General features: G+C 40.7%; 38 protein-coding genes and 1 pseudogene (1 of these 39 running past the window's edge). 19 read left to right on the top strand and 20 right to left on the bottom strand.

What is annotated here, in order from left to right:
* From N475_RS21835 to ahpC, 3 genes are all read right to left on the bottom strand, one after another.
* Window positions 1-1,043, bottom strand: the 5' portion of a protein-coding gene (locus N475_RS21835; protein ID WP_063365959.1) for a motility associated factor glycosyltransferase family protein. 787 nt of this gene lie to the left of the window's left edge; the window shows 1,043 of its 1,830 coding nt (coding positions 1-1,043); it begins with the start codon at window positions 1,041-1,043; its stop codon lies beyond the left edge, outside the window.
* Between the two features lie 323 nt (window positions 1,044-1,366).
* Window positions 1,367-2,938: an alkyl hydroperoxide reductase subunit F gene (gene ahpF / locus N475_RS21830; protein WP_063365958.1), complete on the bottom strand. Its 1,572-nt coding sequence runs from the start codon at window positions 2,936-2,938 to the stop codon at window positions 1,367-1,369.
* Window positions 2,939-3,047: 109 nt separating this feature from the next.
* Complete coding sequence (gene ahpC / locus N475_RS21825) at window positions 3,048-3,617, bottom strand: alkyl hydroperoxide reductase subunit C (protein ID WP_063358740.1); 570 nt, start codon at window positions 3,615-3,617, stop codon at window positions 3,048-3,050.
* Window positions 3,618-3,885: 268 nt separating this feature from the next.
* Between ahpC and N475_RS21820 the strand changes: the two genes are divergently transcribed.
* The 5 genes from N475_RS21820 to N475_RS21800 all read left to right on the top strand — a co-directional run bounded on the left by N475_RS21820 (window position 3,886) and on the right by N475_RS21800 (window position 8,708).
* Complete coding sequence (locus N475_RS21820; protein WP_063365957.1) at window positions 3,886-4,308, top strand: DUF3429 domain-containing protein; 423 nt, start codon at window positions 3,886-3,888, stop codon at window positions 4,306-4,308.
* A gap of 297 nt (window positions 4,309-4,605) precedes the next feature.
* The gene (locus N475_RS21815) at window positions 4,606-5,448 is read left to right on the top strand and encodes a GGDEF domain-containing protein (RefSeq protein WP_081216048.1); all 843 of its coding nucleotides are present in this window, start codon (window positions 4,606-4,608) and stop codon (window positions 5,446-5,448) included.
* Between the two features lie 218 nt (window positions 5,449-5,666).
* A complete protein-coding gene (locus N475_RS21810) occupies window positions 5,667-6,752 on the top strand; it encodes a methyl-accepting chemotaxis protein (protein WP_063358742.1) in 1,086 nt (361 codons plus the stop codon).
* Window positions 6,753-6,851: 99 nt separating this feature from the next.
* Window positions 6,852-7,643, top strand: coding sequence for a class I SAM-dependent methyltransferase (locus N475_RS21805; RefSeq protein ID WP_063365956.1), 792 nt, complete (start codon window positions 6,852-6,854; stop codon window positions 7,641-7,643).
* 216 nt (window positions 7,644-7,859) lie between these two features.
* Complete coding sequence (locus N475_RS21800) at window positions 7,860-8,708, top strand: EamA family transporter (RefSeq protein WP_063365955.1); 849 nt, start codon at window positions 7,860-7,862, stop codon at window positions 8,706-8,708.
* A 67-nt stretch (window positions 8,709-8,775) separates the two neighbouring features.
* On the opposite strand, the gene N475_RS21795 is transcribed toward N475_RS21800, so the two are convergent.
* The gene (locus N475_RS21795; protein WP_063358745.1) at window positions 8,776-11,286 is read right to left on the bottom strand and encodes an alpha/beta hydrolase family protein; all 2,511 of its coding nucleotides are present in this window, start codon (window positions 11,284-11,286) and stop codon (window positions 8,776-8,778) included.
* Between the two features lie 187 nt (window positions 11,287-11,473).
* Here N475_RS21795 and N475_RS21790 point away from each other — a divergent pair, with 187 nt between their 5' ends.
* The 4 genes from N475_RS21790 to N475_RS21775 all read left to right on the top strand — a co-directional run bounded on the left by N475_RS21790 (window position 11,474) and on the right by N475_RS21775 (window position 17,494).
* A complete protein-coding gene (locus tag N475_RS21790; RefSeq protein WP_063358746.1) occupies window positions 11,474-12,487 on the top strand; it encodes a LacI family DNA-binding transcriptional regulator in 1,014 nt (337 codons plus the stop codon).
* Window positions 12,488-13,723 (top strand): glycosyltransferase, encoded by a 1,236-nt coding sequence (locus N475_RS21785; protein WP_063365954.1) that lies wholly within the window; start codon window positions 12,488-12,490, stop codon window positions 13,721-13,723.
* Window positions 13,724-14,017: 294 nt separating this feature from the next.
* Entirely contained in the window at window positions 14,018-15,244 is a 1,227-nt protein-coding gene (locus N475_RS21780; RefSeq protein WP_081216051.1) for a threonine/serine exporter family protein, read from the top strand.
* Between the two features lie 735 nt (window positions 15,245-15,979).
* Window positions 15,980-17,494, top strand: a complete 1,515-nt coding sequence (locus tag N475_RS21775) for a hypothetical protein (RefSeq protein ID WP_063365953.1) — start codon at window positions 15,980-15,982, stop codon at window positions 17,492-17,494.
* A gap of 316 nt (window positions 17,495-17,810) precedes the next feature.
* Here N475_RS21775 and N475_RS21770 read toward each other — a convergent pair whose 3' ends face one another.
* A complete protein-coding gene (locus N475_RS21770) occupies window positions 17,811-18,401 on the bottom strand; it encodes a hypothetical protein (protein WP_155730972.1) in 591 nt (196 codons plus the stop codon).
* 478 nt (window positions 18,402-18,879) lie between these two features.
* On the opposite strand from N475_RS21770, the gene N475_RS21765 reads away from it, so the two are divergent.
* Window positions 18,880-20,940 carry an alpha/beta hydrolase family protein gene (locus N475_RS21765; RefSeq protein ID WP_081216049.1) on the top strand — a complete coding sequence of 687 codons (2,061 nt, stop codon included), beginning with the start codon at window positions 18,880-18,882 and terminating at the stop codon, window positions 20,938-20,940.
* A 253-nt stretch (window positions 20,941-21,193) separates the two neighbouring features.
* Here the strand turns inward: N475_RS21765 and N475_RS21760 are convergent, their stop codons facing one another.
* On the bottom strand, window positions 21,194-22,453 hold the full coding sequence (locus N475_RS21760) for an adenylate/guanylate cyclase domain-containing protein (RefSeq protein WP_063358750.1): 1,260 nt from the start codon (window positions 22,451-22,453) through the stop codon (window positions 21,194-21,196).
* Window positions 22,454-22,655: 202 nt separating this feature from the next.
* Window positions 22,656-25,253, bottom strand: coding sequence for a serine hydrolase (locus N475_RS21755; protein WP_063365952.1), 2,598 nt, complete (start codon window positions 25,251-25,253; stop codon window positions 22,656-22,658).
* Between the two features lie 259 nt (window positions 25,254-25,512).
* Here N475_RS21755 and N475_RS21750 point away from each other — a divergent pair, with 259 nt between their 5' ends.
* From N475_RS21750 to N475_RS21740, 3 genes are all read left to right on the top strand, one after another.
* The gene (locus N475_RS21750) at window positions 25,513-26,247 is read left to right on the top strand and encodes an alpha/beta hydrolase (RefSeq protein ID WP_063358752.1); all 735 of its coding nucleotides are present in this window, start codon (window positions 25,513-25,515) and stop codon (window positions 26,245-26,247) included.
* Window positions 26,248-26,334: 87 nt separating this feature from the next.
* Window positions 26,335-26,865: a YdcF family protein gene (locus N475_RS21745; RefSeq protein WP_063358765.1), complete on the top strand. Its 531-nt coding sequence runs from the start codon at window positions 26,335-26,337 to the stop codon at window positions 26,863-26,865.
* Window positions 26,866-27,013: 148 nt separating this feature from the next.
* On the top strand, window positions 27,014-27,523 hold the full coding sequence (locus N475_RS21740) for a hypothetical protein (RefSeq protein WP_063358753.1): 510 nt from the start codon (window positions 27,014-27,016) through the stop codon (window positions 27,521-27,523).
* A gap of 189 nt (window positions 27,524-27,712) precedes the next feature.
* Here the strand turns inward: N475_RS21740 and N475_RS21735 are convergent, their stop codons facing one another.
* Together N475_RS21735 and N475_RS21730 are read right to left on the bottom strand one after the other, a co-directional pair.
* Window positions 27,713-28,564, bottom strand: a complete 852-nt coding sequence (locus N475_RS21735) for a LysR family transcriptional regulator (RefSeq protein WP_063365951.1) — start codon at window positions 28,562-28,564, stop codon at window positions 27,713-27,715.
* A 21-nt stretch (window positions 28,565-28,585) separates the two neighbouring features.
* The gene (locus tag N475_RS21730) at window positions 28,586-29,422 is read right to left on the bottom strand and encodes a hypothetical protein (protein ID WP_063358755.1); all 837 of its coding nucleotides are present in this window, start codon (window positions 29,420-29,422) and stop codon (window positions 28,586-28,588) included.
* 334 nt (window positions 29,423-29,756) lie between these two features.
* Here N475_RS21730 and N475_RS21725 point away from each other — a divergent pair, with 334 nt between their 5' ends.
* On the top strand, window positions 29,757-33,332 hold the full coding sequence (locus N475_RS21725; RefSeq protein WP_063365950.1) for an amino acid adenylation domain-containing protein: 3,576 nt from the start codon (window positions 29,757-29,759) through the stop codon (window positions 33,330-33,332).
* 359 nt (window positions 33,333-33,691) lie between these two features.
* On the top strand, window positions 33,692-35,665 hold the full coding sequence (locus N475_RS21720) for a hypothetical protein (RefSeq protein ID WP_063365949.1): 1,974 nt from the start codon (window positions 33,692-33,694) through the stop codon (window positions 35,663-35,665).
* A 172-nt stretch (window positions 35,666-35,837) separates the two neighbouring features.
* Here the strand turns inward: N475_RS21720 and N475_RS21715 are convergent, their stop codons facing one another.
* The 3 genes from N475_RS21715 to N475_RS21705 form a co-directional block, all read right to left on the bottom strand.
* On the bottom strand, window positions 35,838-36,716 hold the full coding sequence (locus tag N475_RS21715; RefSeq protein ID WP_063358758.1) for a CPBP family intramembrane glutamic endopeptidase: 879 nt from the start codon (window positions 36,714-36,716) through the stop codon (window positions 35,838-35,840).
* Between the two features lie 273 nt (window positions 36,717-36,989).
* Window positions 36,990-38,195, bottom strand: a complete 1,206-nt coding sequence (gene zigA / locus N475_RS21710; protein ID WP_193343398.1) for a zinc metallochaperone GTPase ZigA — start codon at window positions 38,193-38,195, stop codon at window positions 36,990-36,992.
* Window positions 38,196-38,284: 89 nt separating this feature from the next.
* A complete protein-coding gene (locus N475_RS21705) occupies window positions 38,285-38,716 on the bottom strand; it encodes a TraR/DksA C4-type zinc finger protein (RefSeq protein ID WP_063358759.1) in 432 nt (143 codons plus the stop codon).
* A gap of 921 nt (window positions 38,717-39,637) precedes the next feature.
* Between N475_RS21705 and N475_RS21700 the strand changes: the two genes are divergently transcribed.
* Complete coding sequence (locus N475_RS21700) at window positions 39,638-41,668, top strand: DUF1800 domain-containing protein (protein WP_063358760.1); 2,031 nt, start codon at window positions 39,638-39,640, stop codon at window positions 41,666-41,668.
* A gap of 10 nt (window positions 41,669-41,678) precedes the next feature.
* A complete protein-coding gene (locus tag N475_RS21695; RefSeq protein ID WP_063358761.1) occupies window positions 41,679-43,034 on the top strand; it encodes a DUF1501 domain-containing protein in 1,356 nt (451 codons plus the stop codon).
* 38 nt (window positions 43,035-43,072) lie between these two features.
* On the opposite strand, the gene N475_RS21690 is transcribed toward N475_RS21695, so the two are convergent.
* Window positions 43,073-43,978 (bottom strand): histone deacetylase family protein, encoded by a 906-nt coding sequence (locus N475_RS21690; protein ID WP_063359759.1) that lies wholly within the window; start codon window positions 43,976-43,978, stop codon window positions 43,073-43,075.
* A 444-nt stretch (window positions 43,979-44,422) separates the two neighbouring features.
* Between N475_RS21690 and N475_RS21685 the strand changes: the two genes are divergently transcribed.
* Entirely contained in the window at window positions 44,423-47,593 is a 3,171-nt protein-coding gene (locus N475_RS21685; RefSeq protein WP_063365948.1) for a M43 family zinc metalloprotease, read from the top strand.
* A 176-nt stretch (window positions 47,594-47,769) separates the two neighbouring features.
* On the opposite strand, the pseudogene N475_RS21680 reads toward N475_RS21685, so the two are convergent.
* The 6 genes and pseudogenes from N475_RS21680 to N475_RS21655 form a co-directional block, all read right to left on the bottom strand.
* Window positions 47,770-48,015 (bottom strand): annotated as a pseudogene (locus N475_RS21680) (hypothetical protein); the annotation flags it as partial.
* A gap of 151 nt (window positions 48,016-48,166) precedes the next feature.
* Window positions 48,167-51,013, bottom strand: a complete 2,847-nt coding sequence (locus N475_RS21675) for a tetratricopeptide repeat protein (protein ID WP_063359756.1) — start codon at window positions 51,011-51,013, stop codon at window positions 48,167-48,169.
* A gap of 258 nt (window positions 51,014-51,271) precedes the next feature.
* Window positions 51,272-52,963: a hypothetical protein gene (locus N475_RS21670; RefSeq protein ID WP_063359755.1), complete on the bottom strand. Its 1,692-nt coding sequence runs from the start codon at window positions 52,961-52,963 to the stop codon at window positions 51,272-51,274.
* 272 nt (window positions 52,964-53,235) lie between these two features.
* Window positions 53,236-53,481 carry a hypothetical protein gene (locus tag N475_RS21665; RefSeq protein WP_063359754.1) on the bottom strand — a complete coding sequence of 82 codons (246 nt, stop codon included), beginning with the start codon at window positions 53,479-53,481 and terminating at the stop codon, window positions 53,236-53,238.
* 419 nt (window positions 53,482-53,900) lie between these two features.
* Window positions 53,901-54,632 (bottom strand): type 1 glutamine amidotransferase domain-containing protein, encoded by a 732-nt coding sequence (locus N475_RS21660; protein ID WP_063365945.1) that lies wholly within the window; start codon window positions 54,630-54,632, stop codon window positions 53,901-53,903.
* A 90-nt stretch (window positions 54,633-54,722) separates the two neighbouring features.
* A complete protein-coding gene (locus N475_RS21655; RefSeq protein WP_063365944.1) occupies window positions 54,723-56,765 on the bottom strand; it encodes a winged helix-turn-helix domain-containing protein in 2,043 nt (680 codons plus the stop codon).
* Between the two features lie 181 nt (window positions 56,766-56,946).
* Here N475_RS21655 and N475_RS21650 point away from each other — a divergent pair, with 181 nt between their 5' ends.
* Window positions 56,947-57,195 carry a nuclear transport factor 2 family protein gene (locus N475_RS21650; protein ID WP_063365943.1) on the top strand — a complete coding sequence of 83 codons (249 nt, stop codon included), beginning with the start codon at window positions 56,947-56,949 and terminating at the stop codon, window positions 57,193-57,195.
* Between the two features lie 2 nt (window positions 57,196-57,197).
* On the opposite strand, the gene N475_RS21645 is transcribed toward N475_RS21650, so the two are convergent.
* A partial coding sequence (locus N475_RS21645; RefSeq protein ID WP_155732613.1) for an IS30 family transposase occupies window positions 57,198-57,671 on the bottom strand: 474 nt, incomplete at its 5' end.

The following is a 57,671-nucleotide window of genomic DNA, read 5'->3' as shown; positions in this document are numbered from 1 at the left end:
TTAGCAAACAATATTGCATGCTTAAATTGTTCAATAAGCTTTGGATAAACCGTATTTAAAGAAATTAAAACAACCTTTTTAACTCGAGGATCAGTCAATTGATGCTCTTTGAGATAAAAGTTAGATGGTGGCCTTTCCATTTCTATATGAAAGTCCGGTACTATGTCTCGCTTTAAAAGTGAACCAAGAGATGTACCGCATGACGCGATAAGTACATTTGGAGTATCAGAGCAGAGCTTTTCAAGTTCATTGTCTAACGACGGTCCATTTCCGACTATAACAATTGGCTGTGTTTTATATTCTTCAAAGACTCCTGCATGACTTTTTACCACAGCTTTATGGCTATTTTCGATACTGTGCTTAAGACCTATTAATTCGTCTTCAAAAAAACCCCACATACTGGCTAAATTATTGCGCCACTGTTTAAAGTCGCTGTAAATTTGGTCAAATACAGGTGTACTATAATGGCGGTAAAGACTTATATCGACGAGCAGATGTGCACCTTTATTGTCCATTAAAGATCTTAGTTCACTGATAAAGTGCTCATAACTTGCTATATTTAAAAACGTCAAAGAGCCTTGCCGAGCTTCACACTCTTTATTAATGGCATCTAAGTTTATATTCATTCCAGCCATCGCATATTGCTCAACATTCGACTCAACCACAATAACGTCGGTGTAATGAATACTAGAAAGCAGTTTATTCAAATGATGGCCTGCGCCTAGCCCAAGTAAGACTAACGTTCCCCTTTGCGGTTTAGAGTTGGCTTTGCAACCCAGATCAAGCGAGCGTTTATTCAATGTGTTTATGCATATTTGATGAGCATATTCACTAGCAACATCTGAAACATAATTTAAACGTAAGTGTGTGGGATGTTTTAAGAAAAGGGATACTTGTTCTTCACAGCTTTTTCTAACTTCATCACCATAAAATTGATGCTGATAATGATTAATTTGGTCTAATTTTAAACAAGATAGTTCATTGACAAAAGCGGGTGAAAAGTGTTGCTTAAAAAATCTATAATTCCGATTAATTAATTCCATATCCTTTACTTAATTTAGTGCTATTCCATGGTGAAGCTTTTCATAAATATATTATATCGTCAATCACCCCAATCTATCAAAAACAATTATAAGTCAACATATTAGTAGGCATCTTGACACGCTATATAGCAGAAAATACATCTTAAAAATACAATATTAGAACGATTATCAAGAAACACTAAAATATTATAAATTAATTTATATTTATTCTTAGAAAAAACACAAAAAAAGCCACGCTTTCGCGTGGCTGGAGACACATTGCATGGGTGTATTGCAATGATTAAAAGTCAAGTAGGGCAAATTACCTACCAAAGGGAAAAAAATTAAGCGGCTTTGCTGGATGAATTATCAGAGCGAATTAAGTACTCAAACGCCCCCAAACTGGCTGTTGCGCCACTCCCCATTGCTATTACTATTTGCTTGAACGGAGTTGTTGTGACGTCACCAGCAGCAAAAACACCTTGCATACTAGTAGACCCTTTACTATCGATTTCTATTTCACCAAACTGATTTAAATCTACATCACTGCCTTGAAGCCATTCGGAGTTTGGTACTAGGCCAATCTGTACAAAAACACCTGCAATAGAAAGCAACTGCTCTTGACCAGAAGATCGGTCAACATATTTCAGACCTGTCACTTTTTTCTCGTCACCGGTTATTTCAGTCGTTTGCGCATTTGTATGAATAACGATGTTAGAAATACTCTTTGCTTTGTCTATTAATACCTGATCAGCCTTGACCTCGTTGGCAAACTCCAACACGGTTACATGCTCAACAGTGTTGGCTAAATCAATCGCGGCTTCGATCCCGGAGTTCCCGCCGCCAATTACTGCAACTGGTTTGCCTTTGAATAATGGACCATCACAATGAGGGCAGTAAGCAACACCGCGACCTTTATATTCAGACTCTCCAGGTACATTGACATTTCTCCAGCGCGCACCAGTAGAAATAACAATGGACTTAGCTTTTAATTTAGCGCCATTTTCAAGTTCAATGTCTAAGTATTCATTTCGAGCGATACTGGCAACTTTGTTGCTCGTCATAATATCGACATCGTACTCTTTCACGTGCTGCTCTAATTGCGCTACCAATTTTGGGCCTTCTGTTTCTTTCACAGAAATGAAGTTTTCGATACTCATCGTATCCGCGACTTGGCCACCAAAGCGTTCAGCTACAACGCCAGTATTTAAACCTTTTCTTGCAGCGTATACAGCAGACGACGCACCAGCAGGGCCCCCACCAATTACGAGCACATCAAATGGGGCTTTATCGTTAAGCTTATCTACTTCTCGTTGAATAGAGTTGGCGTCAAGTTTTTTCAAAATATCAGACAAACCAACAGCCCCTTGGCTGAATAGCTCACCATTCAAATAAACACTTGGTACAGCCATAATTTCACGCTCAGCAACTTCTTGTTGAAATAACGCGCCATCGATCATGGTCGATTTGATATTTGGGTTGTTAGCCGCCAAAACATTTAGTGCTTGGACCACCTGAGGACACGTCTGACAACTTAATGATACATAGACTTCAAAGTTCAGCGTCTTGTTAATTGATTGAATGATTTCTAATTCGTCATCATTTAGCTTACTAGGATGTCCACCACTGTGCAGTAATGCCAATATCAAGCTGGTAAACTCATGCCCCATCGGCACACCGGCAAAACTAAGCTCAGTATTATTCTTTGTTGAGCTCACAACCATGGAAGGCCGTCGAGCATTCATATCATAGTTCTCAACCACAGAGATGTAAGCATTCAACGAAGCAAGATCATGAGCCAATGAGTTTAACTCGTTGGACTTATTACTACTATCCAACGCAACTTTGAGCTCTACAGGTGATGTGATTTGTTTAAAGTGCTCTTCTAATTGGCTTTTAATTTGCGCATCTAACATATTTTTAATTCCTCATTGAAACGCAAAGCACATGCTTGCTTGTTAAAAAGTATGCAAATTCAAATAGGTACCTACCGACTACAGTCGGTAGGTTAGGAGTAGGTTGATATTAAATTTTACCTACTAAGTCCAAAGACGGCGCTAAAGTCTCTTCACCTGGCTGCCAAGACGCAGGACAAACTTCACCATCATGCGTTGCAATATACTGTGCAGCTTGAACCTTACGAACAAGCTCTTTTGCACTGCGGCCAATGCCTAAATCATGAGTTTCAATCACCTTAATCTCACCTTCAGGATTGATGACAAATGTTCCGCGTAGCGCCAAACCTTCTTCTTCTATCATCACACCAAAATTACGCGTGATTCTGCCCGTAGGGTCGCCAATCATTGGAAATTCAATTTTCTTAATTGTGTCTGACGCGTCGTGCCATGCTTTGTGCGTGAAATGCGTATCTGTTGATACAGAGTAAACTTCAACACCCATCTCTTGTAATTGAGCGTAGTAATCAGCTAGGTCGCCTAGCTCAGTAGGACACACGAAAGTGAAGTCTGCCGGGTAAAAGAACACAATGCTCCATTTACCTAATAAGTTTTGCTCTGATACGTCGACAAAATCACCTTTGTGATAAGCTGTAGCGTTGAAAGGTAAAAGTTTTGTATTAATCAATGAAGTGCTCATAACTATCCTCTATTAGAAGTATGTAATTTTTTTTAGCAACCTAAGCTGCTTTGCTTGAATACAAAGATATAAGCTAGAGAGGATTAAATAAAATTGATTAAAACTATCATTGCTATCGAATAATTTGATTGAATAAACTGAGCAGTCCACTAAACCTTAGGTATAATCGACACGTACGTATAGAGAGTTGCGAAAACATCAGCGTTTAGCATGACAATGTGTTAGCTCATTGCCGACCAGAACCAATAAACAACATTAAAGAGTACTTATGCATCCATATTTTAACCATATCCAATTGGGCTATTTAGGTTTCGTACCGTTTTTACTTTGTATTGCCTCAACCCTGATGTTAGGTAGCTCGGAAGCCTTAGTCGAAGTATTTAGCTTTTACAGTATGGGCATTTTGGCCTTTATGGCTGGCACACTATGGAGAGCTGGTGAGCAACCCAAGTCACATGCGATGCTCGCCGTTGCGACAGTTATTCCATTTCCTTTACTGCCTTTATTAACACCAACACTTGTGCTTTGTTATTTAGCAGCCTGTTTTTGGATTGTACTTTGGACAGAGAAGGCAATGCCAAAATGGCAGGAAACTCACAAAGATTACAAGCAAATGCGTTTCATTTTAACGTCTGTTGTTTTTGTATCGCACCTATTTATGATCTCACAAGCAATTGAATTAACTAGATAGAATAATGTTTACACGACTTTACTGCAGGGACACCTTAACTATTCTTTTAATCTAATGTAAAAAAGCTACAAGTTCTCGATCTGATAGATTACCATTGCGAAATAATGGCGAGCGAGTGGCTATCTGAACGATCCCACTCCACAGCAAGATAAAGAGCCTTATGAGAAAACATAACGTTCTTTATCTTGAAGAATAATTATTTCAAGCGACTGAATAATTGTAGTAAGTTTGTTTGCAGATGGGCAAATCGAAACGATAGCTGCTATAAGTTAAAGAGTAGCGTGGGGAGTACAATATATGTATCAAAAGCTGCTTTACGGGGCGATTTGGATCTTTGTGTTAGGGTTTTACCTTTGGATGCGAGAGCAACCCGGAGATTTGCTCGATTCATTGGAAGAGCTATTTTGGTTTAGCATTGCCTCAACCATGATTGTCTACTCTGCACCACACCTCAAAAACACAGTCTTAATATGCGCTTGGGTGATTTACTGTGTAGGGCTACTGCTTGATTTATTGGATGATTTTATTGCAGTAGATATATTCCCAGTAATAGCTTTAGATACCTCATTAAAGCAAATTGGCTTTTTACTCATCTGTTATGCACTGTACACCATGATAGTGCGTAAAAGAGAAACCATTGCTCAACTGAATAATGAAATTCAGCAGCGAAAAAAATTAGAAGAAAAGCTCAAGTTTGATGCGACCCATGATGAGTTAACACAAATTGGTAATCGAAGAGCCTGTTTTACCCAGTTTACTAAACTTTGTGAACAACACCCGACTCTTTTTTATTTTGATTTAGATGACTTTAAATGCGCAAATGATAAATATGGGCACAATTGCGGTGATGCCATATTAAAAAAGATTGCCACTGCCTTAAGGCAGGTTTTTGGAGAGGATAACTGCTTTAGGATTGGGGGCGATGAATTTGTCGCTTTTGGCTCCAAAGCGCAAAATGACGACGATAAGCTCAGACAAAAGCTACTTGAAGAAGTTTTCGAATATGGTGTTGGCATGAGTATCGGATATACAGCTACAGACACACAAACAGCGCCAGATAAACTACTGCACTTAGCCGATGCAGCAATGTACAGCAACAAAAGCCTTAAGTCAGTGCGCTCAAAGCCTCGACAAAGATAAACAACAATTTCCCCTTTTATTAACCTTTACTTCTTGATATATCTTATTTTTAAGAAAAATAGCCATTCGCTTGTTCATATAAAATACTTCATAAAAAATTTGTGTCACAATAGCAAACAATGCAATGGACACATTGTTTAAAATTACAACGAGCCGTGTATTCGCAAATCGAATCACACTCATGCACAACAAGCGCACATATAAAGGGGATTAAATCAGTGTTTAATAACTTATTCTCTAACACCGATTTTAAGGAAGAGCTACGCCGCACAAAATTAGAACTTGCTGAGCAAGTTCAAGAAAACCAAAGGTTGGCAGCTGAAAATCAAAGGCTTCAAGACCAACTTGTTGAAGCTCAAGAACAATTAAACGACAACACCGATAACCAATTATTACAATGCGCGTTATCCGGTATGAACCAGATCCAAGGAATACGAGAAACTGTACTTCAAAGTTTTTTAAACATTGAGCAAGACAGCGCAGCTATTGCAGAAGTCAATCAATCATTTGAAACATCTGAGGAGTCCCTGGCAAAAATCTTATCAGGTATGGGTAAGCTGTCTGAAAATATGTCTAGTATGACCGACAATATATCCGGACTGTCGCACATGGCGGATAATATTCACACCTTTGTGACTACCATTTCTAAAATTTCAGACCAGACCAATTTGCTTGCTTTAAACGCAGCAATAGAGGCGGCAAGAGCTGGAGAGGCTGGTCGTGGATTTAGTGTTGTTGCCGATGAAGTACGAGCTTTGGCAAATAACACAAATGCATCTGCAAATGAAGTTTCTGATCTTGTTACTAAAATTATTGATACCACAGGACTAACGGTTAAAGATGTATCCGTTATTCAGGAGTCCAATAAGGTTCTGTCTAGCAGTATTGAGCACTTAAACGATGAGTATGGGCAAATCGTTGAGAGCTGTGGTTCAATGAGAAACACGATATCTAATGCGACTAATCAAACGTTTATTCAAACGGTTAAGTTAGATCACGTCGTCTGGAAAAGTGAAGTTTACAATGTCATTACTGGCAGCAGCAACAAAGCCGTTACAGACTTTGCTGACCATACATCCTGCCGATTGGGTAAGTGGATTGCAGGGGATGGTGCCAAACTGTATTCAGACAACTCTGCATACAAACGACTAGAGCCCCCTCACCGCGAAGTCCATAAAGCAGGTGTTGAGGCTGTGTCTAGGTTTAAAAAAGGTGATAAGCAAGGTGCTGTGCAACAACTTAATCGAATGGAACAAGCTAGTATTGATGTAATGCACTTGCTAGATGAGCTAAAAAATTCGTAGCCATCAAAGCATAAAAATGTGCTTGGTATCTAAAAACAACGCTTCACCAGCTAGTTTGGTTTGCTATAATCACGCGTTTTGAAATACCCGTAGCATTTTATGAAGTTGAATCCACAGTGGCGAATTTTGACAGTAGGAGATGGTGATTTAAGCTTCTCCTACTCTATTCAAAAATACCTCAAACCTAAAACCTTGGTTGCAAGTATCTACGATAGCGAAGAAACCTTGAAAAGAAAGTATCAAGAACACGCTTTCGATAAACTTGTAGATTCCAAAACACCAGTATTAACCGAGTTTGATGTTACAAGCCCATCTTGTTGGGAACAGCTCAACCAACAGCAGTTTGATGTGGTTGTTTTTCAATTCCCATTGATCCCAGCCTTTGCTTCTCACGATGAGTTTAAGCAAAATAACCTGACAGTTAATACTTTAAACAGGCGCCTTTTACGGTACTTTTTAGTGTATTCGCAAACATATGCATTGGACAAGCAAGGTCCAATGCTAAGCATCATTACGTCAAAAGACGTAAAGCCTTATTGTGAGTGGAATTTAGAACAAACTTTACATCAAGGGCTTGATATTACGTATCTTGGTCAAACTGATTTTGAAATTGATCAATTCCCAGAGTACAAGATAAGAAATGTGGATAGAGACAAGCATGTAAAAGATACGCGAGGTATAAGCTACTTTTGGTCGTCAAAGGGGCAACTGCCTCTACCAGTCTCACTCCAGTTCCCAGGCTATTTATCTGAAACACATTGCAGTATGTGTCGCGCAGGTCCATTCTTAACGGAGCAAGACGAACGAGCCCACTGGTCTTCAAAGAAACATAAACAAATGTCACGTCATGAAAAGACTTGGCAAACATTTTTAGAAAGCGGCGAAATTTAGTGCCGCAGACAAAATGAAATATGAATAAACGCGACATTCTGATACAAAACAAATTCACAATCGAATTGTTTTTTTAACCCTAAAAACACAACAAAAACATAATAAACACATGGGAAAGTAAAAAAACAGCAACTATAGAATAATGTATACAAAATCATTGAGTGAGGTGCGCGAAAGCTATAGACTAGCGGCCTCTTTTAGCTAGTAGGTATATCAATGCAAATTCTGGATAAGCGTTTTTTGTATGCGATTGCTTGTCTTCTTTTAGCCATGGTGACTATTCAGTCTGGCGCATCAATCGCAAAACAACTGTTTCCTTATGTCGGTCCTGAGGGTACTACGGCTTACCGTCTTGGCTTTTCAGCTCTGATTTTGTGCCTTGTTTTTAGACCTTGGCGAAAGTTACCTGCAAATTGGCGCCCTGTTATTCTTTACGGCTTATCTTTGGGCGTAATGAACTTAACGTTTTATTACGCAATCGAGCGCATTCCACTGGGAATAGGTGTTGCACTTGAGTTCACTGGGCCTTTAGCCGTCGCGTTGTTTTCATCAAAACGAAAACGTGATTACCTTTGGGTATTGCTTGCTATTGCTGGCATTTTATTACTTCTCCCAGACATTAGCGATGTGGATGGCTTAGATCCTATTGGTGTAATTTTAGCCTTAGTAGCGGGCGCTTGTTGGGCTGGGTATATTATATTTGGCAAAAAAAGTGGCGGACAAGGTTCAGGCGGTATTACAGTTGCTTTGGGAATGAGCGTTGCTGCTTTTGCGGTCGTACCATTTGGAGTCATTTCCCAAGGCATGGCATTAGTTGACTGGCAGTTGATCCCGCTAGGCCTGGCCATTGGCCTACTTTCTAGCGCCCTGCCCTATAGCTTAGAAATGGTTGCGCTACGCAATATGCCTGCTCAAGGGTTCAGTATTATGATGAGTTTAGAACCTGCAATTGCGGCACTGGCAGGTTTAATGATTCTTGGAGAGCTTTTGACTGTCTGGCAGTGGTTTGCAATATTTATGGTCATTGCGGCTTCACTGGGCAGCTCAATTACACAAAAAGAGTAAGACGTTATTAACGTATGAGCGTATTAATACTCGCTAAAAAGGCCCTCACAGGGCCTTTTAAATTTCTTTAACCCCACGGAGATGAATACTCTACCTGCTCTTGCGGTGCTGGCAGTTCAAATCTAAATATCTCCGGTATCGTATCCGAAACTTCAATCTCGGGTAGTGATTCAAAGTGCAATTTCAACCACTGAGACTGTTCATAAAGCATATGCAATACCTCTTCTTGCTCGCTGTACATATGCCCGCTACTTGGCAACATCACCAGCCTCACAGACTTACCCATATCATTCATTGCACTGAATAAACGCTCTGACTGAATCGGATAACTTCCATTGCCCCTATCTTGATAACCGTGAACCAATAGCAATGAAGCATTCACGTCATTCGCTTTAAAAATAACGGAGTTTTCTATGTATTGTGATTGATTCGCCCACAAGCTCTCTTCCCCTTGACCAAACATAAACGGGGCGAGCGTCAAATTGTAGGTGCCACTTCGGGCTATACCTGTGACAAATAAGTCCGTTTCTGCCAGTAACTTTACAACATTAGTTGCAGCCAAACCATGGCCACCTACAGCAATTTTATTCTTGTCAGCAATCCCTTGAGCAATCAAAGTCGAAACGATTGCCTGAGCACTATCCTGCAAATATTTGGATAATGCCTCACCGTGCATTTGCTGGTCGAGTGTTTGCAAATTTCGAATGTTGAGCACGGCATAACCTTCGTGCACATAAGCTGCCCCATTCAATGCATTTAGTTGCGAGAATAAATAGGGTGATTTAACTCCTTTTGATGTCTTTTCTTGCTGCATGTTTAACCAGATCAATACAGGGATTCGACCATTACTTGGATCGAAACTGTTCGGCAAATAAAAGTCGCCTTTAATCGTATGTCCACCAGCTTTAAAGCTCATATCTTCTTTACTGATTGCTTGCATACTCGGATATGGATGCCTATTTCTGGTAAGCTGCTCAACAGTATCAAACGTCAAGTTCCTTGAAAAATAGTTGGCGGGGTTGCTTTTAGATTGCTTTTGAGTAACAAAGCGCATGCCGTCATCTGAAATTACATCGATAACTTGCTCAAAATATGGCGCACTTGACTGCCAAATTGATGTAAATAAATTACCTCTGGCATCAAACCTTGATAAATACGGCGTATCAACGCCATTCTCTCTTTTAATGCCTTTTAAAAATAAATAACGTCCACCAGCAACTTTAACGACATCTACACCTAAGTCATTTTTGGTGTGGATCAACTCGCGTGATGAACCTGCAGATAAATCATCAAATAAATTGAGGGGCACACGTGAACGGTCTGGCGTTAATGGTGAAAATGCATAGTAAGTCATTTTACCGTTACCTTGATTCATCACCAAAATTGCAAGTTGACTATCTCCCCACAAGATATGGGAAACACGCCCTGGCGTTTCGGCATATAATCTTGGTTCACGCTTAAAAGGAGCCGAAATACTGTACAAACTTTCGTTTTCCTCACCATCGCTGGACTCAGCCCATACTAATGTTGCACCTTTGTCTGCACGCCATTGAAATGCCCTTTTGACAACCGGCTGAGAAAAAGGCTCGGATAAAACATTGGCAATTTGTAAGACTTCTTGCGGGCGATAAACTTCATATAAAGGGATCCCTCTCATTCCCCAAATTTGCCAGACACTGTATCTTTGTCTATCAAAGTCTGCTTTTTGCATATCTGGCAATTGTGACATATCCATCATTGCAACTAATATATTCGTCGCATCTGGTGACGCGCTAAAGTCACTGAAGTAAGCTGGCTGACCAATGCCAACAGCTCTGCCTTGCAAAGGCAATTTGTAAAGCTGCCCAAATGCAAATCTTTTAAATTCATCTTGTTGCACAGAGCCAAATTCAGAACTGGCCCCTTTTGCTAAGCTTGCAGTCGCCGATATAACCAAAGGTTGCTGTACCGAAGCCTCTGGCTTGTGGCGTTGATTAGAAGTGGGGTTGTTGACTCTTATATTTGCGATAAGACCTGAACTATCCGCTAACCATTCAAACGGTTTGTTCATGGTAAAACCATTCAATGGAAACTGGGATAAAATACGGCTTTTCTTCTGTTTGAGATCATACACCCACAGATGGGCAGCTTGCTTTGTTTCTAACACAAAAGCCATGTACCGGTCATTAGCACTCCATGTTGGGTGCAAAATATTTCCTTCGGGAATCGCTTTTGGCCTGATAACCGCGCCGGTGTCAATATGCTTGAAAGAGACTGAAGTATAGCGTGGGATGTTTATTTGCATACTGCTCAAAGGATTGAATGCAATAGCGAGCAAATTCTTGGTATGCAGCGCGCCAGTTTTCTCACTATCATTCCCCTCCAGCAACGCCATCCAACGTCCTTTGGGACTCACCAAGGTATCCGGTACATTGTACTCGTTTACAAACTCTGCAATTGCTTCTGATGGTTGTTTATAGCCAGTTGCTTTCGCATTAAAGCTCTGAAACAGCGAAAGTACAAATACACAAAGCGCTGTTGTAAACAGGAATGGACCGGTCGAATTTATCACTTCTGAAAACCCTAATCTAATTCTCATAGCAGTCCATGATATAATGATTTTACGCCAAGTGCAGTATTTTAGAGACACTTGGCGTTCAAAAATGTGATTTTTAGACTATTGTTTTAGAGAAATAGTACACAATTGAATTGGAAGTTGCAGAGCCACAGACTAAACGTTTAAACTATGCAACCGTCATCAGCACAATGAATGCGATCAGGCACTTATGAACAACAACAAAAAACCAGAAAAAATAACAATTTTCGATGTTGCCAAAGAAGCACAAGTCTCAAAGTCTACCGTTTCACTCGTATTGACCCATTCAGATAAAGTAAGCGATAAAAGCAAAGAAAAAGTCTTAAAAGCAATAGAAAAGCTAGGGTACGTGTACAACCGTGACGCTGCGGCACTTAGAAGTAAAAAATCTAACTTAGTTGCTGTAGTAATCAACGATTTAACGAACCCTTATTCTGCACAATTAGCCGTAGGATTGGAAAAACATATCTATGCATTGGGCATGGTGCCTATGTTGGTAAATACGGGCGAAGACTTTCAACGTCAACAGCAAGTTGTTAATACACTGAAAGAGTACAACGTATCCGCATTTGTAATGGTACCCGCCCCTGGAACTACTAAAGATTGGGTGAATCAATTGGTACACTCCGGCTTTCCAGTAATAAACATAATGCGTGAAATTCAATTTGCAGATGCGCCCTGTATTTTGCCTGACAACCAAAAAGGCACTCATTTGGCCACGGAGCATTTGCTCGAAAAGGGCCTAAACAAACTGGCTTTTTTAGGTGGTACAACTGAGATATCAGATTATCATGAGCGTGTTGCAGGCTTCCGGTCAGCCATCTCTGCGCGCAACTCAACGTCGCAGGCCCAAGAAATAACAGCACCAACTAACCGCCAAGGCGGTAGAGATGCATTTCATCAGTTATATAAACTAGCTCCCGATACACAAGCAATTGTGTGTTTCAGTGACGTCATCGCCTATGGTGCGATTGAAGCTATGCGTGAGCATGATCTTATTCCTGGCAAAGACATTAAAGTCATTGGTTTTGACGACTTAGCCGATTCAAGGTTAATGCGCCCCGCTCTTTCTTCAGTTCGAATTGATGCCGATGATATAGGTAAACGTACGTGTCAGGCACTAAGCGAAATCCTTAACAAATCACAACCACCGGTTAGGACGCTGGTAGACATTACATTACAAATTAGAGAATCTTCTTCATAAATGATCAAAGTTTTAGTTATTGGATATGTATGGCCAGAGCCTAACTCTTCTGCTGCTGGCGTGCATATGCTGTCCTTACTTCAGTTTTATAAATCTCAAGGTTGGCAGGTAGAGTTTGCCAGCCCAGCTCAAACCACAGATCACATGGTTGATTTGAACGAGTATGGCGTATCTAGTCAGCAAATAGCGCTCAATTGCAGCTCATTTGATGAGTATATTCAGCAACTTGCTCCAGATATTGTCATGTTCGACCGATTCATGATGGAAGAGCAATTTGGCTGGCGAGTAGACAAATATGCCCCCAACGCCATGAAAATCCTCGATACAGAAGATCTCCAATGCCTGCGTGGAGTAAGACATGAAGCCGTCAAGGCAAACGTGGATTTTGATACGTCAAAACTGCTTGACTCCGAACTTGCTAAAAGAGAAATTGCAGCGATATTGCGATGTGATTTATCCCTAATTGTGTCCGATTTCGAGCTAGAGCTGCTACGTAACACCTTTAACATCAGTGAGGACTTACTGGTACATCTACCATTTTTAGTAGACTTATCAAAGTTACCAAGCAACTTGCCTCGTTTCGAAGAGCGTCAACACTTTATGACCATCGGCAACTTTCGACATGCCCCAAACTGGGATTCTGTGCTGTACCTGCAAAAGCTATGGCCAGCAATCAAGAAACGTTTACCTGATGCCGAACTGCATATTTATGGTTCTTACCCACCGAAAAAAGCCACTGCCCTTAACAACCCAAAGACAGGCTTTTTGGTGAAAGGTTGGGCAGAAGATGCCATTGAGGTCATGAAGCAGAGCAAAGTGTGTTTATCACCCATTCGGTTTGGTGCAGGTATAAAGGGCAAGTTCTTAGAGGCGATGCTCACCCAAACACCCTGCGTGACCACGCCAATCGGTGCAGAGGGGATGCATGGTGATCTGCCTTGGCATGGTTGTGTTGCACAAAATGACCAAGAGTTTGTCGAAGCTGCAGTCGCACTTTATACTGATGAAACTCAGTTTCAAAATGCCCAATCGAACGGATTAGCGCTGTTGCAAGCGCGGCATGACAAAGTCTACTTAAGTACCCGTTTATTAAACAAAATTACGGCTATTAGAAATACTTTAGCTCGCCATAGAACCCAAAATTTTTACGGCCAAATGTTGAAACACCACACGTTGCGTAGCACTCAATACATGTCTCAGTGGATTGAGGAAAAAAACGCAAATAAAATGCGTTGAAAATACAGCAAAACTGGTTAGAATGCGCGGCGTAACTTATTATTGATTTTATGGTAATTGAGGCTGGGTTATCCTAGAACACTTTGCATAGAATTATGTGCGCTGCTCATGCAAAAAATATGGAATAGTTTATTCATATCTATTCCATCTCATTGTTCAAAATTGCAACATAATTGAGCAGTAACATTGCACCATTAAAGTTATAATATTTTAGTGTAATTTGGGGTTTGAGCAGTATTGTGCTCAGATTTTTGGGCTTGGTCCTTAACTACTCAACTATTAGGTATTGCACAGTTGAACTCAGCGACGTTTACGCAAAAGCGCAAGTTTATTGTTAAACTTGGCAAAATGCTTCACCAATATGGTACTCCTGCTTTTCGTTTAGAAGCACACTTGATGGAAGTTGCCACACACCTTGGATTGAAATCATCGTTTGTCATGTCTCCGACATCGGTTACTTTTGTAATTTGGACAGATGGCCACGAAGAGGAATATACCCACGTAGCAAGGGTAGAGCCCGGTGATCATGATTTGGGATCATTAGCCAACACTGACGATGTCGTTAACAGAATGCTGGCAGGTGAATTAACAGTCACAGAGGCGGACGAGTGCCTAGACAAAATACAAACCGCAGAGTCTCCCTACTCTAGATGGCAAATGGCGCTGGCTTTTGCGGTCTCTGGTGGCGCATTTGCCATGCTTATGGGCACTAGCTGGAGCGATGTTATTTGGTCTGGCATCATTTCGATATTAGTGTACCTCTTTATCCTATGGTCAGAGCACTCAAAACGCGTCACACACATGCTAGAGCCGATGGTCGCAATTGCGTCCGCTATTGCTGCTTGCGCAGTGTCTGCCTATATCGATCCACAACTTAATATTCGATTGGTAGTATTGTCCGCAATAATTGTATTTATACCAGGTTTAGCTTTAGCGCTGGGTTTTGCAGAATTGTCTGCGAGGCATTTGGTTTCGGGCACGGCACGTGTCATGGACGCGTTTATGTTGCTGTTTAAGCTCTATTTTGGTGCTTTTTTAGGAATTAGTATTGGCTTTTATTTGTTTGGCCAAACAGATTTTGTACAACCAGATCCAATTCCAAAATGGACTGCATGGCTCGCTATATTATTACTGTGTTTAAGCTTAGTCGTAATATTCAAAACCAAGTTAAAACACACGCCATGGTGCATTACCTCCGGCTTTATTGCGTACGCAGTGTCAGTCAGCGCAGCAATTTACTTTGACTATGCGTTGGGTACTTTTGCAGGCGCATTTGCGGTAGGAATATTCAGTAATATCTTTAACAGAGTTGAAAATGCCCCCGCATCAATAGTGACTATGAAAGGGCTGATTGTATTAGTTCCGGGCTCTAAGACCTATATTGGATTGAACTCGCTAATTGAAGGTCAGAGCTTTGTCATGGCAGATCACATTGGTCAACAAACATTCCTGATATTTATGTCTCTCGTTGCAGGCTTAATATTTGCGAACGTTGCACTGCCTCCTAAAAAGAGCTTGTAATCCCTAGTTAAAAGCCAGCTAAGTTAGCTGGCTTTTTCGTCGAGATTACCAATAATACGGTCCATACCTAGCGAGATATTAAGCACGATGTTACTCTGCCGAGCTTTTTATGCACGCAGTTAAAGATGTCACTGTACACCAAAGCGACCTCTTAAAATTACATAGTACGGCGACTAAAACGTTTTTTAAGGAGGTAAAGTAACCCTCCACCTTCTGAAAAATTCAAACAATAACTTAACTTGCTACCTTATCAATAAGTCAAAGCCCGAAAGTTGCTCATATTTTTGTGTAACACGTCAGTGCCCACCATGACAAAACCTCCAATCGAAGCCCCCCCGTGAACCACCTTCTCCTGCCAATTGGCATTTACACCATTAGAGGCGGGAGAACCCTGATAGCACCACAGGGAGCCAAGTTTCCCATTCAAATACTTTCATAAAATTGAAGTGCTTCAACGCATCGACCATAAAGATTAAAAATGGAATGACGTTTCCTTCATCTGCACACTCTTAACCCAACAAATAAACCAAATCGCGATTACGGCATGTACTATGGCGAAAGCCCGCCCTCAACAATCAACCAAAAGGCTATTCAAGACATCACATATATCAATTCATTGGACTGTCTCAAAATCGCATTATTTTGCCAGTGTATTAAAAGATAAGACTATTTAATCTTACATACAAACTAGAACTCTCTAGTTGCTTAACATACGTTTTAGATTAGGAGTCAATTTTGGAAACAGAGCAAGAATTTGAATTTACCTATTTTGGTTCAATGAAAAGGAAAGAAGATGGTTCAAAGCTTGGCGGAAAAAATGCGAGGGCCAAAATCAGCGGCTCATTAACTGGAATTTATAAAAAAAATGGTCAAGAGTACTTTGTAAAACAACCAACAGACGCTTTAGAAACTTTCACTGAAGGGTTGGCAGGTGAGATCATTGAAGTATTCAAAAAACAATTAATCCGAGATAATTACAAAAAATGCTTAGCTACTGCAAGTATCGACTGTGAAAAAGAAACAAATACAACAGTGCTTATCCAAAAATTTCTTAAGCTGACTGAGTTACACAAGATTCTAGAAACCTCAAATGACAAAGGTCGCGAGCGCTCAAATTGGACCGAAATGAGCTCAGGAAAAAAGAAGTACGACGACTTCCTACTCGATGGTGAGCTAAACGGCATGACTCATGCGGTATTATATTCATTACTTGTTGGAGATTATAGTTTACATAGTAGCAACGTGGCCTTATTAGATAGCTCACTTTATAATGGTGAGCGCTGGGTCACGAAAATCGATTTTGGTGCTGCTTTTCGTTTTTACGATAAAAATGACAATAATAACCCCCTTTATCCTGCCGAATACAAAGGTATTAAGGGAGCTATAAAAAAGGTTTATAAAGATTATCTTCGATACTATATTGGAACTGATGGTTTTCTACAAATGTTAGGAGAAACTGCAACTTCTTACCTAGACGCATTTAGAGCACAAAGAGTCCCCCTTGAAATTGGCATTGAAAACGCATTAATAAAAATATTTAGTGTAATTAAGCCTGGCGTTGATGAACTAAAGGACATCTACAAGTTAACGGGTATAGATTTAACGAAAGCTAGCCTCCACCCTGACAATGATTCTTTTGAAGAAAATGCAATGATAATTTATCAAACTATGCTCACTAGGTTGCATAGTTTAGCTTCATTAAATGACCCCATTTTACAAAAGAAATCCTTGGAACAATTAGAAAGCACTAAACGACCAGCTAAGCTATTTCGAAGTAATAGCTATGAAGGAAACCCATTGAATCCGGATACCAGTAGTCCAATATTAGACCGTGACTTTAAACGCTATGTGATACTCAGCATTGAAACTTATTTAGATAACGAACAGCGAACGTATGAACATTATGGTGTAGCAGGAAAAAATGGTAAACGCAGAGCTACAGCTCTGCTCAATCGAGTTAAAGGCGCGGACTCGACTGATAATGTTAAACAAGCGATCAGCAATTACTTTAACGGTCGGCTCAAAGATGAAGACGGTAACATCTCTGGTTCAATTGGCACCAAATACACTTCATATGTAAGTTTTTTACTTGGCCACTTGCTTACAGTTGAGAGGGCTGCTGAGTACTATCCAGATATCAACTGGGATGATGTAAGAGAGCAATCTTACTTCCAAAAAATGATGAAAAAGCCAGCTGAAGGCACTTTGATCAACGATGCTATTAAATCTTTTTCACGAGATGTGATTTAAGCTTTCAGTCTTAGAAAATTATCATAAATCACAATGTTTATTAATCGCTCGTGTGGACTGTCAGATTTGACTAATAGACCTCACATCAAGTCTGACAGACATAAATATTGGCAAGTTACATTTGTAGATACAACGCTCCTTAAATAGGGGATGTAGCAACGAAAACAATCAAATAATGGTTGCCGGGCTTTTTAGCAGCTAACTTTACGAATAGTACTAACTTTATTTATTAGCCGTCATTGCTCATAAAGTCCTGGATTATCTGTTTACATTTGTTCGCGAATTCAATTCCTAAGTGCACCCTTTTCGGTATATATTATCTTACCGGCGTATTTACTATCGATTTAGTACAACGCTTGTTTTCGCTAACTACTGGCTTTGAACAGAAAGTGGAACCAAGGAAGACATTGTCTACCTTCAACTTTTCGATATCAAAACTAGGATACCTATTTACAATAAGCTGTTTATCACGCTTTATGTGATTTTGATAAATAACGCCTGCTTCAGCCATATTCATGCGTGCCTGCAGAGTAAAGTGAACATTGCCAATATAGTTTATGATACCGCTTTCACTGACAAACTCATTGCCTCTTTGTGAGAAGTTTACCGATAAATACGGCTCGCTTATTCGCCAACCAGTCAACGTATAACTCCCAGCAGGCAATGACACCGCAAAAATACCACCTCTGGCGTTTTGCATCTCTATTAAGTCAGCCTGAACATACCCAAGCTCACCTGAGTTATTATTTTTATAGAACAATTGAAAGTCGTTGTACTGCCCTTCATACGTAATTGTTCCCCAGACAATACCAGCCCCAGAGTCTGCTGGTAGTTCAAACTTAGGTGCTAAGTTTGGCGTTACGCACCCAAACAATGAAATTGTGAATACCAAAATAAGAACCTTCACCAACATCCCCATATAAAATATCCCTTACTCAATAGCTTAGGTGTCACATTACTTTGCACTTAGATAAATTTATGCGCAACATAATTATTGCTTAATACTTGGTGCTAACAAGAGTGCCTGAACCATCCATTTGAAACTCTATTGACCTAGAGGTGAGACAATTCAAACAACGACGAGGATCTATTTTTTTCAAATAAAACAAAGATTTCTTGATTATCTAATAAAGTATTTCATAGATAAGCTAGTGGCTTAGAGCACGTTTGAGTCAATAAACAATCCAGCGCTTACGCATTTATAAAAGTATTTTCTGCTTATCTAGTCAGTTTTTATTCTATTTTATGCAACTTACTTCCCACTAATCGCATACCTTATACACTTTATCGCAAACACTGGTTTTCTTAATACCCCTACGTAAAATGTGCTAACTTTTATGAGCGGGTCTCTATTCTCAGCTCTGTTTTTTCTCAAGGTTAGTACAATGAAGTTGATCAAAACGACTCTTGCCCTCGCTATCGGTCTAGTGAGTGCAAGTAGCATTGCAAGCAATGCTGACACCATCACCATCAAAGACATTCCAAAAATCCAAAAGGTAGTAAGCTCAGCAGTTAGTCCTGATGGCGAATCTGTTGCATTCACGCGCTCAGTTCCTCGTGAGCTATATGTTGATAAAAATGGTAAGAACTTCACTGAACTTTATCTTGTGGACGATGAAGGTGTCGAGCGTCCGTATATCACAGGTAAGGTAAATATCCGCAATATTTCATGGTCTGCCGACGGTAGCTTCATATATTTCTTAACAAAAAAGAAAACCGATAAATTCACTTCGCTTTATCGTATTGCCGTAAACGGCGGCGAAGCACAAAAGGTACTTTCACTTTCCGGTACGTCCATCTCTAAATATCGCCTAAGTCCTAATGGCAAACAGGTCGCTATACTTGCAATGCCAGCAAAAGAAGCTTCTGAAAAAGAGCTAAAAAAACTGGGCTTCATGGCAGAAGTTTACGAGCTTGGTCTAAAAAACAAACAGCTTCATATTTTAGATTTAACATCGAGTGAGAAAGCGCTAAAGCCAACAGCAATTAATATTGAAGACTATGTCAGTGACGTAAACTGGTCTGACGATGCGAGCAAATTACTTGTAAAGACACAGCCAACCGCATTAATTGATGACCAATATATGCAGTCTCAGTGGCATATTATGGATGCAACAACGCATAAAGTAACGACATCCTTTAAAACAGAAGGTAAGTTAGGTGAAGCCGAGTTTTCTCAAGATGGCAAATACATTGCAATTCTAGGCGCCGAGGATAAACATGATCCTGCAAAAGGTCGCCTATATATTGCTCACGCAAAAACAGGCAAAGTTGAAGAGTGGATCCCTAATTTTATGGGACATATCGGTGATTTTGAGTGGTCAAACCGAAAAAATGCCCTGAATTTCGTAGGTCATGTTGGTGCAGAAAGCTTTGTTGGCCAAATAAAAGTTGGATCTAACAAATATAAAAAGCTCATTAAAGAAGGCAAGCTGATCGCTGGCAAACTATCAGTGTCCGATTCAGATAAAACAATTGCACTGACCGCAAATACAGCCAAGCATCCAAATGAAGTGTATATGCTAAGGTCTAAGCGCCCTACTCGTCTGTCAAACTCAAATGAATGGTTAAATAGCAAGCGCTTTGCCAAACAAGAAGCGCTTAGTTTTAAAGCTCGCGATGGCGTTGAGATCGGTGGTGTACTAATTTACCCACTTGATTACCAAGCAGGTAAACGTTACCCACTCATCATGTCTGTTCATGGTGGCCCTGAGTCTCATGATAAAAATGGCTGGTTAACAAGTTACTCAGATCCTGGTCAAATGGGCGCCGCTCGCGGATATGCCATTTTTTACCCTAATTATCGTGGTTCAACGGGTAAAGGCGTCGACTACTCAAAGCTTGGCCAAGGTGATTACGCTGGTAAAGAGTTCGACGACTTAGTGGATATGAAAGAATATCTCGTGAACATGGGGCTGGTTGATACTAAAAAAGTCGGTATTACTGGCGGCTCATATGGTGGTTATGCATCTGCTTGGGGTGCAACGAAACTAACTGAGCACTTTGCTGCGAGTGTAATGTTCGTAGGCGTATCAAACCAACTGTCAAAATTTGGTACTACCGACATATCAAATGAAATGTTTTTAGTTCATGCTCGCTCATATCCATGGCAAAAATGGCAGTGGTACCTTGAACGCAGCCCGATTTACTGGGCCGGCCAATCTAAAACGCCATTGCTAATTATGCACGGTAAAGATGACCCACGTGTGCACCCGGCTCAATCAATGGAGCTATATCGTTACATGAAGGTACAAGGCAAAGACGTACGTTTAGTTTATTACCCAGGAGAAGGTCATGGTAACCGTAAAGTTGCGGCACAATATGACTACAGTATTCGCCTTATGCGCTGGATGGATAACTATCTAATTCATGGTAATAAAGAAATGCCTGACTACAAGATTGATCACGCTGCTAATTTGAAAGAGGTAAAAGCAGCTCGTAAATAACCGCTTTCCATGTCAAAAGAGTAAAGCGACGAAGTCTTAGACTATGTCGTTTTGCTCTTTTATTTTAAGAACTGCTCAAAAACAAGACGCCCAGCTTTTCAGTATTTATAAAATTCATTGACCCCGTCCATGCGCTTCAACGTTAGTGACCGTATTGAGCAACTGCAAAATACTAAAAATATGGACAGCCTCACTTTTGAGCTGTACCCATATTAAACTGATCAATACAAAAAAGTAAACACCATGTTCACAATTAAATTACAGGATCGAAAAATACTTCAATCGGCTCGCTGCGACCTTTTAAACTCACTTCAGCTGCTTTTTCTAATGAATTGAGCTCAGATTGTTCAACACTGACCTTGCTAACAAGCAACGGTGTATTGAGATCTTTGGTTTTGCTTTCAATACGCGCAGCCACATTGACTGTGTCACCAATCACCGTGTAATCCATACAACTAGAACTGCCCACATTACCAGCAATGGCATCGCCACTGTGGATACCAATGCCTATTTCAAGAGCGGGTAATCCCTCTTTTATTAATTCTTTATTCAACTCCTCCAGAACCGAGAGCATTTCTTTTGCGGCCTCTATCGCGTTTTTAGCGCTATTACCTTCGTCTTGTGGAGTTCCAAAAATAGCCATGATGGCATCACCAATAAACTTATCTATCATGCCATCGTATTTAAAAATAATCGTACTCATTGCTGAAAAGTAGCGGTTTAATAAAGCTGTAATCACCTCTGGCTCGTGCTCTTCACACATACTGGTAAAGCGCCTGATATCTGCCATCAACACAGTAACGTTTCTGCGCTCACCTCCTGGTTCTATATCTACCTTTCCTGTTTCGACAGCACTTACTAACTTTTTAGGTAAATAGCGAAGTAAACGCTCTCTGTGCCGTAAGCGCGTATATGTATTGGTGATATAACTAGAGATAGACCAAGCCAGTAAACCTGAGAAAAGAATAATGATTTGTTCATGTAATTCTATTGCTCTTGCGGTATCGCTATGTTCCAGAATTAAGGTTCCAGTTGCTAAGCAGCATAAAGTAGAGTAATAGATAATTAGCTTTCCTTGACGAAAAGCACTCATCACATTAAAAAGAATTAATGCACTCATAAGCATCAATTCAAACTCAGTATTGTGCATGTCATGCAAGAAATGCCCAACTTCCGAGAGAAACTCCATTTCTAACGTAATCAGTAGAATAATGAGATAATCAAATAGGATCGACACATACTTTAGCCAAGGTTTATAGACTTTGCCCCTCGCCCACATGGCAACCACAATGCACCACACAGCAGTCATTGCCATAGTGCCTAGATCAACGACGATGAGAGTCCAATCAATACCACTATTTAATAGACCAATTAATAACTCAATTAGAAACAATGACATCAATCCATAAAAACGGATCCGATTGATATGCAGCTCCATTTCCATTTCACGTTGCTGATAACAGTCAGTCAGCAAAGCATCAAAAGTTTCGTCTATATCCTTTAACCATTTCATTTTTATGAGATCACCGCATTAGTTTTACATCTACAAACTGAAACCCTGTCGACATCAAATAACGCCAGCCCAGTATCGACACATATAGTGTAGCCAAGCATTTTTAAGTTAACATAACAATCTCAAACGTTTAGCAAGGAAAAGTTAAAGCGCTGCAGTATGCCTCGAACACCGAGCTCTTCATACTACAGCTTTGTAGTTGTTACTGTTGAGCTTTTGCGTGATATTGGACACCAAATCGATATAGGTGCGATTCTAATCCATTTAACATCTCGGAAATTTCATCTTTACCACTGGTAAAGTCCTCACCATTTGCCAAAATAATTATCCCTGTTTTGGTGTGATGGTTATATGACATTTTAGCGTGCGTGCCAGGGTCACCACCATTATGTCCAAAGAATGAACCATCCCAGTACCAGAATACGCCCTGTTTATAAGGAATATTAAACACATCACTTTGTGCTGCGAGCATTTGCTCTACGTTGTTTTCGCTTAAAATGCGAACTCCATCATATATGCCTTTGTTTGCAATCGCTATGAGCAGCTTACTCAGGTCATGGCTACTTACATTTAGGTCACCGTCGTAAAATGTAGCGTAACTGTATTCTGGCATTGCATGCTTTTCACCATTTTGATCAATACTGTACTGCACTGCTTTTGGGTTGTTTTCATCAAGTTTCGTATGGTGCCAGTTAGTGTTGTGCATGTTTAGTGGTGCAAAAATGTGCTGCTGCATATCTTCAGCTAGGTTTAGCCCCGTCTTTTTCTCGACGGCATGTACAGCTAGCGCAGACCCGATATTCGAATACCCAAGTACTTTATTTGGAAAACCCAGTTCATCATCGTAGTAGACACCACTTCCCACATATCGGCCACCAGTTCTAAAGTAGTCATTGGCTAAAAACGTCTCTAGATCTTGAGTCACGGGCGTTTCGGCGTCACAAAGAGGAATACCGAACATACTCAGCAGGGGCAAACCAGTTTCATGGACATAGTAAGTACAAAGAATCATGTCGCTGTCTTTAATACCAGATGTATGTGTTACTAAGTTCCGTAAGCTTATTTGCTCTCCTTCATTTGCAGGGTTATTTGGGTCAAAAGTTAAGTTCATCATTGCTACATTTTCGTCAAGGCTCACTGCGCCTTTCTCAATTTGCTGCATGATAGAAACCGCTGACACCGCTTTGCTTATTGAGCCGACGTTGTAGGGGGTGTGTATCGTAGACTTTTGCGCATTTTCAATATCCGCAAAGCCTACTGCTTGCTCATAAACGATCTGATCTCCCGATATAACTGCTACCGACAAACTAGGTAACCCTGTATCTACCAATGCTTGTTGCAAGTGAGCATCAAGCATTGCCGCATCAAAATGGTGCCTTGTCACTTCACCTTGGGATTGAATGACAAATTCTATGGGTGTATCAGTATTAAGTTTATGGTCAACACTGGCATAAGCTGGCATTAATACATCAGGTGTCACACCTGCTTTTTCTAGAATTTTGCCAGCATTATTTTTATACACCTCATGGCTCAAACTCAACTCCCATCCACCTGGCAGCTCATGAGTTAATGAATCGGAAACACTGCCATTAGTTGCCTCACCAATTAAAGTACTATGTGGTAACACCTTTAATGCTTGAGCCAGTACTTCAGCTCCACTACCAGTATTCTCACCTATTAATACGTAAATGGGTTTTGTATAGGTATGTGATTCACTCGGCGTAACTTTCAGCTCAAGCAGTTGCCCTTGGTGCATTTTATTTGAAATTTGCTTAGTCCCAAATACATAGGCCTGTTCGGTAAAGTAGCCAGCTATTTTTCGAGAAATATCGTCAAATCCCCCGCCATTATACCTAAGATCAATAATGATGCTTTCTGTGTCCTCTAAGTCTTCCAGCACCTTTTGCATCACTTTGTCTGTATTTTCTAAATCTCGCTCAATTTTAGATATCAAATCATCGTCAGAGTCGTCTTGTACCATGTGATAGACTCGGTCAATCCTTATGTACCCAAGATTGTTGGAGATGTTTCCATAAAATAAAGCATCGCTGTTTTCATAGGTATGTAGTTGACCATCTTCCATTAAATGCTTTAATACCTGGACCTCTTGTTGGTGTAAGTGCGCAATCGCCTCATCAACATTCTCCCCATCAAGTAAAAGTGCTTCTTTTAATAGAGAATCAATTTTGTTGCCGTCTGCGCTGTTGTCAAACTCATCACTTAAGCTCAAATGTCCGTCGCCAAACTCAGTAAAGATTTCGTCCATTACCTCTATAAATTCATCTTTTGACATTGACGCTGTCACTTTAGGTTTGTTCTCACTATACACTTGCTGCCAGTCAATTCCTCGGATGGCAAAGAATGCATAATACTCATTGAGCGTGTGCCACACATAGTCAAATATTTGTGGGTAATTCATTTGTTTAGTCAATTGGCTTGCTTGGCAATGTTCGGGCAAAGTATCTAGCTTGCTTAACATCAAGTCAGATGATGCGGGGCTGTCGAAAGTCAGTGAATCTTTTTTATCAGACATAGACATATACTTTATGGCTTCAGACAAATCGTCTTTGCTCTGCTGCTCAGCCTTGATACAAGTTTTGCTATTGAAGTTATATGTTGTCAGGCCATCTTTAGTAATCGACCAAATTTGGCCTTGCCCTGACAAATTCCAATCGCCCGCAAAGTCAGCGAGCACAGCTGGGCGATCTTTATTATCCGGCTTTATCACCTTTACATCATCATCGTCACAGCCAGTCAAAAACATCGCTGAAGCTAAAATACTTAACGTAAATCTTTTCACTTTTCTATCCTTAATGTTTTCAGAAACTGTGTCTATATTAGGAAACCGTGTGGCTCAATATTGTTTTTAAGTGAGAGCTTGATGTGAGATTTAGTAATTGGGTGTTGGCTTTTACGCACGCTTTAATAAACTTTTGAACAGGCATTTAAATTGCTCAAAAACAATACAGCCCGAGCTCGTGTGAATTTATCGCAAATACGCTTTCTTAACTCTTTGACTACTGTACTGTAAATTAAAAGTACATCATCAAAGGAATACCATGAACTTCATTAAACACTTAGTGATCACAACGCTAGTAATCAGTACATCAACCATGGCGAACATCCAATTAAAAGCAAAAGATGGCTTTAATATCGTTGGGACCTACTTTTCAACAGATCCATCAAGCCAAGCTGCGGTGCTCATGCTCCATCAGTGCAATTACAACCAAACAATGTACAAAAACATTGGCAAACAATTGTCAAACAACGGTGTTCACGCGCTCAGTATCGACTTTAGGGGCTTTGGCAAAAGTAAAAACCAGACTTTTGATGTGAGCAAATTCGCGAACTTAGGCACAGAGAAACGACGAGAAGCGTGGCGTGCTATGTCAGCACACTGGCCTTCAGATGTTCAAATTGCCTACAACTATTTGAAGGATAAAGTCGGAAAAACTGGCAAGATTGCGGTCATTGGCGCGAGTTGTGGTGGTGGTCAAGCGATTGAACTGAGTAAAAACAATTCGCTTGCGGCAATCGGGTTTTTCTCCTCCGCACAATCGGATGAAAGAATCAATCAATATGTAGAGACGCTGTCAGATAAACCAACCTTAATCATTGCTGCTGACGAAGATGGACGCACTTACACCAGTGCACAACGTTTATTTGTCGAAGCAAATCACCGCAATAGTCAATTCTTAGCATACAAAGGTGAGGAACACGGCTACCCTCTATTAGACAAAGATGTTAACTTGAAAAACACAATTGTGAATTGGTTATCTGCACAAGTTAAATAAAGCCATGCTTGAGCAAATATGTGCTCAAGCTTACTTTGGCTTTATAATGGCGATAAAACAACAATCAGCAATGAGAGTCCTTCTATAGTGGCGCAATTAGTAATTATCCTTGGTAATAAAAACGATAAATTTGGCAATCTATCTCCTATTTCAAAGTCTCGCTGTCAACTTGGTTTTAACCTATTCAAAAATACTCCCTCCAGTAAAATACTGTGTACAGGAGGGTTTGGTAAGAACTTTAACCAATCACCAAATTCACATGGCAGCATAGCCCGAGAATACTTGATGAATATGGGGGCACCGAGTACAGCATTCTTAAATGAAGCATTAAGCCGCTTCACCATTGAAGACGCCACACTAACAGCCCCTATCATAAAAGCCTGTGGCGCAAAATCGGTGGACATCGTAAGCTCTGATTTTCATATCGAGCGAGTTAAACTTATTTTCGAATATATACAACCAAGCCTACAAAAACAGTTTCACGTGGTCAGCACGCGTTTGCCCGAGAATGAACTGGCAAGACTTAATGCACATGAGGCAGTCGCAATCAAGCGAGATGCGCACTCACTACACCAACACTTCAGTCCAATCATTCAGAGTGATAAAGATATTCCATAACACCACCATGAATAAAAATAATATTTTTCAATACGTTAAGATTCAATCACAATATTTTTTCGAAAAAATTAGTACCGCGTTGTTATAAAATTCAATTTCCCTCGTTTTAACTACTGAACAACAAAACTCATCAACGAGGAACGAAAGAATGAGAACTCTACTAGCTCTTTGCTTAGGATTATCGGCCGTGTCTGCTGGTGCGCAGGCTGCACCACAACAATGGCAGGGCTTTTTTAAAGGCCAATGTGAATTAGTAGCTCCGGGACATGGTTCTTTGTATAAATTTCCAATGTCACTTGAAGTGGGAGCACCAGTAGAAAACAAAGCAGACTGGATTATTACATATGGAGAAGGGGCTACTGCTCAGCCTCGTAATTATACTTTAGTCACGCTAGATGAGAAAAAAGGTCATTTTGCTGTAGACGAAAACAACGGCATCGTTATTGACCAGTACCTTTTTGAAAACAAGTTCGTGAGCCTTTTTGAAATTGGCTCGAGCAAGCTAAATGCCAGCTACGAATTACACAGTGATGGCTCTTTAGATGTAGAAATCATTACTTATACATTCGACACAATTCGTGAAGCACAGGTAGGTCCATACCTAGTTGCTAATTACGGTGGTAAAAGAATTCAAAAGTGCACCTTGTATAAATGGTAATTTGTAAAGCTTGATAAAAGTATTTGCATTGTCACCGCCTACTCGGGATGCAATGTAAAAAAACCAAGAACATGCCCGTCACTTGGTTTTGCTGTGTGAGCTGCTTGGTAAGAACAATCAATAATAATAATAATGTTTTCTTACCAAGCAGTATCCACACTTATCAAGTGTAAAACCTTCAGTTTCTCATTAGTAAAGCTTTTCAACTTCAGACAGTAGCCCTTTAATTAATGGCTCGTTTAGCCTATTTTTCGAGACAACGAAATACAACGGTAATTCAAAATCCAATAATTGAGTCCGATTAACTCCTTCGGGCAAATTCTCGACTTCACTCTCATCCACAAAGCTTACTCCATGGTTTCTGGCGACTAAGTCCAGACGCGTCAATTCATCAAAGCTAGAGATATGACTTATTTTCGCCATTGGCAGCCTTTCATGTAAGGCAATATCAAATGGGCAATTATTTCCCACACTGATCCAAGGCTTTTGCATTAAGAGCGATAATTCATCGCTTTGCTCATCACTCCACGCTTTAGGTAAAACCGTTGTTATTTTTCGATTGGCAATGAAAACAGACTCAAACTCTTCACCACTCAACCCAAATACATAGCCACCATCCAGCAGACCTGTATCAATATGATTTAAGATTTCTGAAGAACTGCTTGGACTTAACTCTAGGGACACCAATGAATTTGCACTATGCATTTGTTTTAGTAATTCATCACACCTCAATACTCGTGCAGATAAATTTATGCCAATAGTAAGCTTACCTGTTTGCGGCAAGTCTAAATGTGTAGCACATGCTAAAAATTCGTTTGCGCTGTTGAGTGTGGCTTCTGTTTTTTCTTGCAGGGCAACACCTTGAGCTGTCAACCTCATACCTTTACTTGAGCGCTCAAATAAAATCACATCTAGCTCTTGCTCCAATGCTTTGATATGCGCGCTCACAGCTGGAGGCGTTGTGTAAAGTTGCTTTGCCGCTTTGGTTAAATTTTGGGTCTTTGCTACCGTGACAAATGATTTTAAATGATAAAATTCCACATTTGTCCCCTTAAAATAAAATTAAAGACCCAGCTTATCTTTTAGCCAGCGTAAAATTGGACGTCTATATCTGAAGTCAGCCATGATTTTTGAGTTTGAATACAAGCACTGCCCTTTAGACTCAGACACCAATCGCTCTGTTTCTTCAAAAATATACTTACGAGGCTTTTTGTGCCAGTAGTGGTAAACGCGTTTATGCCCTACTTCGCTCACATCTTGGTGGCGACATAAAATAATACCCAATGCAAACTGCTCAGCGGTATGTATTGTTGTGTGGGCATCGATTAATGGCATTAACCACAAGGCGCTATCTAGGTGTTTACAATGCGTATCACATATACCTATCAAGCCAGAGTTATACATGGGCATATCAGCCTCAATCAGCCAATCACCAAACTCTGGATGAGAAAACGCTTTGCCGATAACACCCGCATGTTGTTTAGCAAAACGTTTTCCAGTTAAATCACCTTCTTTTTCATGAAGTAATGTGTGCTTTTCAGATACTAGGTCGAATAGATCCATAATCGGCGCTTTAACCAACGTATCTGTATCTAGAAAAATGATTTTGTGAGCATGTTGCTCCAATAAGTATTTAAGCCCTGCCAGCTTTAGCTTAAAGTGGTACCCGTCTTCACCCATCCATTCTCGCTTCATATCATCCGTTAGCGGGATCACTTTAAGTTGAGGATGATCATCAAATAGTTCATGGCACTCAGCCAATACACAAATTTGTGCTTCAGGATTATGATGCACAAGGCTTGCAATACTTAACTGCGCTTCTAAATAATGTCTTTCTTGTTTGCCATAAATTATATAGACAAAACTCTGCGCAAATTTTTCTAAGCTATTCTGTTCCAAAGCAATAAATCTTCCATATGTATAACTGCCAAAAATATACCATAAAACAGAGGAATAATCAGATTAAAACAAATTTGGAAATTATATTCGTATATAAATCAGAAATTAAGAATGAGATATTGCAACAAATCATAGCTTAAATACAAATGATTAAGCTTACTCATCTTTTACACCTAACTATCTATTCTATCTAAAGATATGGTATCAAACCGAACTCGTACACAAATAAGATACATACACACAAGTTAAACGCAATTCACGTACCTTTCTGATACCTTTGAAGTCGCATTGATAATAAATAATTCCATAACAAAAACCACAGAAGGAAACGCAAATGCAGAAGGCAAATAACACCACACCAAATAGCGTGTTAAATGATGACACTATGACCATCTATGAACTAATAAAACAGCATGCTCAATTTTCACCTGACAAAATCGCCATAATAGACGGCACTGAACAAATAACCTATTCACAACTGATGTCAGCGGCTTGGACAGTTGCATCTGAAATCAAAGTACAACAAATTCAAAGCGGTGCATTAATAGCGGTATGTATGACAAGAAAGTGGCAGTTAATTGCAACGATGATTGGGATACACAAAGCTGGCTGCGCTTATATTCCGCTCGACCCAAACTACCCTAAGCATCGCGTAGAATACATGCTATCTCATTCTAAAGCAGATGCAGCTTTCATTGATGATAGTAAAACTAAGGCACTGTGTGAAAAAGTCGGCAAATGCATAAATATTCATTCACTTAATCTTGAGGCGAAAAGCTTAGAGCCCCTCGATAAGCCTGTTGGTAGCGATTTGGCCTATGTTATTTATACCTCTGGTTCAACAGGCAAACCAAAAGGCGTTGCAATTGAACATCATAATTTGGTGGCTTTGTCTCAAGCAATGGGCAAGCTTTTTAGTCCCACAGAGTTACAAGGAGTTTTAGCAGCAGCATCAGTGTGTTTTGACACATCCGTTATGGAAACCTTGGGCACTCTATCTTTAGGTGGTACATTGCTCCTCGCAGAGAATGCGCTAGCGCTACCAACCCTTCCATATGTGGATAAAGTTAAAGCCTGCGTAATGGTTCCTTCATCCATGCAAGCTCTACTAAACACTGATCTGCTCCCTAAAAGTATCGAATGTGTAGTATTTGGCGGTGAAGCACTAAAACCCGCGCTAGTTGATAAAATACACCGCCTTCAACCAAGGCCCCGAGTAGTTAATGCATATGGTCCAACAGAGGACACCGTATTCTCAACACTCAAAGACATTGAAGTAGGCGCAAAGACCATTCCAATTGGGTTACCTGTTGAAGGTTCATGTGCTTATATATTGGATAGCACGTTTCAGCCAGTGGATAGTGGCTCAGCAGGAGAGCTATGCTTGGGTGGGGGGAAGTTGGCAAGTGGATATTTACATGACCAAGAGCAAACAGATGCTCGGTTTGTAGAAATACAAATCAATAAAGAGACTCCAAAGCAGCGACTATATAGGACAGGAGATTTATGCCGCAGGAATGATGAAGGAGACATCGAGTTTTTAGGACGCATTGATCAACAAGTCAAGATCCGTGGGTTTCGTATTGAACTTGGCGAAATAGAATCAGCTCTAGAATCATTGTCATTTATCAGCGCTGCAGCAGTTAGTGCTTTAGAAAGTGACAATGGACAAAAATCACTAGTTGCATATGTTGTAGAGCAACCCGATGCCCCAAGCCATGACACGCTAAAATCTCTACTTTTGGAACAACTACCAAATTACATGGTGCCCCAGCTAGTGATGTCTTTAGAATCACTCCCCCTTTTGCCCAATGAAAAGTTAGACAGGAGCAAACTACCTAGCCTGACCCAAGTGAGGCTTGCAAATCAAGCCAACACGCACAGTGAAAAAGCAGATTTAAGCAAAGGTAAGCGCACACCACTTGAGGTTATTCGCCAAGAAGTAGCGGCTTTGCTTGGTATAGCAGACCCTACGCTCATTAATCCGAACACCAATTTTGATAGTTTAGGCATTGATTCATTGAATTTGTTAGAACTTTCAAGCCGAATAAGTCGAGCACTCAACGTAGCAATTTCACCCACTAACATAGCAAGCTACCCAACACCTGCTTTACTGAGTAAACACTTAGTCAATGACAAATCACAAGAAGCAGGGCAAACAGGAGAAAATAAGCATTACCTTGAAACTTTAAGCCATTTTCAAACTTTACTGCAATCAAGTCACCCAACTTTTGGCTCAGCGAGTGTGCAAGCTTGGAATATCAATGACAAAAGCCTATTGGTAGAAGCCATCTTAAAAATGGTCAATCGCTTACGTCGTAATCCCTACGGTAAAATTTTAAAGACTGGCAGCTCTGCACGGGGGCTCATCGGAGATAGCTATAACGATGAGCGCCAACAGTCTATTATTTGGTCCACTAATTTATACTTTGGGTTTAATCGAGATCCACACGTCATTGCACAGGCCAGTAAGGCTTTGCAAAACTATGGCACTGGCATGGGGATTTCAGCGGCTGCGACAGGTATGACTGATCAGCATGTGGCATTTGAAAAAGAGTTTGCAAAACTGGTTGGTAAACCAAGCGCGTGTCTGTTTCCTACTGGGTATACGGCTAACTTGGGGGCTATCTCTGGTATACTTGGGCCAAACGATATTGTGGTTATAGACCAGCTTTGTCACGCTTCCATCGTGGATGGTGCACGCCTAAGTGGCGCAACCATACGCACCTTCAAACACAATGATAAAAATGATTTGGCAACTGTTTTAGCCGCTGAGCAGTCTCCATATCGCACTACCTTAGTTGTTTTAGAAAGTGTCTATAGTATGGGTGAAGGTACAGCCCCAGTTGCTGACATTGTAAAAACCGCAAAACAATATGGCGCCCTTGTTCTTGTTGATGAAGCCCACTCTTTTGGTTTTTATGGTGAACGTGGTGCCGGTGTCTGTGTTGAGCAGGGAGTTAACGAACAGGTCGATTTTATTATGACAACCTTAAGCAAAGCGCTGGGAAGTATAGGCGGAGTTATTGCAGCCAGCGAGCAACATGTAAACCTGCTTAAGTCTGCGTCCAGAGCCTATATTTTTCAGGCATCCATAAGCCCTGCGGATATAGCCGCGGCACTCGCATCACTGCGTATTTTACAAAGTGATGACGCAATGAGAGCGCAACTTTGGGATCGGACTCGCTATATGCGCCGAAGGTTTAAAGAAGCAGGATTCGACCTAGGCACTGGTGACGGGCCAATTGTTACACCACATTTTGGCGACAAAGATAAGCTCTACGCGATTGTTCAGAGCCTATATCAGCGTGGTGTACAAACTTTAGCCGTTACTTATCCAATTGTTGAAAAAGGTCGCGGAAGATTACGCTTTATCTGCTCTGCATCGCATACCTACGAAGATATTGATCACACAGTAAATGCACTCATTGAGGCGGAAAAGGAAGTGAACGCGCATTTCGCTGAACACCCGCATTACAGCAATACAGAGTTTTCGGAGCTCAATACCATCATACCTGCATTGGATGATTGGCTAGAAGAGTTTGCGTGCGACCTCAGGGTATACTCACGCAGTAACACGGACTCGCAACCGGAGCTTGCTATTTCGTTAAAGCTCGCCTCTGATGAGTTGCCACTTACTTTGAAAGTAGAAAATAAACACATAGCTATTGTGAATGATGTAATAGACAACCTTCCGTGTTGCGAGTTACTTCTAACAAACCGAGAAGCTCAACAAGCACTTATTGAGTACGATGTACAATCATTGCTTGAAGCGATCTGTCATAGTGGTTGTATTTTAAAAGGCCAAAGTGAAGCGTTTGTGTGGTTTGTTGCGAGACTCATAGAGCGCAATCAGCAAAGCTTAGAAGCAAGCGAAAGTAAAGTTCTAGCTGCCGATTGTTTGTGTTAGGTTTTAATTTTTACATTTAGCCAAGTTTAAACGCTTGGCTTCTCACCATTTAACTGACCTCTATGATTTAGTCGGTTGACTATTAAAAAGCACACTGACTCTCATAAATTTGCTTGAATGTTTGCGTTAGGCCCTTTGTTTATCTGATGATGATTTTAGCAAGTAGATGACACCCTTTGCATCATATGAAAACTGTAAAATTTCACTGTAATTATATTCACCAAGCACATTAAAAATCCTAGTTAGTTATGTAAAAAGCCACCAAGGAGCCAGAATTGAGCAAATAATTTAGGCCTGTTCTTCTGTACTCTGTATATAATATCGCCGCTAAAATACATACGTTTAAGGAAATCTAAAAAATGAAATATATATTAGGAATCTCTGTTTTAGCGATTGCAACGATGCACAATGCTCATGCAATCACAAAACCTACAGAGTCATTCGCTTTTCAGCCCAGCACACTCACTGTCGGGCAGCCAAGCACATTAAGGTGGTATGTTAGAAATGCCACGAGTTGTAAGAATCAATGGGGTACGGAAATTGGGCCAAGTGGTTCATACACATCCACGCCACCAGTTGGTAATACTGAATATAGATTTACATGCACGGGACCTGAGGGAAGCACTGTGTTTAAAGCCAATCGAGTTGTAAAGCCAAAACCATTGCCGAAGGCCAATTTTGCTTATCACCCCCGCACGGCTGAAGTTGGCACATCCATTACTTTGAGATGGTCGACAGAACATGCAACGTCATGTAAAAACCCGTGGGGCACTGAAATTGGTACTTCTGGCACATATGCTTTTACAAGTGACAAGCCCGGTACGGTAAATTACAGCTTTAATTGCTCTGGTCCGGGTGGAAGTACCAAAACCACAGCTTCCTATACATTAACACCCGCTGCCAAGCCAACAATAGCCCATTTAAAGTACACTCCAAAAACAGCCTATTTGGGCCAACGCCAAACTATGAGTTTTACATATGGCAATGCAACAAAATGCTATGCCTACAATAGTAAAGGTGATGAGATTGTCTATTTTGAAGGTGCACAGAAAAATGGCAACTATAGTTGGAGGTCAGAACCTCGCGCTAATCTTGTGAACAATTACACACTCAAAGTTTTCTGCGAAGGCAAAGGAGGTGTCACACACAGCACCACCCACTACAGTGTTTCAGAGAACCCAACCGTCACAACTCTAAGAGAAGCTTTTGTTGCTAGAACGCCCCAAAACTGGGTTAACAATATTCACTGTGAGACTCCGGTCATTATTGATGGTAGGACGCAGAACATTTGTGATGTCAAACATATGTATAATGCATGGTTAGGTATAGATGGGTTACTCGATCTTTACCTTGCATCTGGTGATACTTCATTAGCTGAACTTGCACTTCAAATCAGTGAAAAATATAAAAGTATAGGGCAAGACAAAAACGGAGATGGCTATCTAGATTGGTTTAGTACTCCTCTATTCGAATATAACGGAAAAATGTACGATCATGATCACTATGAATGGCGAGCAGGAGCAGGAGTTGCACGAACTGTAGCTGTAGTTTTGGACGACTCGAAACTCTCTTCTTTACACTCTAGAGCGAAAAGCCTTCAAGCCTTTGCTGAACAGCATATTTGGAGAAAGTGGTACGCCAAATACCGTCAATTTAGCAATCTAAAAGTAACACACTTTATCGGCCGAGTCGGCACAATTGCGCTGTTCCTTAACAAACACAGCACAGATCAAACGCTCAAAAGTCAGTACCAAAACTTCATTGTAAACCGTGGGCAAGTGTTAAAAGACTCTCTCGAACATATAACAACCAACGGTGCTAATGCTTACAATATTCGTTGTTATGCGCCAGCTGGAGGCGTTGCTCAAGATTGTGCCTCGGCAAGTTTGCCTGTTGAAGGTACCATTGATGTAAGTCATGCCGGAGATACGGTCTCATTTATTGTAGAAACCTATTTAGCGGGAGGCTTTGGCGTCTTTGAACATCAGGATATGCTAAAACTATCAAATACGGTGAAAAAACTCATTATCTCTGATCTAGAGCAGCGCTTTAGATCCAACGTTTGCTCGATTGATGCATGCAGCAAAAACAGAGGCTCAGACCCCTACTATCGTAATATTGGTGCTTATCAAAGCCAGTGGGCAAAGTTGGCGCAGTTCGATAAAACCTTGCTAGACATTTATTTATACTGGCTTTCTACACAGAACGTAAATGTAACTCCAAGAGAAACCCCCGAAACTTTGATTGACCAATCGCAATCACTACCTGGCGGTTATGGAACTCCAAATATCTTCGGTAATATCGCTTTGGCGGTATCTCGAACTCAGGAGTAATTGAATCTCTGCGATTAGCAAGCGATTCGAATTAATATACAATAAAGCGCAAGACCTAATCAGGACTTGCGCTTCATAATTTTGGCATCATGCAGAGCCTATTTATTGATCTCCTCCGGGGTCATAAAAATAGTATCTACAGCTCTAAGTCACTAAAATTTATCACTTTAACTCATGCCAAAAATGGATAGGTAAAAAGACAAAAGTGCATTAGATTAAACGCAAAGTGCAAGTAGATTGGCACCAATATGTTGTTAGTTTTTTGGTAACCATATGCGCAGCCAACGCCCAATAACGAAGCAATAATGGTGTATGCTATGCCACCGGGTAAATGCACAATACCAAATAAGATGCCAGAGCAGCCAACAGTTAACCACTGGCCCATATGGTACTTCCTCAAACCTCGATGCAACTGTGTTTGTATAAAGCCACGGAAAAATGCCTCTTCAGCATAACAAGTAATAAATAGATTAGTTATTACCCACCCCATTAAAATTGGGCTCAATTTGGGGTCCCACTGAACCAAACCAGAAAAAACACCTCCGGCTAGTCCGAACAAGACCACAAAGGTCGATACCGCGAAAACCTTCGTCGCCTCTTTGCATTGTGAGAAATCACTGCGTGGAACTATCAACGCCATCAGTGCTATGGCGACCATCAGCTTATCGAAGTTTAGATGCTTTGAAAAAGGTACTGCGTTTTCACTCACTAAATAAGACTCAATAACCAAAGGGTTATTAAATCCAGGAAATACATGGACAAAAAATAGTACTGAAAAAACAAAAATACCCAGCCCCAGTATCCATTGGATGGCCATGTATCTAAAATAATTAAAGCCATAACACATCGCAAACAAATTAATGATCCCAAGTGCACCAAATACATCAACAATTGCGAAGCAGTAAGCAAATACGAGTGACATCAACGCCAAAACAAGTGCCGAACGATTTAATGAAAATGTGAGGGCACAAATAGCCAATAACGCAGGAAGAAAAGAAATGGCAATGCTGATGTTCAACGTCAAGCCAAACAGTTCAAAAGGTGAATTCATTTACGGTGCGACTCAAATCGTAATTTGTACACGCTAATGTGACAAAATATTATACTTTACAACATTGTACGTTAAAACCATCAACGAATAGTATAAATTTCTAGGCGATTATTATTGCAGCCGACTTATATTCATAACATCATCGAATTACGACTTTAATTCAACCAGTTAAGATTTAACCTCCTTCGATGCAGAAGAGTTAGGTAAGAACTTTATATAAAACGATGTATTTTGCTTCTGCAACTCACCTAACTCACTATTTATTTTTGATTTTTACACACGCCACTCAGGAAATGGATCCGGCAACTGTGCCCAATAACTTTGTCCCCGCTTAATTTCATCTGGTTTGAGCAGGCACTTATCTAACCTATCAATAATGCCCTCTTTATCTAGACCTTGACCAATGAAAACGAGCTCTTGGCGCATATCACCAAAGGGTTCTTCCCACATATCATAAATCGCTTCGAGGTATTCAGGGTCCTTTGGCCAGCGCTCTTTAGGCACTGCCTTCCAAAATAATCCGGCCATACCATATCTCGCCATACCACCTGCTTGGCTCCAGCTACCAGCGATATGCGGGCGTGTTGCTAACCAAAAAAAGCCCTTTGAGCGAACGAGCTTACCACCAATATTTTTACAGTGAAGAAAATCATAAAACTTTTGTGGATGAAACGGGAGCCTTGCTTTGTATACAAAAGCGCCAATTCCATACTCTTCTGTTTCTGGAACATGTTCACCTCGTAACTCCTTAAGCCAACCAGGGGCTTGCTGAGCTCTTTCAAAATCAAACAAACCTGTTGCGAGTACCTCATGCACTGGTACCTCACCATTTTGAATGGGGATTTGCTTTGCTTCTGTATTAAGAGACTTTAAAATTCCTTGCAATCTTTTTAGCTCACTTCCACTGACCAAGTCGACTTTACTTATTAGTAAGACGTCTGCAAACTCAACTTGCTCAACCAATAAATCAGCAACACTCCGTTCATCACCCTCTCCTAAACTCTCACCCGTTTCTTGCAATAGCTTGGCTTCGTCATAGTCTTTTAGAAAGTTCAGTGCGTCCACTACGGTAACCATAGTGTCTAGCTTGGCTATGTCGGATAGGCAATTGCCATTTTCATCTGCAAATGTGAAGGTTTCTGCAACGGGTAGAGGTTCCGAGATCCCCGTGGACTCAACAACCAAATAATCATACTTACCATCTCGAGCTAGACGGTTTACTTCTTCAAGGAGATCCTCACGTAATGTGCAACAAATACAACCATTGCTCATTTCTACAAGCTTTTCTTCAGCTCGATTAAGACTCACTTCATTTTGAACAATTTCTGCGTCAATATTTATTTCGCTCATATCGTTTACGATTACAGCAACTCTCAATCCGTCTCGGTTATTTAGAATATGATTGAGTACAGTTGTTTTTCCTGCACCGAGAAACCCTGACAAAACAGTGACAGGTAACAGTGATATTGATCCAGGCATAAGTGCTCCTTAAAAACTCATTTGTTTTTAAAATTAAATTGCCCCCCTATGCAAACCCCAAAGGTGCAAGCAATTTAACGATACATTCTCTAACCTTTAAATAGGTGCTCACCCACCTCTTTAATGTTTTTCACATCAGCACAATATTCTGTTGTCGGCCTCGCGAGCAGCCTAGGAATTCCAATGGGTTCTCCCGACTCAATACAATATCCGTATTCGCCAAGCCTGATACGCTCTAAGGATTGAATGATCTTTGGCAATAGTTTCTGCTCTCTGTCAACAATACGCATAGACAAGGCCCATTGCTCCTCCCAAGATGCTCTGTCATTAAAATCAGCAAGATCTGGCTTATCTTGCATATGCTCTTTAACTTCTCGAATTCTTTCTCGCGTCGTGTCATGCAATTCAATTAATCGTGCTTTAAAAAACGCTAGCTGCGCATCATTCATATATTCTGATTCAGGCGCAGCTAATATTTGTTCCTCACTCATCAAAGGTGATGATCTATCATCGGCAGTCATTCTATAACTCAACTCGCTAAATTGCTACAATATAACATAGCACAATATAGCGCTTTACGTTCTCTAGCAAGGAACAATTCATGAATAAAAAGGCAAAGACAAGTTATGTATATAACAAAACTTCAGTTCGTCGCTTGGTAAATAGTATAGAGGGGCATACTAGTCACTTCAGCCGTAGTGTTAGCTTATTAAATGCGCTAATACTGTTGATTTAATTGCAGTTAGAGAAGCTTTTATCTGGCTAGAGTGAAGATCCAGCTCACACCAACCATCCGTCCCCATCATTTCTACTTTTGAATAAGTAATTTCGTAATCGTGCAAAGTAGGTGACAATTCACCGGTTAACCTGAATATTCCGGCTCCAGTCTGTATTCTTGTTATGTGGAATTGAGTCATTTTCTACATATGTTATCGATTGCTGATTTAGTTGAATTGTAATCGATGATGTATCTTGGTTAAAGAATCATCACGTGTATAAATCGAGTACTTATTTAGTCCTACCTAATAGAATTATCATGAGCGCTAAAAAGAAATTTCAGTGAGCGATTTATTGCTTCAACTAAAGCACTCGTAGCCTATAAATTCAGAGCCTACAAAGAGTGCTTTTCCAAACCTGCTGATAGCAGTTTAAATCAAAATCAGTCACTTTTAGCATGCTCTTTTACGCGATTAGTATGCATATAAAAACTCTTCCATTGGTCACAACCATACTGAGCCAACCATCCTCTTAAACTGATGACTTCCATTGTTTTCTCAGAGTGTTAGATAAATTGAGCACATTGATATTCATCATCACAATTAATGCATCAACTTAAAAACCAATACTTTTGAATCATTAAATTCTATTTTTACTAATGAAAAAACATTGTTAAATATTCCCAAAATGCTATAACAGGGTAAGGCTCTATTGAGGAAACCAAAATGAAGACGCTTGTCTTATTAATTACGTTCTTGGCCTTAACCGGGTGCGGTGGAGGAAGTGATTCCAATAGCAATGTTGCTCCAGAGAATAGCAGTAGCGACTCCCCCACTAGCTCAACAGGCAACAATACAGGCTCACAGCCGGGCGATAACAATGAACAGCCAGACAATACTGATGATACCAATAACGATCAGGACTCAGGAACTCAAGATGATATTGGGGTTGCGCCTATTGTTGACGTAAAAACGCCAGGCAACATTGTTCGCAAGGGTGCAACGATAGTGATAGATAGCGTGATTACAGGAGATAGCAGCGAGCTAACGTATGTATGGACACAAATTGCAGGGCCTGCTGCTACATTGGTAAATAGTAACTCCCCAAGCCTCACAGTCATTCTGCCAGAAACAAGTTCTCCTAACCAAGATGATTTGGTATTTGCATTGACGGTGACGAATAATGAAGGGCTAAGTACTTACACCGAAGCAACCATAGAATCTGTTAATGCAATGAGTGAATTGCAGGCGGCATCATTGTTACAACAAGGTACGCTAGGCCCAACGTACGCAGAAATTCAATCAGCCGCAGGTAAAAGTGAAGAAGAATGGATAAATGAGCAGTTGGAGATGCAAACTACTTACCACATGCCATTTCTAGAAAACTACCCTGATAAAGAACAGCCAAATCATATTAACCGCATCGATGCATGGTGGAAAGCCAGTATTAATGCACCCGATCAGTTAAGGCAACGAGTAGCATTTGCTTTAAGTGAGATATTTGTAGTGTCGGATGCTAATAGCGCCTTGCGAGGCGAACCAGAGGGTATGACAACTTACTATGACATGTTGCTTAAAAATGCTTTTGGAAATTTTCGTACCCTGCTTGAATCAGTGACTTTATCTCCTGTTATGGGCGTATATTTAAGCCACCTTGGCAATGAAAAAGCCGATCTAGAAAAGAATATAAGACCAGATGAAAATTACGCTAGGGAGGTCATGCAACTATTTACCATAGGCCTAGATGAGCTCAACCTAGACGGCACCAAGAAACTTGATAACGATGGCAACGCCATCCCCACTTATTCTCAAACAGAGATAGGTGGGTTTGCAAAAGTGTTTACTGGATGGACATTCGCCTATTCTGCCCGCTGGAATCGCCCTAGTAAAAATTACACTTTACCTATGCAGCCTTTCTCGGAATATCACTCTAGCCAAGAAAAACACCTTTTAAATAATGAAGTGATCCCAGCAGGAACAGGTGCAGAAGAGTCAATGCAATTGGCACTTGATAACTTGTTTATGCATCCCAATGTTGCGCCTTTTATTAGCAAACAGCTGATACAGCGTTTAGTGAAGTCAAACCCTACACCCGCTTATGTTCAACGCATCGCCCTTATATTTAATGACAATGGAACAGGTACTAGAGGCGATATGGCCGCAGTAGTCAAAGCCATATTGTTAGATGATGAAGCGCGTAAATATTCAAGTGTATTTGAGCATTCAGGAAAGATTAAAGAACCTATACTCACCAAACTGCACTTTTGGCGAACCTTGAATGCAGCTTCACAACTAAACCGTTACTATACGTGGAACCTGCAATCAACTTATGGCCAAGGTCCATTGCTATCCCCATCAGTATTCAATTTTTTCAGACCTGACCACAAGCCCAGTGAATTACTCAATTCAGGCTTAGTTGCACCTGAGCTTCAAATCGCCACCGACTCCAATATGATTTCAACAACCAATGGGCACTATAGTGACCTCATATGGCGCATGGCAGAACGGAAAAACACACTCAATCCAAACACCATCTATATGTATGGCGCAGCGCAGATTAGCATACTGGAAAGCGCTGGATTACAAGCATTACTCGACCATTACAATATTGTCTACTTTGCGGGAAGCATGTCTGATGCTACCCGTAACGCCCTAGTAGATTTAGATAGTTATTTTCTTAACCGCTCACCTGCTGATAGAGTATCCCAGTTACTTTACATGGTTTCTCTGTCGCCAGACTTTAATTATCAAAACTAGGAGCAGAACCATGACAACCTATAATGACAAATCAAGAAGAGCTTTCTTGTCACTTTGTTTAAAAGGTGGCGCATCGGTTGCTGCGCTCACCAGTTTGCAACTTCATGCATTAAGCAATACTTTAAACAGTACAAACCTGACGGATTACAAAGCGCTAGTATGCATATTTTTGCACGGTGGAAGTGACTCATTAAACATGCTCGTGCCAACGTCAGGACAATACAGGACAAATTATGAGCAAAGCAGACAAAATCTGGTTGTCACTGATGCCATAAGCCTCACAACTAAAACACAATTTGAGGGTGGCGTCGGATTACACCCCAGCATGAGTAGCCTTACACCTATATTTGATTCAGGACAATTGGCATTTGTAGGCGGGGTCGGTACTTTAATGGCCCCTACCACACTCACAGATTACAAAAGCAAGAGCGTTAGCTTGCCCGGGCACCTATTTTCTCATAACGATCAACAAGCAACTTGGATGCATGGACAAGAAAAAATATCTTTGAACACGGGTTGGGGCGCTAGAATGCTAGAGCGATTAAACCAACATAGCTCCTTCACCAGTAATATCTCTCTTGCAGGGTCAAACCCTTGGCAAACTGGCGTAAATACCTCCCCCTATGCACTTAGCCGATCGGGCGTTATGAAAATTAACCCTTTGTCAGGATATCAACCCCAAGTTGACCATGTTAAAGGGATCATTGACCGACTACTTGCAAATACTAACAATCCAATTCAGGATGCCTATGCCAATCGCTTAGGACGCTCAATTAGTAATGTTCAAAACATGAATAATTTACTTGAGCAAGCGCCCACACTCACAACTCAGTTTAGTGATAATGACCTATCCCAACAACTGGCTGCAGTTGCTAAATCATTAAGTATTCAAGCGCAAACAGGTTCACAGCGACAAATATTTTTTGTTTCTCTTGGTGGTTTTGATACTCATGATGAACAATTAACGAGACAGCCAGCGTTATTTTCAACCTTGGCCACTGCGCTCTCTGAATTTCAAAGTGCGGTTAACGAACTCGCACTACAAAACAACGTCACCACATTTACAATGTCAGACTTTGGAAGAACCCTAACTTCTAATGGCGATGGTACAGATCACGGGTGGGCTGGCAATCAATTGCTTATGGGAGGTGCTGTTAATGGGCAAGATCTGCATGGCACGATGCTTGATCAACAAGTAAACGGGCCGCTTGATGTGGGAGGTGGAAGGCTCATTCCTCAATATGCTAATGAGCAGTACTTTGCTCCGATAGCGAAGTGGTTTGGCTTGCCTGAGTCTGAAATTTACGAACTCTTCCCTAATTCAAGGAACTTTGACACGTTTGCAATGCCTTTATTTAACATGTAGGAAAAGAGTAGAGATAATGGCTGATACAGGCGGCAAAGCTATAGCTTTGCCGCCTGTTCAACAACAATGGCATGGCGCTTTGCTAAACGCTCATGGTCTTTATCATAACCACCGCCAATTACGGTGGCTACAGGTACGCCTTTTCTATTGCAGATAGAGAGAACGGCGCGATCTCTTTTTTCAAGACCTTGCCAGCTGATATCTAGCTTTCCAAGCGTATCTTCTTGCCACACATCAACACCCGCATCATAAAGCACAAGATCTGGGTTAAGTTGTTCAATTAAATCGATAAGTGTTGATTCAACAACGGACAAATACGTATTGTCATTGGTGCCAACAGGCAACCCAATATCCAAATCGCTTGATTGCTTTCTAAACGGGAAGTTTTTCTCACAGTGAATAGAGCATGTAAATACAAAGGGGTGATGAGCAAGCATGGCTGCGGTGCCATCTCCCTGATGTACATCACAGTCAAATACTAGGACATTATGTACTTTGCGTTCATTAATTAACCTTGTGGCTGTGTATGCAAGATCATTCACCATGCAGTACCCAGAGCCAAAATCAAAATGAGCATGATGCGTCCCCCCAGCTAAGTGGCAAGCGACACCATGTTGTAGAGCTAATTGCGCCGTTAAATACGTACCCAGTGGCGCGGTAAAGGTCCTCGCCATCAACTGTTCAGACCAAGGTAGTCCAATTCGTCGCATAGCTTTATCACACAACTGGTTGTGATATAGATCTCGTACGTACTGCTCACAGTGTACCAATTCTAAATCACTGTAATGCCCTATCTGCCCTTGATACAGGTTGTCCTTTAAAACGCCCTTCGTAGCTAAGTATTGTTTGAGCCTCGCAAACTTACTAACCACAAAGCGATGTTTTGGGTCAAAACTAAAAGAATAATTAGGGTGATACACAAGCGGAAGATTTGGATTGTACATGTATAAATATCTTAGAAACTCTATCGCGAGTATCGCATACTTTTTAAAAGTTTTGTATATACCCTCCACCGTGATGAAACATGCTCTCAACCAATCGAATCATTTTTTAAATTGCCAGCCCGTATCGAACAAACTTTAACCACTTGTGTTATATGCACTATTTATATTTCCTTCACGATAAACGCTTACACCCAAAAGTAACAAAAATGCAAAAACATACATTATATTGTATACAATTAATTTTCATTACGGTAAGTTAGAAAACGCTTAATGGTATTGAACCGAGTGTTTGGAAACTTAAAAACCATATAAAGCAATGATAATTAATAAAAAAACAAACTCACAATCAAGAGGTATAGGCAATGATGCCGTTTGTTAGCTCGTAAAAAAGTCACCCAACGACTTGTACCGATTGTTAACAAATTAAAACTACAGGAGAACAACATGTATTTTTCTAACCGAGTGCCATTTTTGTCACCAAATAGAAAAGCGCTCAATTACGTGACCGCAGCCATACTGTCAGCCACAGCAACAACTGCCTTTGCAGGAGAAAGTGCACAGCCAAAACTACAACTAGCCAGTGATCTATCAAGTATTGCTACTCAGACCAAGCACACTCACTCTGGACAAATTTGTGGTACAGATCACAATGAGCAAAGCTGGACGGCTATTCAAAAAGAAAACGCTCGCCAAGCGAAGATAAATACTAGCTTCGCTTCACAAATAATGTCTTCTCTTGCTTCACAAGAGGATTTGGCAGCAGAAAATGGAAATGGTGTTCCCGGAAGATACTATATACCAGTGGTGGTGCACGTATACGGTGACAGATATAACTGCGAGAACGGTACTTACTGTTTAACAGAACAAAAAATCATTGATGGTCTCAATAAGTCCAACCAAGACTTTTTAGGGTTGATCACGGATGATGGCCCTATTGCACCAGAATTCCAGGCCATCAGACAAAACCTAAATATAGAATTTGTGCTCGCAAAGAAAGACCCCAATGGCCAGCCTACCAATGGGATCGTGCGCTATCCGGACAAAGCCGGATATGGCAATGGCAGCGGTGTAGATGACCAAATCGCCGCCGATGCTTGGGACAACTTCAAATATATGAACATATATGTTCAGCATGATTTGTATAACGACGGTTCGACTAATAACTCTGGAGTCGCTTGGTACCCTCAACTTAGCATGTCACAACAAGGACTCTCTCGTGTGGTATACAACGGTGACTATATAGGTGCGAACACCAACGAAAATTTTCGCTCTGTTTTGACTCATGAATTTGGTCATTGGTTGAATCTCCCTCACACTTTTGATGGTAGCTGTACTGTTCACTCAGAAGCATTTTGTAACGCCACTGGAGATGGTTCATGTGATACACCACAAATGAGCAGTAGCATATTGCAAAACAACGCAAAAAACTGTCTTGGTCAGCCAACCAACACAGAGAACTTTATGCACTATTCCGATAACTATGCCATGTTCACAAAAGACCAAGTCGATCGTATGACGGCAGCGCTTCATGGCCCGGCTCGTGCTACCATTTGGTCCAATGCAAACCTAATTGCGACCGGTTTAGGTGAGTATACTAGTGATGCAGATCACCCTTGGGATGGCACATCTGGCGCGGTAGTTCCACCTAAGGGTACTGTGGTTCAAGCGTTTAACGATCTCTTTGCACAAAAAGGCGAAACAGATAATTTTGAAATATCAGTACCTGAAGGTACACAAGCCGTTGCCTTTTATCTTGATGGGTATGATGAAGACCCAGATATGTACGTCTCGAAAGGTAAAGCCCCCGTTAAAAATGGCGATTCATGGGATGCAGATTTTATCTCATTCAGAAGTGCAGGTTCTCCAGAACTTGTAACGCTATCAGCGCCTTCCAGCACCGAAGTTTACCACACAACAATTGATGCATTTAGCGCGTACTCCAACGCAACGCTCAGTATCATCGCTGGCAATGACAATACTTTATGCCAAGGTTGTGAGCGTGTATTCTTATCTGAAGTGAAAGGCTTAAAGTCAGCTAAAGGTGCGGAGCCAAAAACCTACCAGTTTGATATTCCTGCTGATGCAATCAGAACTGTCGCAGTTATTCCTGGGGGTTACCAAGGTGATCCTGATCTTTATGCGAGTATGAATAAAATCCCCAACACGGATACTTTCGATTGCGGACCTTTTAGCGCACCTAGGCTCAGTGAATATTGTGAATTTCCTGCAGGTGGAGGCAAACTAAACCTTCTTATAGACCCTTTCTTAGAATATAGTGACGCCTCAATCGTTGTGTACTATGAAAGAGCAACGGATTCAGAGCTGCCTGTTGCTCAAGCCAATGGACCATATAGCGGTATAATCGGCAACAACATCCAGTTTAGTAGTGCCGGTTCATTTGATAGCAATGGCAGCATTAGCAGTTATGCTTGGGATTTTGGCGATGGCAACACATCTACACAAGCCAACCCCACTCATGCATATCAACAAGCAGATACATATATTGTAAAGCTTACCGTCACTGACAATGATGGTAACACCGCCAGCGATACAGCCAGCGCACATATAAAGCTAGAAAACCAAGCTCCAACAGCTAATGCAAATGGTCCATACAGCGGACAAGTGGGTCAAGCAATCAGCTTCAGCAGTGCAAATTCTTCCGACCCAGACGGCAGTATTGTGAGCTACCAATGGCAATTCGGTGATGGGCAGTCAAGCTCGTCTGCCAATCCTTCGCACACGTACAATGAATCAGGTGAGTATAGTGCGACTTTGACCGTTACTGACAATGAAGGCTTAACGCACACATCGCAAGCAAACGTTAATGTGGCGGGAATAACGTATTGTGAAGCAAGCGGTAACACACGATATGAGTGGATTGCCAACATCCAAGCAGGTTCTTTTAGTAACCCTTCACAAGCAAACGGCTACAGCGATTTCACATCGCAGGAAATTAACCTTAGCGAAGGCGACAACTTATTCACACTCACGCCAGGAGGTGATTACACTGAGCATTGGGTTGCATGGATAGACTTTAATGAAAACGGTCAATTTGAGCATTCTGAGCAAGTTATGAATGGCGTTTCGGGCAAAGGCGCTGTGTCTGGTACTGTTACCGTCCCTTCAGGCATGGTAGGTAAATCAATGCGTATGCGCATTGCAATGAAATATAACGAAGCCCCTTCTTCTGCCTGCGGCAGCATTGGAGATGGAGAAGTTGAGGACTATACAGTCGTTATTAAGCCAAATGACACGAGCAAACAAGTACCAAATGCTTGCGCGACACAAACACCTATCACTGGCGGTCGCTTAGAAGCGGGTAAAGCTGCATGCCTAGGCGGCAATGGTACTCTGTGGTTAAGTATTGGCGACATCAATTCTGCTCAAAACGTTGCTATCACGACAGCTCATGGTCAGAGCAATCTACATATTTTATATAAAAATGGTGGCTGGCCCAGTGAAAATGACAAAGACGCGGAGTCAAACTCAGGTACACAAACTGAGTGTATTACGATACCCGCTGGAAACCAGTATTGGTCTTATCTAAAAATCTCTGGAGATGCGAAAGATACAAGTATTGTTGTCGATTTTGATAGCAATCAATGTAGACAGTAAGAATCAAATTTTCATCCTTATTCTCACCCAAAGCACCTAATAATCTTATTAGGTGCTTTTTTCATTAATATCGAAGCACTTTACTCTCTACGTAATGAAAGAACAGCCAAGAACCACGCTCTCAAATCCTATACGCCGCGCAACTAACCATCGTTCAGCAGTTCGATGCTTGACCGCTATATATTATATTTAGGGCTTTCGATTGTTCTGCGCATACGTTCATGTAGCGATATACGCTCTGTTTGAAAATAATCACTCAAAAAGTCAATAAATGCGCGGACTCGAAAAGGCAAATATTCTTCATTTTTATACACAGTATACATTGGTAAAGTCGGCCTTTTGCAATCAACAAATAGCTCTTTAAGCGCACCAGTTACAAAATGCTGTTCGACCATCCACCTGAACATTGCAACAATTCCTAGGCCAGAAAGGGTAAGCTAAACAATCAAACTGAACACCGTCGTACTCACAGAGTTATGGCGCCTGCAATGAGGTTAAAAGCAGCTACATACCAATTATAAAAACAAAGAGTATGGTAGGCGCAACAATACTCGTGGCGCCCACTGCTGTAAATTAATGTGTCATAATAATCTGCGATGGCAGTGTGATATCAAACGTCACACCTTGGCGAGCATCGTTACTGCGATTGATTTTCCCGCCTAAAACAAAGGTCACTAGGTTAAATACCATATATAGCCCTAACCCTACGCTCCCTTCATTACGAGCCGTAGTATAAAAGGGTTCAAAAATATGAGGCAAGGCAGCGTCTTCCAAGCCAATTCCATTGTCCGAGTAAACAATTTTTAGGCTATCTGACTCAGCAAAAACCTCAACAATTATTTGCCCTTTGTGTTTTTTAAAACCATGTTGTAGTGAGTTTTTACACAAATCTTCAAATACTTTACCCAACGCTTGTGCATCACATTCAATTTGCATCGTGTCGGAGCAGTTAATTTCGATAGTTAGCTCACTATCTTGAGTATGAAAAGCTATCGCAGAATAAATGAAGTCCTTTAAATTAAGCTCAGTGGCGTTGCTAACATACTCGTGTGCGGAAGCATGCTTAAATCGCTTAACCAGCTGGGCCGCGCGACCTAAATTACTCTCAATAAGTGCCGTACCAGAGAGTGACACTTCTATAAAACTTTTCGTATCGCTCAAAGTTAATTTGCTAGCCTCAAGTTTATCCTTAAAAATTGTCAGCTCCTCCTGTAGTACAGAACTTGCTGTTACAGAGTTTCCAAGTGGTGTATTCAATTCATGAGATACTCCAGCGACAAGCCGCCCCAAAGAGGCCATTTTTTGTGCCTCCAATAACGAGGTTTGAGCTGATGTCAGTTCTTCAAGTGCTGTCGCTAGTTCATCTCTGGATTGTTGCAAACTGTTCGTACGCTCTTCGACTCGCTGTTCTAGAGTTGCGTTAAGCTCAGCCAGTGCAAATTCAGACGATTTGATTCTAGAAATATCTTTGATAGTGCCACTGACACGCAGCGGCTCACCAACTTCATTTAGAGCCGTGACTTTTCCTCTGTCTAAAACCCATAACCAATCACCCGTTTGAGTCAAAACACGATAGTTTACCTCGTAATAGTCACTTTCCCCTTTTAAGTGCTGTGAAAAGCGTTCTTGTAGAATAGTAAAATCATCAGGGTGCACAACTGGCCTGATCTTCTCCAAATCCATGCCAATATATTCGCTCGGCAGGCGTAGATCACATGCTTGGTTGTCTCGTGTAATAATGCCAGTTTGCAGATCCCAATCCCACAATTCATCACCGCTGCCCCATAGAGCAAACGTTAAGCGTTCTTTCGCTTCACTTATCTGCTTAAGCGCTGTTTTCTCAACCTCTAGTTGCCTATTTTTACTGCGCCAAAAATAGACAAATGAGAACACTATAAACGCCAACAATAAGCTAATAAAAATAAATTGCTGCCGACTAGCTTGTTGCTTTAGTTCCAGATCTTTTATTTGGTTCTGTTGAATAAGTGCAGCGATCTCTCTTCTTTTTTCGGTAACACCAAATTCTATGGCCAATGACCTAATGAGATATTGATTATTAATAGAGTCCCACTTCGACTTTAATTCATTGTGAGATTTTAAAAACGCCAGTGCTTGCGCGACATCCCCTTGTGTTTCGAGTACTTCCGACAGCTCATAGTAATAGTCTATCAAGAACGCATCTCGGTCATGCTTCTTCGCAATATCGATTGCTGACTTATATGCTTGCACAGCTAATTTGGGGTTATTTCTTTGTAGATGAAGGTCGGCAAATGCGTGATAGATTTCGGCAATTCTGTCTTCCCACCGCGACCCCTGATAAAGGGGGATGCTTTTGGAAAGATAGTCTTCTGCTAAATCTAATTTACCCGTCTTAATATAAAGTCGACCTAAATCAAGAAAGGTAGAAACATTAGGGTCGGGTCGGTCAAGCGCTTTTTTGAGTTCCAGTGCTTTTAAGAGCGATTCCTCTGCGCTTTGATAATCGCCTGCCAAACGGTAGACACTGCCAAGCCGATTGTACGTATGAATAGCCCCAAGTTGGTAGCCAAGCTTTTCTTTTATAGCCAATGATTTTAGATGCATCTCGATAGATCGAGCGTAATCAGATACCTCCTCAAGGTAAGTGCCCATGTTACTGTAGTAAATAGCCAGATTAGCTTCGTTATTTAAGCTCAAAGAAATATCAATCGCTTGATTCTGATGAAATAGCACCTTTTCATACAAATTCATTGTTCTATATAAAGATGCAAGGCGTTGATTCAGCGACGCGACTCCTGATTGATTGTTGAGCCTTTTATAAATATCTAAGCTATATAAATAGTCCGAGAGTGCAGCCTCATAATCCTTAACTTTAACATTGAGATTGCCAGAAATCCGATACGCGCTAGCTAAGTGGAGATTGTGACCGATTGCGGTGGCTAATGTGATGGCTTCATTGGTCAGTTGTCGAGACTCAGCAATGTGCTTGTTTCTTAGTTCAATTCCCGCGCTTATTAACTTTGCCAAGACCAATGCCTCTTTATTAGCACTTCGCTGTGCAGTAGACAGTGCCACTTTTATCAATGCATCGGCTCTTACCAGATCTCCATATGCAAAATATGCTCTTGCTAAATAACTATGTAATTCTGAAGATTGCTTATCACTGCCATACATTGGCAAAAGCTCTAAACCGGCTTCACCATGCAATATTGAGGGCTGTGTATTGAAATGATAATGCGTTTTAACAAAATCAATAATCGCGTCTATCTTGTCAGAACCTTCACTGCTTTCAATTTTATTTTCCATTACGGTTACTTGGTCTGTGCTGGCGACACACACACCTACAATCGGATACAGGCAAAGTAACAAAAAGAATATTTTAATTATCGAAATTGGATTTAGCATCGTACAACCTAAACCATCCACAGCAGGGGCTAACACTCTTTATAGTCCCTCAAATGAAAAAAGCATAGTTTTGACTCGTCAAATTAGACGAATTAACTGAATAAAAACTTAAACAATGTCATAACTTTAATTGTAAGAATCTCGCGGATTTCAAGACTTAAATGGCTATTTATAGAAGGAGAATAGTAATCTCTCTGTCAATAAATTGCGTCAAAAGAAAAATGTAAAAAAGGGCCACATACCGAAAGGTATGCAGCCCTGTTGCGTCTAAAATGGATATATTTAGGTACTGACTTAAATCAGCGGCAGACCCCCAAGAAGTAAGTGTAAAATCCCAAGAGTAATTGCAGTCAAACCCATAAGTTCTTCATATGGCAATACTGCATTTTTGACCTTAGAAAATATATTAATTTGATTTAACTTCGACTCATTTTTAAGCAGCAATACGCCACTCACAAGCGCTGCAACTTGCACTAAGCCGTTGCCAACTATCGGCGAAAATGAAATTAAGTCAGTGAAGAAATCGAATAAACCTAACCCAATTACAGCGTATCCGATATAAATCGATTTACTTTCCATCGCTGCAATAGTTTGCCCAATCTGAGGAACCTTTGATAAAACTCGATTTTTTGCAACCAGTAAACCTGACGACATCAATACCAAAGAAAGTAATAGTTGATTAAAACTAAAACCCACACTGCCAGAGTTAGCCTGCAATGCTTCCTCTCTCGAGGCTTGCCCTTTAGCCTGAGCTTCAAGGCTTTGTTCACGTGCTCTAGCCTGTTGCGCTTCCCTTTCAGCTTTTTGCTCAGCTTTTAATTGCTCTCGCTCTAAACGTTCTTGCTCTTTCTTTTGCTTCGCTTCTCGTTTAGCTTGCTCTCTTTTAGCAATGGCTTCTTCTCTCGCTATTCGCTGCTGCTCTTTACGCTCTGCCGCTTCTTTCGCTCTTTTTTCCCTTTCGGCCTTTTCTTTGGCTTTTTTAGCTAGGCGTTCCTTTTCTTGCTCTCTTTTACGAATTTCTTCTGGGTCCTCTGGGTAAATTGCACTGTTAGCTAACTTATCTAAGTCATCGGTACTTTTTGCAAACCAGTTTTTGCCCTTATCGCTGTATATGCTATCAACTCCGCTACTTAATTGACGGCCTGTCTTGACGACTTTTCCTCCTTTCACTTCAAAACTGTAGGACTCGACGGGAATTCGCTCATCTTTGTAAGCAAGAATATGATACTCGCCATCTTCTAGTTTTGTGATCGCTAAGCGTGCGCCACGCTCATCATGCGGTTTCGTAAACGATACGCGTGTAAATTTAAGGCGCCCAGGGTAAGAGCTCATTGAACCTCGGCCTTCGCCAATTACTTTGTCACCTCGAATAAGATGGAACGTTAATCCTGTGCCACCAGCGGCTTTATCTAGTGTATTTGGAGATGGCTTGATCAACTCCAATGAGCTGTCTTGCCAAATATCTAATTGCGCTTCTCCAATTGACACATAGTCATCCCACAAGCTAGCAACTTTGAGATCTTTGGTATTTTTAACAAATTCACTCTTTTCAAGAGCAAACTCATAAGATTGAAACAATTCACCCTTATTGTAAAAATTCATCTTATAAGCTCTTGGGCTCATATCGATATACTGATAACCATGCTGAGAGTTTTCACCGGTACAACTCAAAAACCTTGTATTTCCAGGCTTCTCCTTGGAATAGTCCACATTGGTGTTACACAGCCATGCGGCATGCTTTTTACCATCAAGATCAAGCAACTTTACTTGTACAGTGTTCTTCCCTTCTTTGATTTCAGTGACTTCGATATTTCCTAGTGACAACCTAAACTTATTGGCATTGGTAGAAGTATCATTTTGCTCAAATGAAATACCATCCATATAACTTTGCAGATCAACTTGAGCGGTAGTAGCAAGCGCGTTCGCGTTGTATAGTGAAGAAAATGCAGCTAAGCCACATAATGATGAAAGTAATAGCTTTTTCACAATATAGTCCTTTTAGTAAATATAATAGCTACGACATTTTAAGAACCCAATACTAATGTAAAAAAACGATAAAATCCCACAATAAGAAAAATAACAAACAAGAAAATTAATAATATAATAAAATATTAATCACCTCATATTTTAATTTTTTTATGAGGGTTTAGCACCTTCAAATTTTAGTCAAAAAAAAAGCTAAGTCCACTACAGTTCAGACTTAGCTCACATATATCGGCAACAACCAAGATTATTGCCAGAGTCTGATAAGTATCAGCCTACCAAGGGTAACCCGTTGTTGACCAATAAAGTTGACCACCTTCCCAACTACAGTTTCTTTGTTCAGGGGCGAGATCTACCTTATGGTAAATGATTCCGTGGTATAATGCTGAACCACCCTTTTTGCAGACGAAGTATATTTTTGTAAATGCAGCAGGTTCTACTGTTGGCCCAGAAACTCTCTCAACTTGGGCGCTAGCCGAGAACATTGTAAAAGCTGCAATAGACAATACTAATGATTTCATTTAAATATCCTTTTATTTATTAAAAACCGAACCAACATTAACATTGAAAAAAACACCAGAGCAATAACAAAGCACAAAACAAACAAAAAAATTAAATAATTTATAACTCATAAAATCCATAAACAAAAACACTGACATAAATATTCAAAATCCTTAGTAATATGCAAGCCTAATCCACTTTTCAGAATTAATACCACTGATATAAGTAACCGACCAAAATAGAACTATACGAATTGCAACAGTAATAGAATAATTAAACTTTATTCCAACTTATTTAATACATTGATTTAAAAGCAATATTTAAGTAAAGAAGAGAACATGGGCAACATTATGATAGAGAGTAGCGAAAGCCAAGGGAGCTAATTGATTAAAAATTAACTCCCTGAGCCTATTAGTAGATTGGTTGACGCACTTTTGCTTTATGAACCTTTAGTTTGAAGTAACTCAACTAATCGAATTGCTGTCGGCAGTGCAGATTTAGGGTTTTGTCCTGTTAGAACATTGCTATCATGGACAACATAGGGAGCGCCGGGCGCCGCAAAAGAAAAGTTTGCGCCTTGGGCTTTTAGCTTATCTTGAAGTAAAAAAGCGTAATTTCTGCGCGCCCAGCGACCCTCTTCAGCATTCGATTTTGCTGTTATTTTAAGGCCTGTGACTAAAAACTGCCCATCTGGCTTTTTGATATCCACAAAAGCGGCAGGGCCATGACAAACCCCTGAAATAATTTTATTTTGTGACAAAAATGCCAATGAAAGCCTTGTCATTTCTGGATGCCCGGCAAGATCGAACATAGGTCCAGCTCCGCCTGGAACGTAAAATGCGACATAATCTTTGGCCAGAATCGACCTCAATGGAATTGGTTGATCAATATTGCTGTTTTGACGCAATTTCTTGTAATTGTCTCGCTCTTGTTGAGAAAGCAAACTTAAAGCTGCGGGGCGACCAATGTTGCCGTTAGGGCTGGCAAATTCGATACTATAACCCTTATCTACGATATGCTGGTAAGGTGCAACAACCTCAGGTAAATAGTAACCATGTTCGTCTGCAGACAATATAAACAATATTTTTTGGTTTTGATTACCTTTAGCCAAAGCTGGCTCAGCAAACACGCCGATAAATGTCAGCCAAATTAAGCCAATTACTTTTAACATAGTTTTCTCCTACTATTCGTTTTAAGCGGGAGAATTATTGTCGAAGCCCTGTCAGCAAAGCATTACCAAACGATGAGAAAATATGACTTTTTATGACCCATCATTAAAATTTGTTCTTATTAAGTCGCTTACATAAGATGAAATGTGCCATGTCGCCCAGTGTTCATCAGAAACGCTAAAGTGATGTGGAATATAGTCAGCGTGATACATGCTGGTTACCCGCCCTTCAACATCTATTGCCAAGATTGCATTTTTTTCGGTATTTCGGCAGTAAATTAGGTTGTTATGAAATTGCCAACTGACTCGATAACGACGTAAAACATCCGCACATACACTGATTTCAACAGAGTTGCCTTGCCATTTTGCAGCAAAGTTTTGGTCAAAATACACATACTGCATTTTACCCTCTATTTTATTTGCCAGCACAAAAGCGGAAGTTTTGTCCATTGGCAAGTGCTGGCTAGTATTTAAATCAAGTATATTTGCTTGCCAACCTTGCATCTGCCACTCGCTATAATGAATTTGCTCATCACTGTACCAACCGACAGCCGCGACTGTATTGGCTAGGTCAATAACTTTATGTACACCAAGTTGCTCGATGTCGTAAATCACAATACCTTTATCGGTATTGGCAAGCAGTCGTTTATCGTCGAAAGACCAAGACAGTTGGTAGAACAAACGTCCTCGATCTAAGAGTTCAATTGAGCGCAGTTGATTGGTACCAATTTGCTGCAACCATAACTTGCTATATCCGGAGCGTTTAGAAATAAATGCCAGCAGCTTCCCATCATTTGAAATAGCAGGTAAGTAATCCATTACCGATGAGTTAGACAAAACACTAATTTCCCCATCCAATTGGATATCCCGGTTCAAGATGTATGAGGTGAACAAATAATCTCTACCATTGTTTATCCGATTGAGGTCTCTAATTCGCCTCGAATCACTATAAAGCACCTGTTGTTGGCCTGTTGTGATTTCTGTTGCTACCAAATCAAATGAAGGATGCTCTCCGGGGTGTACTATGCTGTTTAAGTCATAGGCCCACAATGCTGAATTAACTTTATATGGCAATTTCACCAAGCTATGGTACGTACTATCGGCAATGTTCATTTCAAATACTTGGCTAATACTTGGGGTTGGTTCATGTAGTAGCAAAATGCGGTTGGTTTTTCTGTCTCTATCTAGGTAGTAATTCCCTTTGCCAATAGGAATTGGTTGGGCAACTTTCCGTTTTGTCATTGAATTTAAAGATATAGAAAACACCTGCCAAGGCGCATATGCTTCAACTCGTTCAACAAACAGCAGTTTTTGCTCTTCAGGTAAGTGAATTACAGAACGAACTTGACGGTCGGCGCATTGGTAAATGACTTTTGGCTTACTAACCTCGCTCTCAAAAATATCCAACTGATGGATCTCGCAATCTTGTTTGCCATAAAACGCATAAAAAATATGGCGCCCATCATCTGACCAATAGGGCATATGAGCGTTACCATCATCAGGGCTAACCACATGAGTTAAATTGTTGTGATTATCTTGTATATGTAATTGGTGGTTGCCAAGTGAATTGGGGGCAGAAAATGCCAAGTACCTTTGATCTGTAGACATGGCGCCTTGAGATTGCGTGGTTGACAACCTCAATAATGGGGAGACTTTTGCATCGCTATAAGTTGGCGGCTCTTCTGCACGCTGGGTGATAAAAAGTAAAAACACAAAAGCACTCAATAAGCATACAATAACATAAGGTAGTTTTACGTTTTTAGATTGCTCTCGTTCTGGCATGTTTTTATCCACCAGACTTTCTTCTTCTGGTTTCGGCTGCGCGCTCAACAACTCCGCTGCAACCGCTAGTTTGTAGCCAACTTTTGGAACGGTCACGACAAACCGCTTTATTTTGCCATTATCTTCAAGTGCTTTTCGTAATTTTACCACAATGCGATTTATTGCACTGTCACTGACAACATGTCCAAGCCACACGTGTTCAATCAATTCATCTCGGCTGATGGCCCGTTGTGGATTTTGACACAAATAACGTAACAAATCGGCCACTTTGGGCTCTAGCAGAACTTCTTGCTCCTGCTTATTTAGCACATTGCTATTGGCGTTAAAGTAAAATGAACCTAACTTCCAGCGCATTTTTTCCCTTACTGATTATTATAATTATTTGATAAATATGCGCATAATAAAAAGTCATATTCGGTCATATATGATACACGACATGCAACCAAACAAGATTGTACAGTATCAATCAGCTCAAAATCCATTCACTTTCAACGCCAATGTTGGTGTCAATAATACACAATAACGAGGAGAATCTATGAAGCGAATAATTCAAATGATGATGTACGTTGTGGCGATTTCACAAATGCACACCGTTGAGGCGAACGATGACATTAAACAAATAAAGCAAGTAATTCAATGGTACTTTGATGGAACAGCACAAGGAAACCCGGAATTAGTTGAAAAGGCTTTTTTACCCACTTTAGAACTACAATTTGTTTCCAGTGAGGGAAAATTTAAACGTTGGTTAGACCCGAATTCAACTCCGAACTGCGACACTCGTTAATATCAAGCAGCCATACCCTGTTCTTTAAAAATAATGGCTGGTTGCTTGAACCCTAAACACTTTCTAGGACGGTAGTTAATCCTTGATTGAGCAAACTTAATATCTCCATCTGTTACCTGTCTTAAATCCGACCCTTTTTTAATATACTGCCTCAATAGGCCATTGGCATTTTCGTTTGCGCCTCGCTCCCAAGAACTATATGGATGTGCAAAGTAAATCTTAGTATCTAATGCAATGCCAATTTGTTCATGCCCCGCGAACTCTCTACCATTATCTGCGGTAATTGTGTGTACGTACTCTTTAAATGGCATAAGCATCTCTATCGTCGCTTTTGTCACTGCATCAGCAGATTTTGATGACACTTTCTTCGCTAAATAAAAACGACTTTTTCGCTCTAAGATGGTCACTATCGCGCCTGTACCATGTTTACCTAATACCGTATCGATTTCCCAATTTCCAAACCGTTCTCGGCGTTC

The sequence above is a fragment of the Pseudoalteromonas luteoviolacea DSM 6061 genome, assembly GCF_001625655.1.
GTDB lineage: Bacteria > Pseudomonadota > Gammaproteobacteria > Enterobacterales > Alteromonadaceae > Pseudoalteromonas > Pseudoalteromonas luteoviolacea.
This window is presented reverse-complemented; position numbering and strand designations above follow the sequence as displayed.

Coding starts and splice junctions, on each gene's coding strand:
- N475_RS21650 (WP_063365943.1), top strand. CDS start 56,947: ATGAAGCGAATAATTCAAATGATGATGTACGTTGTGGCGATTTCACAA.
- N475_RS21750 (WP_063358752.1), top strand. CDS start 25,513: ATGAACTTCATTAAACACTTAGTGATCACAACGCTAGTAATCAGTACA.
- N475_RS21800 (WP_063365955.1), top strand. CDS start 7,860: ATGCAAATTCTGGATAAGCGTTTTTTGTATGCGATTGCTTGTCTTCTT.
- N475_RS21655 (WP_063365944.1), bottom strand. CDS start 56,765: ATGCGCTGGAAGTTAGGTTCATTTTACTTTAACGCCAATAGCAATGTG.
- N475_RS21820 (WP_063365957.1), top strand. CDS start 3,886: ATGCATCCATATTTTAACCATATCCAATTGGGCTATTTAGGTTTCGTA.
- N475_RS21700 (WP_063358760.1), top strand. CDS start 39,638: ATGAAGACGCTTGTCTTATTAATTACGTTCTTGGCCTTAACCGGGTGC.
- N475_RS21685 (WP_063365948.1), top strand. CDS start 44,423: ATGTATTTTTCTAACCGAGTGCCATTTTTGTCACCAAATAGAAAAGCG.
- N475_RS21705 (WP_063358759.1), bottom strand. CDS start 38,716: ATGACTGCCGATGATAGATCATCACCTTTGATGAGTGAGGAACAAATA.
- N475_RS21725 (WP_063365950.1), top strand. CDS start 29,757: ATGCAGAAGGCAAATAACACCACACCAAATAGCGTGTTAAATGATGAC.
- N475_RS21815 (WP_081216048.1), top strand. CDS start 4,606: ATGTATCAAAAGCTGCTTTACGGGGCGATTTGGATCTTTGTGTTAGGG.
- N475_RS21715 (WP_063358758.1), bottom strand. CDS start 36,716: ATGAATTCACCTTTTGAACTGTTTGGCTTGACGTTGAACATCAGCATT.
- N475_RS21695 (WP_063358761.1), top strand. CDS start 41,679: ATGACAACCTATAATGACAAATCAAGAAGAGCTTTCTTGTCACTTTGT.
- N475_RS21785 (WP_063365954.1), top strand. CDS start 12,488: ATGATCAAAGTTTTAGTTATTGGATATGTATGGCCAGAGCCTAACTCT.
- N475_RS21790 (WP_063358746.1), top strand. CDS start 11,474: ATGAACAACAACAAAAAACCAGAAAAAATAACAATTTTCGATGTTGCC.
- N475_RS21740 (WP_063358753.1), top strand. CDS start 27,014: ATGAGAACTCTACTAGCTCTTTGCTTAGGATTATCGGCCGTGTCTGCT.
- ahpF (WP_063365958.1), bottom strand. CDS start 2,938: ATGTTAGATGCGCAAATTAAAAGCCAATTAGAAGAGCACTTTAAACAA.
- N475_RS21760 (WP_063358750.1), bottom strand. CDS start 22,453: ATGAAATGGTTAAAGGATATAGACGAAACTTTTGATGCTTTGCTGACT.
- N475_RS21805 (WP_063365956.1), top strand. CDS start 6,852: ATGAAGTTGAATCCACAGTGGCGAATTTTGACAGTAGGAGATGGTGAT.
- N475_RS21665 (WP_063359754.1), bottom strand. CDS start 53,481: ATGAAATCATTAGTATTGTCTATTGCAGCTTTTACAATGTTCTCGGCT.
- N475_RS21660 (WP_063365945.1), bottom strand. CDS start 54,632: ATGTTAAAAGTAATTGGCTTAATTTGGCTGACATTTATCGGCGTGTTT.
- N475_RS21690 (WP_063359759.1), bottom strand. CDS start 43,978: ATGTACAATCCAAATCTTCCGCTTGTGTATCACCCTAATTATTCTTTT.
- N475_RS21720 (WP_063365949.1), top strand. CDS start 33,692: ATGAAATATATATTAGGAATCTCTGTTTTAGCGATTGCAACGATGCAC.
- zigA (WP_193343398.1), bottom strand. CDS start 38,195: ATGCCTGGATCAATATCACTGTTACCTGTCACTGTTTTGTCAGGGTTT.
- ahpC (WP_063358740.1), bottom strand. CDS start 3,617: ATGAGCACTTCATTGATTAATACAAAACTTTTACCTTTCAACGCTACA.
- N475_RS21795 (WP_063358745.1), bottom strand. CDS start 11,286: ATGAGAATTAGATTAGGGTTTTCAGAAGTGATAAATTCGACCGGTCCA.
- N475_RS21765 (WP_081216049.1), top strand. CDS start 18,880: ATGAAGTTGATCAAAACGACTCTTGCCCTCGCTATCGGTCTAGTGAGT.